The organism is Pantoea sp. X-Soil-ISGK-259 (assembly GCF_059730705.1).
The window spans coordinates 3,443,678-3,500,821 of sequence record NZ_AP035986.1; the positions used below are offsets into that span (position 1 = coordinate 3,443,678).

52 protein-coding genes, 1 tRNA gene, 1 other RNA gene, 1 pseudogene and 1 riboswitch (2 of these 56 only partly in view) are annotated in these 57,144 nt (G+C 54.7%); of the genes and pseudogenes, 30 read left to right on the forward strand and 25 right to left on the reverse strand.

The window, feature by feature from the left end; translation table 11 throughout:
• Positions 1–468, forward strand: partial view of a glutathionylspermidine synthase family protein gene (locus AC6I77_RS16335; RefSeq protein WP_003848450.1) — the end only. Its footprint begins 693 nt before the window's first position; 468 of the gene's 1,161 nt are visible here — the last part of the coding sequence; its start codon lies beyond the left edge, outside the window; its stop codon occupies positions 466–468.
• Positions 469–520: 52 nt separating this feature from the next.
• Here the strand turns inward: AC6I77_RS16335 and ygiD are convergent, their stop codons facing one another.
• On the reverse strand, positions 521–1,306 hold the full coding sequence (gene ygiD / locus AC6I77_RS16340; protein ID WP_003848449.1) for a 4,5-DOPA-extradiol-dioxygenase: 786 nt from the start codon (positions 1,304–1,306) through the stop codon (positions 521–523).
• A 235-nt stretch (positions 1,307–1,541) separates the two neighbouring features.
• On the reverse strand, positions 1,542–2,198 hold the full coding sequence (gene ribB / locus AC6I77_RS16345; protein ID WP_003848447.1) for a 3,4-dihydroxy-2-butanone-4-phosphate synthase: 657 nt from the start codon (positions 2,196–2,198) through the stop codon (positions 1,542–1,544).
• 110 nt (positions 2,199–2,308) lie between these two features.
• A riboswitch (FMN riboswitch) is annotated at positions 2,309–2,466 on the reverse strand.
• A gap of 170 nt (positions 2,467–2,636) precedes the next feature.
• Here ribB and ubiK point away from each other — a divergent pair.
• A complete protein-coding gene (ubiK, locus tag AC6I77_RS16350) occupies positions 2,637–3,026 on the forward strand; it encodes a ubiquinone biosynthesis accessory factor UbiK (protein WP_003848446.1) in 390 nt (129 codons plus the stop codon).
• 40 nt (positions 3,027–3,066) lie between these two features.
• Here ubiK and hldE read toward each other — a convergent pair whose 3' ends face one another.
• The 3 genes from hldE to AC6I77_RS16365 all read right to left on the reverse strand — a co-directional run bounded on the left by hldE (position 3,067) and on the right by AC6I77_RS16365 (position 8,758).
• Complete coding sequence (gene hldE, locus AC6I77_RS16355; protein ID WP_003848444.1) at positions 3,067–4,491, reverse strand: bifunctional D-glycero-beta-D-manno-heptose-7-phosphate kinase/D-glycero-beta-D-manno-heptose 1-phosphate adenylyltransferase HldE; 1,425 nt, start codon at positions 4,489–4,491, stop codon at positions 3,067–3,069.
• Between the two features lie 70 nt (positions 4,492–4,561).
• Positions 4,562–7,414, reverse strand: coding sequence for a bifunctional [glutamate--ammonia ligase]-adenylyl-L-tyrosine phosphorylase/[glutamate--ammonia-ligase] adenylyltransferase (gene glnE, locus AC6I77_RS16360; RefSeq protein WP_497817149.1), 2,853 nt, complete (start codon positions 7,412–7,414; stop codon positions 4,562–4,564).
• 33 nt (positions 7,415–7,447) lie between these two features.
• A complete protein-coding gene (locus tag AC6I77_RS16365) occupies positions 7,448–8,758 on the reverse strand; it encodes a CYTH domain-containing protein (protein ID WP_497817150.1) in 1,311 nt (436 codons plus the stop codon).
• A gap of 272 nt (positions 8,759–9,030) precedes the next feature.
• On the opposite strand from AC6I77_RS16365, the gene AC6I77_RS16370 reads away from it, so the two are divergent.
• Positions 9,031–9,651 (forward strand): TIGR04211 family SH3 domain-containing protein, encoded by a 621-nt coding sequence (locus AC6I77_RS16370; protein WP_003848440.1) that lies wholly within the window; start codon positions 9,031–9,033, stop codon positions 9,649–9,651.
• Between the two features lie 158 nt (positions 9,652–9,809).
• On the forward strand, positions 9,810–11,042 hold the full coding sequence (locus AC6I77_RS16375) for a multifunctional CCA addition/repair protein (RefSeq protein ID WP_033743156.1): 1,233 nt from the start codon (positions 9,810–9,812) through the stop codon (positions 11,040–11,042).
• Positions 11,043–11,057: 15 nt separating this feature from the next.
• On the opposite strand, the gene bacA is transcribed toward AC6I77_RS16375, so the two are convergent.
• Entirely contained in the window at positions 11,058–11,876 is an 819-nt protein-coding gene (gene bacA / locus AC6I77_RS16380) for an undecaprenyl-diphosphate phosphatase (protein WP_003848438.1), read from the reverse strand.
• Between the two features lie 190 nt (positions 11,877–12,066).
• The gene (folB, locus tag AC6I77_RS16385; RefSeq protein WP_497817151.1) at positions 12,067–12,426 is read right to left on the reverse strand and encodes a bifunctional dihydroneopterin aldolase/7,8-dihydroneopterin epimerase; all 360 of its coding nucleotides are present in this window, start codon (positions 12,424–12,426) and stop codon (positions 12,067–12,069) included.
• Positions 12,427–12,534: 108 nt separating this feature from the next.
• Between folB and plsY the strand changes: the two genes are divergently transcribed.
• The gene (gene plsY, locus AC6I77_RS16390) at positions 12,535–13,140 is read left to right on the forward strand and encodes a glycerol-3-phosphate 1-O-acyltransferase PlsY (protein ID WP_003848436.1); all 606 of its coding nucleotides are present in this window, start codon (positions 12,535–12,537) and stop codon (positions 13,138–13,140) included.
• 29 nt (positions 13,141–13,169) lie between these two features.
• Here the strand turns inward: plsY and tsaD are convergent, their stop codons facing one another.
• A complete protein-coding gene (tsaD, locus tag AC6I77_RS16395; protein ID WP_003848434.1) occupies positions 13,170–14,183 on the reverse strand; it encodes a tRNA (adenosine(37)-N6)-threonylcarbamoyltransferase complex transferase subunit TsaD in 1,014 nt (337 codons plus the stop codon).
• A gap of 278 nt (positions 14,184–14,461) precedes the next feature.
• On the opposite strand from tsaD, the gene rpsU reads away from it, so the two are divergent.
• From rpsU to rpoD, 3 genes are all read left to right on the forward strand, one after another.
• Positions 14,462–14,677 carry a 30S ribosomal protein S21 gene (gene rpsU / locus AC6I77_RS16400; protein ID WP_001144069.1) on the forward strand — a complete coding sequence of 72 codons (216 nt, stop codon included), beginning with the start codon at positions 14,462–14,464 and terminating at the stop codon, positions 14,675–14,677.
• Positions 14,678–14,795: 118 nt separating this feature from the next.
• Positions 14,796–16,541, forward strand: a complete 1,746-nt coding sequence (gene dnaG / locus AC6I77_RS16405; protein WP_003848432.1) for a DNA primase — start codon at positions 14,796–14,798, stop codon at positions 16,539–16,541.
• 504 nt (positions 16,542–17,045) lie between these two features.
• On the forward strand, positions 17,046–18,887 hold the full coding sequence (rpoD, locus tag AC6I77_RS16410) for an RNA polymerase sigma factor RpoD (protein WP_003848431.1): 1,842 nt from the start codon (positions 17,046–17,048) through the stop codon (positions 18,885–18,887).
• Positions 18,888–18,960: 73 nt separating this feature from the next.
• On the opposite strand, the gene mug is transcribed toward rpoD, so the two are convergent.
• Together mug and AC6I77_RS16420 are read right to left on the reverse strand one after the other, a co-directional pair.
• Positions 18,961–19,479 carry a G/U mismatch-specific DNA glycosylase gene (mug, locus tag AC6I77_RS16415; protein ID WP_003848430.1) on the reverse strand — a complete coding sequence of 173 codons (519 nt, stop codon included), beginning with the start codon at positions 19,477–19,479 and terminating at the stop codon, positions 18,961–18,963.
• Entirely contained in the window at positions 19,476–20,060 is a 585-nt protein-coding gene (locus AC6I77_RS16420; protein ID WP_497817152.1) for a TetR/AcrR family transcriptional regulator, read from the reverse strand. The genes mug and AC6I77_RS16420 overlap by 4 nt, the downstream gene beginning before the upstream one ends.
• Before the next feature lie 138 nt (positions 20,061–20,198).
• On the opposite strand from AC6I77_RS16420, the gene AC6I77_RS16425 reads away from it, so the two are divergent.
• The 3 genes from AC6I77_RS16425 (at position 20,199) to AC6I77_RS16435 (ending at position 21,997) form a co-directional block, all read left to right on the forward strand.
• A complete protein-coding gene (locus AC6I77_RS16425; protein WP_497817153.1) occupies positions 20,199–20,990 on the forward strand; it encodes an SDR family NAD(P)-dependent oxidoreductase in 792 nt (263 codons plus the stop codon).
• A 202-nt stretch (positions 20,991–21,192) separates the two neighbouring features.
• A tRNA-Ile gene (locus AC6I77_RS16430) sits at positions 21,193–21,268 on the forward strand.
• A 369-nt stretch (positions 21,269–21,637) separates the two neighbouring features.
• On the forward strand, positions 21,638–21,997 hold the full coding sequence (locus AC6I77_RS16435) for a hypothetical protein (protein ID WP_337028724.1): 360 nt from the start codon (positions 21,638–21,640) through the stop codon (positions 21,995–21,997).
• 885 nt (positions 21,998–22,882) lie between these two features.
• Here the strand turns inward: AC6I77_RS16435 and AC6I77_RS16440 are convergent.
• The 4 genes and pseudogenes from AC6I77_RS16440 to AC6I77_RS16455 form a co-directional block, all read right to left on the reverse strand.
• A pseudogene (locus AC6I77_RS16440) lies at positions 22,883–23,893 on the reverse strand (hypothetical protein); the annotation flags it as partial.
• Positions 23,894–24,024: 131 nt separating this feature from the next.
• Positions 24,025–24,348, reverse strand: coding sequence for a DUF1493 family protein (locus AC6I77_RS16445; RefSeq protein WP_497817154.1), 324 nt, complete (start codon positions 24,346–24,348; stop codon positions 24,025–24,027).
• Positions 24,345–24,800 (reverse strand): STM2901 family protein, encoded by a 456-nt coding sequence (locus AC6I77_RS16450; RefSeq protein WP_337028726.1) that lies wholly within the window; start codon positions 24,798–24,800, stop codon positions 24,345–24,347. Before AC6I77_RS16450 ends, AC6I77_RS16445 begins: the two co-directional genes overlap by 4 nt.
• 86 nt (positions 24,801–24,886) lie before the next feature.
• The gene (locus AC6I77_RS16455; RefSeq protein ID WP_140915511.1) at positions 24,887–25,036 is read right to left on the reverse strand and encodes a tail fiber assembly protein; all 150 of its coding nucleotides are present in this window, start codon (positions 25,034–25,036) and stop codon (positions 24,887–24,889) included.
• Between AC6I77_RS16455 and AC6I77_RS16460 the strand changes: the two genes are divergently transcribed.
• The 3 genes from AC6I77_RS16460 (at position 25,035) to ddlA (ending at position 28,953) form a co-directional block, all read left to right on the forward strand.
• Entirely contained in the window at positions 25,035–26,054 is a 1,020-nt protein-coding gene (locus AC6I77_RS16460) for a phage integrase (RefSeq protein ID WP_497817155.1), read from the forward strand. The genes AC6I77_RS16455 and AC6I77_RS16460 overlap by 2 nt on opposite strands.
• Complete coding sequence (locus AC6I77_RS16465; RefSeq protein WP_497817156.1) at positions 26,054–26,632, forward strand: hypothetical protein; 579 nt, start codon at positions 26,054–26,056, stop codon at positions 26,630–26,632. Before AC6I77_RS16460 ends, AC6I77_RS16465 begins: the two co-directional genes overlap by 1 nt.
• A gap of 1,223 nt (positions 26,633–27,855) precedes the next feature.
• The gene (gene ddlA, locus AC6I77_RS16470) at positions 27,856–28,953 is read left to right on the forward strand and encodes a D-alanine--D-alanine ligase (protein ID WP_039659385.1); all 1,098 of its coding nucleotides are present in this window, start codon (positions 27,856–27,858) and stop codon (positions 28,951–28,953) included.
• 20 nt (positions 28,954–28,973) lie between these two features.
• Here ddlA and AC6I77_RS16475 read toward each other — a convergent pair whose 3' ends face one another.
• The 4 genes from AC6I77_RS16475 to AC6I77_RS16490 all read right to left on the reverse strand — a co-directional run bounded on the left by AC6I77_RS16475 (position 28,974) and on the right by AC6I77_RS16490 (position 34,150).
• Positions 28,974–30,395, reverse strand: coding sequence for a GGDEF domain-containing protein (locus tag AC6I77_RS16475; protein WP_039659386.1), 1,422 nt, complete (start codon positions 30,393–30,395; stop codon positions 28,974–28,976).
• A 268-nt stretch (positions 30,396–30,663) separates the two neighbouring features.
• Complete coding sequence (locus tag AC6I77_RS16480) at positions 30,664–32,139, reverse strand: SulP family inorganic anion transporter (RefSeq protein WP_078804992.1); 1,476 nt, start codon at positions 32,137–32,139, stop codon at positions 30,664–30,666.
• Positions 32,136–32,771 (reverse strand): carbonic anhydrase, encoded by a 636-nt coding sequence (locus AC6I77_RS16485; RefSeq protein WP_008925756.1) that lies wholly within the window; start codon positions 32,769–32,771, stop codon positions 32,136–32,138. Before AC6I77_RS16485 ends, AC6I77_RS16480 begins: the two co-directional genes overlap by 4 nt.
• A gap of 569 nt (positions 32,772–33,340) precedes the next feature.
• Positions 33,341–34,150 (reverse strand): 5'-nucleotidase, lipoprotein e(P4) family, encoded by an 810-nt coding sequence (locus AC6I77_RS16490; protein WP_008925757.1) that lies wholly within the window; start codon positions 34,148–34,150, stop codon positions 33,341–33,343.
• 106 nt (positions 34,151–34,256) lie between these two features.
• On the opposite strand from AC6I77_RS16490, the gene AC6I77_RS16495 reads away from it, so the two are divergent.
• On the forward strand, positions 34,257–34,964 hold the full coding sequence (locus tag AC6I77_RS16495) for a purine nucleoside phosphorylase YfiH/LACC1 family protein (RefSeq protein ID WP_008925758.1): 708 nt from the start codon (positions 34,257–34,259) through the stop codon (positions 34,962–34,964).
• Positions 34,965–35,165: 201 nt separating this feature from the next.
• A complete protein-coding gene (locus AC6I77_RS16500) occupies positions 35,166–37,184 on the forward strand; it encodes an NADPH-dependent 2,4-dienoyl-CoA reductase (protein ID WP_039659390.1) in 2,019 nt (672 codons plus the stop codon).
• Here the strand turns inward: AC6I77_RS16500 and rlmG are convergent, their stop codons facing one another.
• Positions 37,185–38,303 carry a 23S rRNA (guanine(1835)-N(2))-methyltransferase RlmG gene (gene rlmG / locus AC6I77_RS16505; protein WP_497817157.1) on the reverse strand — a complete coding sequence of 373 codons (1,119 nt, stop codon included), beginning with the start codon at positions 38,301–38,303 and terminating at the stop codon, positions 37,185–37,187.
• Between the two features lie 83 nt (positions 38,304–38,386).
• On the opposite strand from rlmG, the gene AC6I77_RS16510 reads away from it, so the two are divergent.
• Complete coding sequence (locus tag AC6I77_RS16510; RefSeq protein ID WP_003850199.1) at positions 38,387–38,890, forward strand: M48 metallopeptidase family protein; 504 nt, start codon at positions 38,387–38,389, stop codon at positions 38,888–38,890.
• Here AC6I77_RS16510 and AC6I77_RS16515 read toward each other — a convergent pair.
• The gene (locus AC6I77_RS16515) at positions 38,887–40,575 is read right to left on the reverse strand and encodes a chloride channel protein (RefSeq protein ID WP_008925762.1); all 1,689 of its coding nucleotides are present in this window, start codon (positions 40,573–40,575) and stop codon (positions 38,887–38,889) included. The two genes, AC6I77_RS16510 and AC6I77_RS16515, sit on opposite strands and share 4 nt — an antisense overlap.
• A gap of 146 nt (positions 40,576–40,721) precedes the next feature.
• Between AC6I77_RS16515 and AC6I77_RS16520 the strand changes: the two genes are divergently transcribed.
• The 3 genes from AC6I77_RS16520 (at position 40,722) to sstT (ending at position 44,400) form a co-directional block, all read left to right on the forward strand.
• Positions 40,722–41,708, forward strand: a complete 987-nt coding sequence (locus AC6I77_RS16520; protein ID WP_182630126.1) for a Gfo/Idh/MocA family protein — start codon at positions 40,722–40,724, stop codon at positions 41,706–41,708.
• 255 nt (positions 41,709–41,963) lie between these two features.
• Positions 41,964–42,932 carry a TerC family protein gene (locus AC6I77_RS16525; protein ID WP_039659395.1) on the forward strand — a complete coding sequence of 323 codons (969 nt, stop codon included), beginning with the start codon at positions 41,964–41,966 and terminating at the stop codon, positions 42,930–42,932.
• 235 nt (positions 42,933–43,167) lie between these two features.
• A complete protein-coding gene (gene sstT, locus AC6I77_RS16530; RefSeq protein ID WP_008925765.1) occupies positions 43,168–44,400 on the forward strand; it encodes a serine/threonine transporter SstT in 1,233 nt (410 codons plus the stop codon).
• A gap of 186 nt (positions 44,401–44,586) precedes the next feature.
• Here the strand turns inward: sstT and AC6I77_RS16535 are convergent, their stop codons facing one another.
• The 3 genes from AC6I77_RS16535 to uxaC are packed head-to-tail and all read right to left on the reverse strand — an operon-like array spanning position 44,587 to position 48,948.
• Positions 44,587–46,077, reverse strand: coding sequence for a UxaA family hydrolase (locus tag AC6I77_RS16535; protein WP_039659399.1), 1,491 nt, complete (start codon positions 46,075–46,077; stop codon positions 44,587–44,589).
• Between the two features lie 4 nt (positions 46,078–46,081).
• A complete protein-coding gene (locus AC6I77_RS16540) occupies positions 46,082–47,530 on the reverse strand; it encodes a tagaturonate reductase (protein ID WP_337028741.1) in 1,449 nt (482 codons plus the stop codon).
• A 2-nt stretch (positions 47,531–47,532) separates the two neighbouring features.
• Positions 47,533–48,948: a glucuronate isomerase gene (uxaC, locus tag AC6I77_RS16545; RefSeq protein WP_078805001.1), complete on the reverse strand. Its 1,416-nt coding sequence runs from the start codon at positions 48,946–48,948 to the stop codon at positions 47,533–47,535.
• Positions 48,949–49,347: 399 nt separating this feature from the next.
• Here uxaC and AC6I77_RS16550 point away from each other — a divergent pair, with 399 nt between their 5' ends.
• From AC6I77_RS16550 to AC6I77_RS16595, 10 genes are all read left to right on the forward strand, one after another.
• Positions 49,348–50,652, forward strand: coding sequence for an MFS transporter (locus AC6I77_RS16550; protein ID WP_003850215.1), 1,305 nt, complete (start codon positions 49,348–49,350; stop codon positions 50,650–50,652).
• Between the two features lie 86 nt (positions 50,653–50,738).
• Positions 50,739–51,515 (forward strand): transcriptional regulator ExuR, encoded by a 777-nt coding sequence (gene exuR, locus AC6I77_RS16555; RefSeq protein WP_003850218.1) that lies wholly within the window; start codon positions 50,739–50,741, stop codon positions 51,513–51,515.
• A gap of 323 nt (positions 51,516–51,838) precedes the next feature.
• A complete protein-coding gene (locus AC6I77_RS16560) occupies positions 51,839–52,513 on the forward strand; it encodes a DedA family protein (RefSeq protein WP_003850219.1) in 675 nt (224 codons plus the stop codon).
• Complete coding sequence (mzrA, locus tag AC6I77_RS16565; RefSeq protein WP_003850221.1) at positions 52,513–52,860, forward strand: EnvZ/OmpR regulon moderator MzrA; 348 nt, start codon at positions 52,513–52,515, stop codon at positions 52,858–52,860. Before AC6I77_RS16560 ends, mzrA begins: the two co-directional genes overlap by 1 nt.
• A 189-nt stretch (positions 52,861–53,049) precedes the next feature.
• Positions 53,050–53,424 (forward strand): DUF1090 domain-containing protein, encoded by a 375-nt coding sequence (locus tag AC6I77_RS16570; protein WP_033743157.1) that lies wholly within the window; start codon positions 53,050–53,052, stop codon positions 53,422–53,424.
• Between the two features lie 35 nt (positions 53,425–53,459).
• On the forward strand, positions 53,460–53,765 hold the full coding sequence (locus tag AC6I77_RS16575; RefSeq protein WP_003850224.1) for an ElaB/YgaM/YqjD family protein: 306 nt from the start codon (positions 53,460–53,462) through the stop codon (positions 53,763–53,765).
• Positions 53,766–53,767: 2 nt separating this feature from the next.
• Entirely contained in the window at positions 53,768–54,163 is a 396-nt protein-coding gene (locus tag AC6I77_RS16580; RefSeq protein ID WP_003850226.1) for a phage holin family protein, read from the forward strand.
• Positions 54,163–54,447, forward strand: coding sequence for a YqjK-like family protein (locus tag AC6I77_RS16585; protein ID WP_003850228.1), 285 nt, complete (start codon positions 54,163–54,165; stop codon positions 54,445–54,447). The genes AC6I77_RS16580 and AC6I77_RS16585 overlap by 1 nt, the downstream gene beginning before the upstream one ends.
• A 202-nt stretch (positions 54,448–54,649) precedes the next feature.
• Positions 54,650–55,045 (forward strand): DoxX family protein, encoded by a 396-nt coding sequence (locus AC6I77_RS16590; RefSeq protein WP_008925770.1) that lies wholly within the window; start codon positions 54,650–54,652, stop codon positions 55,043–55,045.
• Positions 55,046–55,136: 91 nt separating this feature from the next.
• Positions 55,137–56,111 carry a glutathione S-transferase family protein gene (locus AC6I77_RS16595; protein WP_078805002.1) on the forward strand — a complete coding sequence of 325 codons (975 nt, stop codon included), beginning with the start codon at positions 55,137–55,139 and terminating at the stop codon, positions 56,109–56,111.
• A 422-nt stretch (positions 56,112–56,533) separates the two neighbouring features.
• On the opposite strand, the gene rnpB is transcribed toward AC6I77_RS16595, so the two are convergent.
• Both rnpB and rsmI read right to left on the reverse strand, forming a co-directional pair.
• Positions 56,534–56,912: RNase P RNA component class A (rnpB, locus tag AC6I77_RS16600), an RNA gene on the reverse strand.
• A 33-nt stretch (positions 56,913–56,945) separates the two neighbouring features.
• A protein-coding gene (gene rsmI / locus AC6I77_RS16605) for a 16S rRNA (cytidine(1402)-2'-O)-methyltransferase (RefSeq protein ID WP_039659404.1) crosses the window boundary here: on the reverse strand, positions 56,946–57,144 show its 3' portion. 668 nt of this gene lie beyond the right edge of the window; 199 of the gene's 867 nt are visible here — the last part of the coding sequence; the start codon falls outside the window, past its right edge; the stop codon is at positions 56,946–56,948.

Genomic DNA, 57,144 nt, shown 5'->3' on the forward strand with positions numbered 1-57,144 from the left:
AAGCTCTATCCGTGGGAGTTTATGCTGCGTGAGATGTTCTCAACCAAGCTGGGTGATGCTGGCGTACGCTGGCTTGAACCGGCATGGAAAAGCATCGTCTCGAACAAAGCCCTGCTGCCGTTGCTGTGGGAAATGTTCCCGAATCACCCTAACCTGCTGCCCGCCTGGTTCGCTGAAGATGACGTTCCGCACATGGACAAATATGTGGTGAAGCCGCTATTTTCACGTGAAGGTGCCAATATCCGGATCGTAGAAAATGGTCAGGAGATTGCCCGCGTTGATGGGCCATACGGTGAAGAGGGAATGATCGTTCAGCAGTTCCATCCTCTGCCTAAATTTGGCGACAGCTATACGCTGATCGGCAGCTGGCTGATTGACGATCAACCGGCGGGTATTGGCCTGCGTGAAGATCGCGATTTGATCACTCAGGATCTCTCCCGTTTCTACCCGCACGCATTTATCGGCTAACGCGCCGCGAGAATACAGGTCAGCTTCTGGCCTGTATTCTCTTAGCTTTGCCCTAACCTACCTGAACCGACAACATGCTGATTGCACCCATCTCCATGCCATCAATCGGAATGCTGATGGTTTCATCCGGCTGACGTGCGCCCAGCACATACAGCAGCGGCAGATAGTGTTCGGGTGTTGGATTAGACAGCGCCGCACCCGGATGGTCCATAAAGTTGACCAGCGGATGAGAAGCCGCATCGCTCTGCACCGCCAGGTTATCGCGGACAAACTGCTCAAAACTGCTGGCCCACGGATAGACTTCGCTATTGCCGTCCCAGCGCACTTTACGCAGGTTATGCACCACGTTGCCGCTGGCAACAATCATCACACCCTGATCGCGCAGCGCAGCCAGTTTCTGGCCCATCTCAAAGTGCCACGCCGCTGGTTTAGTGCCATCAATGCTTAGCTGCACGACCGGAATGTCGGCATCGGGATACATCCTGATGAGGACGCCCCATGATCCATGATCCAGTCCCCATTCCTGATCAAGCTTTACGTCGACAGGCGCTAAAAGCTCTGCCAGTTGCTGGGCCAGTTCAGGCGATCCCGGCGCCGGATAGCGTGTGTCAAACAGCGCCTGCGGGAAGCCACCAAAATCATGAATCGTCTTAGGATGAGCCATTGCTGTCACGGCGGTGCCGCGCGTATACCAGTGCGCTGAAACCGCAATAATCGCACGTGGACGTGGCAGAGTGTCACCCGCATGACGCCATGCGGCGGTATAGCGGTTCTCTTCAAGGGCATTCATTGGGCTGCCATGACCCAAAAACAGCGCTGGCATACGTAACTGGCTCATTCGTGATCCCCGGGATCGTCTGTTTGATAGCCACTACGATACGCGCATTCGCCGCTTTATCACGCTGATAAGCATGATGGAGATCATCAGGAAATTTGAATGAAATTTAACGTAGCAGGAATTTCAGATATTTATCGGATAAAAGAGAAGGAATGCGAAGAATTAAACCGGGCCATCCTGAGGACGGCACAAAGGAAACAGGCCCGAAAGGGGCCCGTTAAATGCAGCAGAACGATTAGCTGGCGTGGCGCGTTTCGTGCGTGCGACGCCATGCAATCAGGTCTTCGATAGTCACTACTGGCATGTTGTGCTGGCGAGCGAAAGTAATCGCTTCGGGTGCATGAGCCATGCTGCCGTCATCGTTGGTCAGTTCGCACAAGACACCGGCAGGCTTGAAGCCGGCCAGCGTCACTAAATCGATGGTCGCTTCCGTATGTCCGCCACGTGTTAATACACCGCCTTCGCTGGCGCGCAACGGGAAGACATGGCCCGGGCGATGCAGGTCAGAAGGTTTGGCATTGTCGGCGATAGCTGTACGGATAGTGGTGATACGATCCTGAGCGGAGACACCCGTGGTGACGCCTTCTGCGGCTTCAATGGTCACAGTGAATCCGGTGCCAAAGGAGCTGGTGTTGTTCTCCACCATCATAGGCAGATCGAGCTGCTGGCGACGCGCTTCGGTCAGGCAGAGGCAGACGATGCCGCTACCGTGACGAATGGTCAGCGCCATCTGTTCAACCGTCATGGTTTCTGCGGCGAAGATCATGTCGCCTTCGTTTTCACGATTTTCATCGTCGAGTACCATCACACCGCGTCCCTCACGCAGGGCGGCGATAGCACGTTCTACACGCTGTTCAGGCGTGCCAAATTCAGAAAGTAGCGTCTGATTCATGGTAATAAAAACCTTAAAATGTATGGGTTACCAGAATCAGGGCGTGCTTAGGAGTGACGTCAAAAAGACGTGGCAATAACGTGAAGCAGACACAATTGTCCGACAGAAGTCGTTACCCTCTCCCATCCGGACTGTAACCGTCGGCCCCGGAATTACACCGGATCTGCTGACCTTTATCTCTCTTTTCATCAAGATAAAGCGCTCGCGGGCTTTCAGCCGAAGCTGATTTACCGCCGGTGGGGAATTGCGCCCCGCCCTGAGAATAAGCCTTTAAACTATAACGCCGATCGTTTGAAGCGGCAATCATCAATAGCGCAATTGCTTTTGCATTTCCTGCGTTACCGATTTGAGGTTTATCCTTTTCATTTCTGGCATTACACTTAACACTTATTACGTTGGTAAACACGCTGACACAGCTCCCGTAACCAGGAAATCATCATGATCGACACGAAAAAAATTGAACAACTTGCCCGTCAGGTTCACGAAGCGATGCCTAAAGGTGTTCGTGAGTTTGGTGATGATGTCGAGAAGAAAATTCGTCAGGTTCTTCAGGCGCAGCTGACCCGTATGGATCTGGTCAACCGTGAAGAGTTTGATGTGCAGACGCAGGTATTGCTGCGTACGCGTGAGAAACTGGCGGCGCTGGAACAACGTCTGGCCCAGCTGGAAAGTCAGGGTTCGTCAGCCGGTACGCCACCGACCGCAACGGCACCTGTCACCACTTCTGCAGCAGTCACCCCTTCTGCCTCCGTAGCGAGTTCGCCAGCGGCGTCACCGGCACCGGCTGCCGACGTGGCGAAGCCTGCTGCGGATAATAAGCCAGAATAAGCGGTTTAGCGGGAGCCCGGCTCCCGCTTACTGCTCTGCTTCAGCTACCGCGAATGGTTTTAATAATGTTGGTGGTAGAGATACCGTCTTCGAAGTTCAGCACCTGCACGTCGCCGCCATTTGCCCAGACCTCTTTACTGCCCGCGATATCTTCCGGCTTGTAATCGCCACCTTTGACCAGCAGGTCCGGCAGAATGCCTGCAATCAGACGCTGCGGCGTATCCTCTTCAAATACCACCACCCAGTCGACCGCTTCCAGTGCGCCCAGCACGATCATCCGGTTTTCCTGTGGATTCACCGGGCGGCTTTCGCCTTTCAGACGTTTAGTTGACGCATCACTGTTCACCGCAACAATCAGTCGATCGCCGAGCTTGCGGGCATTTGCCAGATAGGAGACATGGCCGGCATGCAAAATGTCGAATACGCCGTTGGTCATCACCACTTTTTCGCCACGACGGCGGGCCATCTCAACGGCGGCTTTTAACTGCGCTTCCGTCATGATGCCAAAACCCTGTTCAGGGCGGGCGTGAATCGCATTTTCCAGCTCGACGGTGCTGACAGTCGACGTACCCAGTTTACCCACCACCACACCCGCCGCGGCATTGGCCAGGAAACAGGCTTCTTCCAGCGAGTCACCCGCAGCCAGAGCCGCAGCCAGCACGCCGATCACCGTGTCGCCGGCACCGGTCACGTCATAAACTTCCTGTGCCTGAGTCGGCAGATGCAGCGGTGCTTTGCCCGGCTGCAGCAGCGTCATGCCATTTTCTGAACGGGTCACCAGCAGCGCAGCGAGATCAAAATCTGCAATTAACTGCGCGCCACGCGCGACGATCTCTTCTTCGTTTTTGCATTTGCCGACCACGGCTTCAAATTCAGAGAGGTTCGGCGTCAGCAGCGTCGCGCCCCGGTAACGCGCAAAATCAGTGCCTTTCGGATCGATTAATACCGGCACGCCCGCTTCGCGCGCCAGCGTAATCATGGTCTGCACGCTGGAGAGCGCGCCTTTGGCGTAGTCGGACAGCACCAGCGCACCTGCTGCGGCCAGTGACTCACGCATTTTCTGATGAATCGGCGCCGGATCAACCTGATCAAATCCCTCTTCAAAATCGAGACGGATCAGCTGCTGATTGCGGGAAAGCACGCGCAGTTTGGTAATCGTCGGATGGCTTTTGATCGCCACAAAGTCACAATGAACGTTGACGTCTTTCAGCGTGTTACTCAACACGCGCGCCGCATCATCTTCACCGGTCAGGCCAATCAGGCGCGACGCGGCACCGAGTGCTGCAATGTTCATCGCTACGTTTGCCGCGCCGCCAGGGCGCTCTTCAACCGTGTCCACTTTCACCACCGGCACCGGCGCTTCAGGGGAGATACGGCTGGTTGGGCCATACCAGTAACGATCCAACATTACATCGCCAACAACCAGCACTGAGGCTTGGCCGAACGCGGGCAGAGTCACTTTCATTCCAGACACTCCAGACTGCATTAAAAATAGTGCGCGGATGATAGCACAGTTGCGATTTGTGCTATCAGCATCACGCCAGGATAGACGCAGGGGTTACCAGCCAGCGCTGCCAGCTGTTCATCACCGTCTGCCGTTCCGCTGCATACGCCTCAGGTTCAACATGACCCGGCAACTCCTGCAGGGCGCGATGGTGCAGTGCGTCGCGTAGCGTCACATAGGACTGCGTCAGCGCCTGCGCTTCATTTGCGGGCATTTTATGGTACTTCGCCATCAGCTCAAAAATGCGCACATTGTCAGACCAGCGCGTCAGTTCAGGCTGCTCAGCGGCGTAGCGTAAGACAAGATATTGGGCGATGAATTCAATATCGGTGATGCCACCCGCGTCGGCTTTGATATCCCAGCGCCCTTTATGTTTGTTACTGAGATGAGTACGCATCTTTTCACGCATCTCGCGTACTTCGGTTTGCAGCGCATCCGCGGCGCGTGGCAGTGAGAGAATCGCCTGACGGATTACGTTAAAACGTTCACCCAGTGTCGCCTCGCCAAATACTACGCGCGCCCGGACCAGCGCCTGATGCTCCCAGGTCCAGGCCTCACTGCGCTGATACTCCTCAAAGGCCTCAAAGGTACTGACCAGCATGCCCGCCGCACCCGAAGGACGCAGCCGCGCATCGACTTCATAAAGAATGCCGGACGAAGTGCGGGTACTGAAGAGATGCATGATGCGCTGGGCCAGGCGCAGATAGAACTGACGGCCATCAATGCTGCGCTCCCCTTCTGTTACCGCGTCAGCCGGACAGTCATGCAGGAAGACGAGATCCAGGTCGGAACTGTAACCCAGCTCCCAGCCACCCAGCTTGCCGTAGCCCAGCACCGCAAAGCCGCGCTCATGTTCATTACTCAGATGCGAAGGACGCCCGTAGCGCTGTACCATCATATTCCACGCCTGGCGGACCACCGACTCGATAATCGCCTCTGCCAGCCAGGTGAGATGGTCACTGACTTTCATCACGGGCAGCGTGCCCGCGATATCAGCCGCAGCAATGCGCAGATGCTGCGCCTGCTTAAACTGCCGCACAGCTTCCAGCTGCTGCTCCTCATCCTCAGTGGGGATGCGCAGCAGGTACTGACGCAGCTCATCGCGATAGGCGTCGGTGGCCGTCGGCTGATAGAGCGTGGCGGGATCGAGTAATTCATCCAGCAACAAGGGGTGACGCGCCAGCTGGCTGGCCACCATCGGTGAGGCGGCGCACAGGCGAATCAGGTGACGCAGCGCACCGTGATATTCGGTCAGCAGCTCCAGATAGGTACTGCGGGTCAGCACGCCGATCAGCAGCGGTGTCAGGCGACTCAGCGTGACAGCCGCATCGTCACGCGGGCAGACTTCGCTCAGCAGTCGCGGCATCAATTGATCCAGCGCCTGACGACCACGCGGACCGATAGTGCGTCGATTGATATCCTGACGAAACGCCTCCAGTGTCTGATGCAGCGTTAATCGCTGCTCGTCGCTGAGCTGCGGGACCAGCGGCGCAAGCTCGCTATCCTCCAGCTGGTCCTGCCACAGCACCTGAAACTCCGCCAGCTCACGCTGATCGCCAATGTCTGGAGTATCTTCACCAATCAGCTCGTCAAAGATGGCGCGTACCGCCGCCATCTGACCGTCGAGCCGCGTCATCAGAGCATCCCAGTCGACACAATCCATCGCCCATGCCAGACGGGCACGATGCAGTTCATCCTCTGGCAACGTTTGGGTCTGCTCGTCGCCCAGGCTTTGCAGCAGATTCTCCAGCCGCCGCAGGAAGAGATAAGCGTCGCGAAGTGCATCGACCTGCTCAGCAGGAAGAAGGGCCAGATTTTTGATCGCCTCCAGCGTCGGCAACAGCGATCGCAGCTGAAGCGAGCGCTCTCGTCCGCCACGAATCAGCTGGAACACCTGCACGATAAACTCAGTTTCACGGATGCCGCCCGCACCCAGTTTGATATTGTTTTTCAGACCACGTCGACGAACTTCGCGGCTGATCATCCCTTTCATGTTACGCAGGGACTGGATCACGCTGAAGTCGATGTAGCGCCGGTAAACAAAGGGCCGCAGCATCTGCTGGAGCTCCAGACTCCAGCGATCGTGGTCATCCCCCATCAGCCGCGCTTTGACCATGGCATAACGCTCCCAGTCGCGCCCCTGCTCCTGGTAATAATCTTCCAGCGCGGCAAAACTCATCACCAGCGGGCCGCTGTCGCCAAACGGACGGAGCCGCATATCCACCCGATAGACAAAGCCATCCATGGTGGGTTGATCCAGCACTTTGATCAGCCGCTGTCCCATGCGGGTAAAGAACTGGGCGTTGTCGAGCTCACGCCGTCCGCCGCGTGTGGTGCCGTTTTCCGGCCAGGCAAAAATCAAGTCGATATCAGAGGAGAAGTTGAGTTCGCCGCCACCCAGCTTACCCATGCCCAGAATCAGTAGCGGCTGCGCGTCGCCGTCCGCATTACAGGGCGTACCAAAATCGCGACAGCAATCCTGATAGACCCAGTCACGCGCACGGCTGATCAGCACTTCAGCTAAGACGCTGAGCTGCTGCAGGCTTTGTTCGGTCGTCGCGTGTTGCAGAGCCTGCATCCAGGCGACACGTACCAGCATACGGCGTCGAAACAGCCGCAGTTCGCGCATCAGGCTCGCTTCGCTGTCGACTGCATTCAGCGCCTGATTCAGCCATGCAGAATAGTGTTGCCACTCATCAGGCTGCGGCGGCTGGTCGAGCATCGTCTGCCACCAGTCGGGATGTTGTTGCAGGTTTTCCAGCACAAAATCGCTGAAAGCCAGTCCGGCAGCCTGCTCCGGACTGAGCGAATCCAGCGGAATCTCCAGCTGTCGGGCGGCCGCTTCGGCCTGGTCGCGTAGCAACGCGGGCAGTGCTGACAACATAACTCCCTCCTTGATGGCGTGACGGAATGTCCCTTAGCGGGCAGCGCCGCTGGTGAGCCAGAACGGCTGCTGTTTCAGGGCCTGCGACGTCAGCCAGGCTAATCCGGACGTCTGTTTTTCGTGAATCGCTGACTGCAGTTGCTGCCAGGGATCAAGCCAGGCCATCACCGTTTCCACAGGATAAGAACCCGCCAGCAGGTGCACCGTCAGCAGCTGACGCGCCAGGCGGGTGGCTTTGTCCTGATACTCATTAGGCTGTTTTACCGTAATGAAGGTTTCTCTCAGATCGGCATTAACACGGCTCAGCATGATATCGCTGAAGCGTTTAAACGATCCCTGAAGCTTGGCTTCTCCTTTAGCGTCGATCCACTGACGCCATTGCGATTCCGCCAGCCAGTGGGTCAGCGCAAGTTGCGTCTCAACAGAGAGGGAAGATAAGCAGAACGTGGTGGCTTCCTGCTCTTCATTCACCAGCGTCTCTTCCAGCGTGGTCAGTTGCTGACGCAGAGCGCTACTGGCTTTACGCGGCACCAGCGCACCAAACAGACTGAACGCCTGACGCAGCAGATCCAGCGCTTCGCGCACTGCGTCCTGCGCCGCCGCGTTACCACGCAGCCAGACTTCTTCATGATATTGCCAGTGACGAAGCCCCGCCGACATTGAGGCGACCATACCCTGCTCCACAGTCGCTTTCGCACCGGCTTTCAGCAGCGGGAACGCCTCAACCTGACGCGGTGGATTACCCTGGGCCAGCTGATAGCCTCGGGCGGCTTTGCTCAGGCTGCCCATACGCAGACCGCCCAGCGCCACCAGCTGCTGCGCAAAGGCCAGCAGATCCTGGCGTTCACCCCGTTTCAGCTCTAATTCGATCTCGCACAACGGTTCGCTGAGCTCACCCGCCGTGACTTCGCCCTGATCAAATGCCACTTCAATTTCACTGTTGCCTGCGGTGATCAGCCAGACTTCACGCTGGAAATGGGTAGTGAACAGCGGCTGTAAGCGCGGCTGCAGCGCAGTGACATCGGTGCCCTGCGGCCAGATCTCTGCGGGCAGGCGCGCAATGTCGAGCACTGGCTCACTGAGTTCTACATTGTATTCCGGACGCTGATGCAGTCCGCCAAGCGTCTGCCCCGCGGCTTTCAGCGTCATTTCATAGCGCTGGTCAACGCCACGGATACGCAATCCCATGTCCCAGCGTCGCAGCTGGTTGTCGTTGGTTTCGAAGTAGATGTTGGTCAGCTCGCGAGCAGCCTGATGCTGATGCGGCAGAGTGGAGAGCAGTTCAGCCAGTTTCCCGGCTGCCTGTGGAGTTGCAATGAACTTTAATTCGATTTCGATGGTCATAATTTTTTATTCACTACGCCGCTGGCACTTAAGAGGGTTTTTCCTGCATATTTCAGGCGATTATCAGCAGGTTACTCATGCTGTCGCCTGGAGGGCAAGGGGTTATCAGGCGAAGATTAATGCACAGAAGCCGCGCTGTCTCTGCTTTCTTTGCTCTTTCGCAGACCTTTTCGCACTCTCATGAGACCAGGATAGTTCTCATTCAGATTTATGCGAGGCCTCTCCAGACTGTGCCGGTAAATTTTAAGTCAGATTAAGCCAAACGAAATCGAATGAAAAAAATTACACTCGCTGGACTCACTTTGCTGGCCCTTAGCAGCCTTGCACCTGCCCATGCCGACGAAAAACGTTATGTGTCTGATGAGCTTTCGACCTGGGTTCGTAGCGGGCCGGGCGATCAGTTCCGCCTGCTCGGTAAGCTGAATGCCGGGGAAGAAGTTCAGCTGTTACAGACCAACAACGATACTCATTATGGCCAGATCCGCGATTCCGAAGGCCGCACCACCTGGATTCCTCTGTCGCAGCTCAGCGCAAATCCGAGCCTGCGCACCCGGGTGCCGCAGCTTGAGCAGCAGGTGAAGGATCTGACGGCCAAGCTGGATAATATCGACAACAGCTGGAACCAGCGCACCGCTGAGATGCAGAACAAAGTCGCCAGCAGCGACGGCGTGATTAATGGGCTGAAAGGCGAAAATCAGAAGCTCAAAAATGAGCTGATTGTCGCGCAGAAGAAAGTCAGCGCCGCCAACGTTCAGCTGGATGACAAACAGCGCACCATCATTATGCAGTGGTTTATGTATGGTGGCGGCGTGCTGGGTGTCGGCCTGCTGCTGGGACTGCTACTGCCGCATATGTTGCCGCGCCGTAAGAAAAGCGATCGCTGGATGAACTGACCCCATTCTGTCGGGTTTTCGCGGGGGATCGCAGGATCCCCCTTTTGGCATGTCTGCAATCCGGGGAATCTGTGCAACAATAAAATGAGATGCACTGCTGATTTCAGGCGCGGGACGTGCCCGGCATGCAGATCATTTCTTTTTCTCTGGAGTTTTGCGTGAAGACGTTTCTTGTTGGCGGTGCGGTGCGTGATGCGCTGCTGAATCTGCCGGTTACAGACAAAGATTGGGTTGTCACTGGTTCCACACCCGAAGCCATGCTTGAGCAGGGTTATCAACAGGTCGGTCGTGATTTTCCCGTTTTCCTGCATCCCGTCAGTCGCGAAGAGTATGCACTGGCACGGACCGAGCGGAAAAACGGGAAAGGCTACACTGGATTTGTCACCTGGTCCGCGCCCGACGTGACGCTGGAGCAGGATTTACAGCGCCGCGATCTCACCATCAATGCTATCGCGCAGGATGAAAACGGCGAACTGGTCGATCCCTATAATGGCCAGCGTGACATTGCCCTGCGCCTGCTGCGTCATGTCTCTGAAGCCTTCAGTGAAGATCCGCTGCGGGTATTGCGCGTCGCGCGTTTTGCTGCGCGTTTTGCTCATCTCAACTTTCGTATTGCCCCCGAAACCCAGCAACTGATGCAGCAGATGGCCGAAAGCGGCGAGCTGTCGAATCTCACTGCCGAACGCGTGTGGAAAGAGACGGAAAAGGCGCTGAGTGCCCGTAATCCTCAGGTCTATTTTCAGGTTCTGCGTGACTGCGGTGCGTTGCAGGTGCTGTTTCCTGAGCTGGATAATCTGTTTGGTATTCCTGCGCCGATTAAATGGCACCCGGAAATCGACACCGGTGTTCATACCCTGATGACACTGGCGATGGCTGCAGCCCTCTCCAGCGAGATCGATGTGCGCTTCGCTACATTGTTCCATGACGTCGGCAAGGCGCTGACGCCGCCTGAACTGTGGCCGAGCCATCACGGTCATGGACTGGCAGGCGTTCCACTGGTTGAGGCGCTGTGTCAGCGACTGCGGGTACCCAACGCGATTCGCGATCTGGCGTTAATCGTGACCGAATTCCACGACATTGTGCACACCATCGAACGGCAATCCCCGGCATCACTGGTGGCACTGTTTGATCGGATCGATGCCTGGCGTAAGCCGCAGCGCATTGAACAGATGGCGCTGACCAGCGAAGCGGATGCACGTGGGCGGGCTGGACTGGAGAGCATGCCTTATCCGCAGGGCGACTATCTGCGTCGTGCTTTTGCGCTGGCGCAGGCGGTGCCGACCAAAGCGGTCGTCGAAGCAGGGTTTAAAGGTGCAGAGGTGCGGGAAGAGATGACGCGGCGACGAATTGACGCCGTCGCGCAGGGTCTGGCGATCAGGCAGCCTGACTAGCAGGCTGCCCAGGGTTTACATGAAGACCATGTAAACCGCTGCCGCCACGATAAAGCGATAAATCGCGAACGAGACGAAAGAGATACGCTTAATCAGCTCAAGGAAGGCTTTGATCGCAATCAGCGCCACGATAAACGCCGTGACAAAGCCGACGGCGAACATCGGGAAATCCGCCATTGTCAGGAAACCGATGCTCTTGTACATGTCCAGCACGGTCGCACCCATCATCATTGGCACTGCCAGGATGAAGGAGAACTCTGACGCGGCATAACGGCTCACGCCCATCAGCATGCCACCCGAGATGGTTGCACCAGAACGTGAGAAGCCCGGCCACAGTGCTAAGCACTGGAAACAGCCAATCATAAACGCCTGACGATAGGTAATATCATCAACGCCGACGGCTTTCGGCTGTTTTGGCTTGAGGTACTCAGCAGCCAGCAGCAGAACGCCCCCCACCACCAGCGCGTACATCACGTTGATCGGGTTAAACAGCGTTTTAATCTGATCGTGCAGGACCAGACCCACAACCACCGCCGGCACCATACCCAGCAGGATGTGGATCAACGACAGACGGCCGGTGCCAACACCTTCATGTTTAACTTCGCCAAAATGGATGCCGATCAGGCCAAACAGACGGCGCCAGAACATCACTACCACAGCCAGAATTGATCCTAACTGAATCACAACTTCAAAGGTCTCGGCTTTTTCACCTTCAAAGCCCAGCAGGTGACCCACTATAATCATGTGCCCTGTGGAAGAGACCGGTAAAAATTCGGTCAGCCCTTCCACAACGCCCAGGATTGCAGCTACCCAAAGCTGATGAATATCTGCCATCAAATGTTCCCTCTATCCGTTTCAAACCATTAAAAAGGCGGTAGCGCACTGCTATCGCCTGAAATTATGCCGCTATAAGCCTGAATTAAACCTTAAGGTCTACACCGTTTCGCCTGCTGTAACGAAACGGCACACGCTATGACAGACAGTAATTTGGTTTGGTTTCATTGTGATGGCAATCACATCGTATTTATTTAGGAATAGTCCCGCGCTCAATTCGCACGCCAACCTGCGCCGCCTGGGCTACAGCCCCCGGTTTGCTTACCTTTATACGTACGCCAGGCGAACTGAAACGGTTCATCAACAGATCCGCGATTTCTTCAGCAACCCGCTCAACCAGGGCAAAACGCCCCCCGTTCAGATGCGTCAGGATCGCCGATGAGACATCCGCATAGCTCAGGCAATCTTTCAAATCGTCGCTGCTGGCCGCCAGACGGTTATCCCAGGCCATTTCGACATCGAGCACCAGCTTCTGCTGTATGCCCTGTTCCCAGTCGTAAACGCCAATGGTGGTGAACACCGTGAGTTGTTCTATAAATACGATATCCATGATGAGGGTCTCTGTTTTTGGCTAAGCCGGATACCACTTCCGGCGGATTATGCGTATTATCCACGGTTGATGAGATCAAAACGACCCTAAAGGGAACGGTACGGTGTTATGAGTGCTTTCGCGCTTGGTATGATTATTTTCGCGTATCTTTGCGGCTCGATTTCCAGTGCGATTCTGGTTTGCAAACTCGCTGGCCTGCCCGATCCGCGCACACACGGTTCCGGGAATCCCGGTGCGACCAACGTACTGCGTCTGGGCGGCAAAGCCGCCGCAGCAACCGTATTAGTGTTTGATGTGCTGAAAGGGATGGTGCCGGTCTGGCTGGCCTATCTGATGCACGTCACGCCGCTTTATCTCGGCCTGACCGCCATTGCGGCCTGTCTGGGTCATATCTACCCGGTGTTCTTTCACTTTCGCGGCGGCAAAGGCGTGGCAACCGCATTCGGCGCGATAGCGCCAATTGGCTGGGACTTAACCGGGCTGGTTACCGGGACCTGGCTGTTAACGGTCTTACTCAGCGGCTATTCCTCGCTGGGTGCCATCGTCAGCGCCCTGATCGCGCCCTTTTATGTCTGGTGGTTCAAACCGCAGTTCACGTTCCCGGTCTCCATGCTCTCGTGTCTCATCCTGCTGCGTCATCACGACAATATTCAGCGGCTGTGGCGGGGTCAGGAAGGCAAGATCTGGAAGCGCAAAAAGAAATCTCAACCATAAAAAAAGCCGGCAAGCCGGCTTTTTTCACATCAGATGGCGGGCAGTTCCGCCAGCGGCCAGCGCGGTCGCACGCTGACGCTCAACTCGCCTCGGGTGCCGCCTTTTAACCGCACCATGCCCGCATACGCGATCATCGCACCGTTATCGGTACAGAACTCAGGACGGGCGTAGAACACCTCTCCGCCGCGCTTTTGCATCATGATCGCCATCTGCTCGCGCAGTGTGCGGTTAGCGCTGACACCGCCCGCAATCACCAGACGCTTAAAGCCTGTCTCATCCAGTGCACGCTTGCATTTGATCGACAGCGTATCGACGACTGCATCTTCAAACGCACGGGCGATATCAGCACGGGTCTGATCATCGTCAGGATTGGCGCGAATGGTATTCGCAGCAAAGGTTTTGAGGCCGGAGAAGCTGAAATCCAGGCCCGGACGGTCAGTCATCGGACGCGGGAAGGTAAAGCGTCCCGCTGTGCCCTGCTGCGCCATCTTCGACAGCATTGGCCCACCCGGATAATCCAGACCGAGCAGCTTCGCCGTCTTATCAAAGGCCTCACCCGCGGCATCATCGATCGATTCACCAAGCAGCACATATTCACCGACGCCAGTAACGCTAATCAGCTGAGTATGTCCGCCCGAGACCAGAAGGGCGACAAACGGAAATTCCGGTGGATTCTCTTCCAGCATCGGCGCCAGCAGATGGCCCTCCATATGATGGACCGGCACCGCAGGCACTTTCCACGCAAATGCCAGGGCGCGACCAATGGTGGCACCGACCAGCAGCGCACCAACCAGTCCGGGACCCGCTGTGTAGGCTACGGCATCAATCTGCTGCGGCGCCAGACCGGCCTCTTTCAGTGCGGCCTGAATCAGCGGCACGGTTTTACGCACGTGATCACGTGAGGCCAGTTCCGGCACCACACCGCCATAATCGGCGTGCAGTTTTACCTGACTGTAGAGCTGGTTAGCCAGTAATCCGGCCTCGTCATCATAAATAGCGATGCCAGTTTCATCGCACGACGTTTCAATACCCAGAATTCGCATTGCATCACCTCATTCTTGCGGCGCGCAGTTTATCACAGCAATTGGATGTGCAGCGCGGACATCCGGCGTAAAAAGTCATTTTCTGTCGGCTAAAGAGTGCGCTATACTCCCGCCCCTGGAAAAACCGGCAGCCGCACAGGCAAACGCTCCTGTTGGTTTCAAATTATCCTTGGTGCTTTACAAACCAACGCGAGTTGGAGTAAAATGCTGCACCATTTTGAAATGTGCTGGCGCCGCAGTCAGCAGCAAAAACCGAATTTTATCGAGGTGAGAGTTACATGCCGGTAATTAAAGTACGTGAAAACGAGCCATTTGACGTAGCACTGCGTCGCTTCAAGCGTTCATGCGAGAAAGCAGGCGTTCTGGCTGAAGTTCGTCGTCGTGAGTTCTATGAAAAACCGACTACCGAACGTAAGCGCGCTAAAGCGTCAGCAGTTAAGCGTCACGCCAAGAAACTGGCTCGCGAAAACGCACGCCGCACTCGTCTGTACTAAGTCGTTCCGGAGGTTCGCCTCCACCGCGTGATTCACGCAGACAGAGTCAAGTAAAAGGCCGTGCTTTCCGAAAGGAAGCGCGGCTTGTTGCCGTTTATGAGCTGAAAATCTGGGGCGTATGGCTGGACGAATTCCACGCGTATTTATCAACGATTTACTTGCCCGCACGGATATCGTGGATCTTATCGATGCCCGCGTTAAGCTGAAAAAGCAGGGTAAGAATTTTCATGCGTGCTGTCCTTTCCATAATGAAAAAACGCCCTCTTTCACCGTAAACGGCGAAAAACAGTTCTATCACTGTTTCGGCTGTGGTGCACACGGCAATGCTATCGACTTTTTAATGAACTTTGATCGTCTGGAGTTCGTTGAAAGTATTGAAGAGCTGGCCACTTCCCACGGTTTAGACGTGCCTTACGAAGCAGGCAGCGGGCCCAGCCAGATGGAACGCCATCAGCGCCAGAGCCTGTATCAGCTGATGGAGAACCTGAACGGTTTTTATCAGCAGGGCCTGCAGCAATCCAGTGCGCAGCCAGCACGCGACTATCTTGATCGTCGTGGTCTGAGCGCCGACATCATCAATCATTTCGCTATAGGTTATGCGCCAGCCGGCTGGGACAACGTTCTCAAACGTTTTGGCAAGCAATCGGAAGACCGCGAGTCATTGATGGAAGCGGGCATGCTGGTCAGCAATGACAAAGGCCGTACCTATGACCGGTTTCGCGACCGCGTCATGTTTCCGATCCGCGATAAGCGTGGACGCGTCATTGGTTTTGGCGGACGCGTGCTGGGTAACGATACGCCGAAGTATCTCAACTCACCGGAAACACCCATTTTTCATAAAGGCCGTCAGCTCTATGGCCTGTATGAAGCCGTTAAGAACCATCCTGAACCCGCCCGCCTGTTAGTGGTCGAGGGATACATGGACGTGGTTGCGCTGGCGCAGTACGGCATCGATTATGCCGTTGCGTCATTAGGCACCTCAACCACTGCTGAACATATTCAGTTGCTGTTTCGCAGTACCGACACCGTGATCTGCTGTTACGACGGCGACAGAGCGGGTCGTGAAGCGGCCTGGCGTGCGCTCGAGACCGCATTGCCTTACATGAATGATGGTCGTCAGCTACGCTTTATGTTTTTACCCGATGGTGAAGATCCGGATACGCTGGTACGTAAAGAGGGTAAAGCCGCCTTCGAAGCGAGGATGGAGCAGGCGATGCCGCTCTCTTCGTTTTTATTTGATAGCCTGCTGCCGCAGGTGGATCTGAGCTCACGCGATGGAAAAGCGCGCCTGAGCACATTGGCTTTACCGCTGATAACGCAGATTCCCGGTGAGACCTTACGTATTTATATGCGTCAGGAGCTGGGGAATAAACTGGGTATTCTTGACGATAATCAGCTTGAAAAGCTGATGCCGAAGCAGGCCGCAAGCGGAACCGCACCGGTTGCGCCTCCGTTGAAGCGTACCACCATGCGTGTACTGATTGCGTTACTGATTCAGAACCCACAACTGGCCACGATGGTGCCTTCTCTGGATGGGCTGTCTGAGTCAAAAATGCCGGGTTTACCGCTATTTATTGAATTAGTGGGCCGTTGTAATGAGAATCCTGGATTGACCACCGGTCAGCTACTAGAGTTATATCGCGGAACAAATTTTAGTCAGACGCTTGAAACACTGGCGATCTGGAACCACATGATAGTAGATGAAGAAGCCGAAGCGGTGTTTCAGGACTCGCTGGCCAGCATCTATGATGCAGCTCTTGAAGAGCGCCTGGAGTTTTTGATTGCGCGCGAGCGCACTCAGGGACTCAGCGCCGATGAGCGCCGTGAATTCTGGACACTCAGTCAGGCGTTTGCCAGAAAATAACCGTTTTCAGCATGCTGCCCGCTTGAACGATCAAAGGGCAGCCGCACGAATTTTAGGGGTCGGCGAGTAAGCCAGGCCCTGAGCACAAATTTTAAAGGCCGTAGGCGTCGATGCCAGTCTGGTTACCGCCAGCGCACAGCTCCCGGAGCGTACTGATGTACGTGAGGAGAGCGAGCACTGCCGGGAAGCAGAATGGCGAGTAAGCCAGGCCCTTAGCACAAATTTTAAAGGCCGCAGGCGTCGACGCCAGTCTGGTTACCGCCAGCGCACAGCTCCCGGAGCGTACTGAAGTACGTGAGGAGAGCGAGCACTGCCGGGAAGCAGAATGGCAAGTAAGCCAGGCCCTTAGCACAGAGTTAACAAGCGGCTTAAGTGCCGATTACTGATGGGCAAAGCCCACGCCGCGACGAAGGCAGCGGCAAGAACTAAACGCCTTCACTGCTTATTGTTGGCGCGCTGCCGACCGACACCAATCTAATTTAACAGAAGTGTGGATACCGTCTTATGGAGCAAAACCCGCAGTCACAGCTCAAGCTTCTTGTCACCCGTGGTAAGGAGCAAGGCTATCTGACCTATGCTGAGGTCAATGACCATCTGCCGGAAGATATCGTCGACTCAGATCAGATCGAAGACATCATCCAGATGATTAACGACATGGGTATTCAGGTGGTTGAAGAAGCCCCGGATGCTGACGATCTGATGCTGAACGAAAACAGCTCCGATACTGATGAAGATGCCGCAGAAGCTGCCGCTCAGGTGTTATCCAGCGTTGAATCTGAAATCGGGCGCACTACCGACCCGGTTCGCATGTATATGCGTGAAATGGGTACCGTTGAACTGCTGACGCGCGAAGGCGAAATCGACATCGCTAAGCGTATTGAAGACGGTATCAACCAGGTTCAGTGTTCAGTCGCCGAATACCCTGAAGCCATTACTTATCTTCTGGATCAGTATGACAAAGTTGAAGCAGGCGAATCACGCCTCTCCGACCTGATCACCGGTTTCGTCGATCCTAACGCAGAAGAAGATATTGCCCCAACGGCAACGCACGTGGGCTCTGAACTCTCTGAAGCCGATCGTAACGACGATGAAGAAGAAGATGAAGAGGATGACGACAGCTCCGACGACGATAACTCAATCGACCCGGAACTGGCGCGCGAGAAGTTTTCTGATCTGCGTAAGCAGTATGAAGCGACCCGCAGCGTGATTAAGAGCAAAGGTCGCAGTCATGCTGCTGCCGTTGCCGAAATCCAGAACCTCTCTGACGTCTTCAAACAGTTCCGCCTGGTACCGAAGCAGTTCGACTACCTGGTAGGCAGCATGCGCACCATGATGGAACGTGTCCGTACTCAGGAACGCCTGATCATGAAGCTCTGTATTGAGCTGTGCAAAATGCCGAAGAAGAACTTCATCACGCTGTTTACCGGCAACGAAACCAACGAAAGCTGGTTCAAAGCCGCTCTGGCGATGAACAAGCCGTGGTCTGAAAAGCTGTTGGAAGTGCAGGATGACGTGATGCGTTCCCTGCAGAAACTGGCACAGGTTGAAGAAGAGACCGGCCTGACCATTGAACAGGTTAAAGACATTAACCGTCGCATGTCGATCGGTGAAGCCAAAGCGCGTCGCGCTAAGAAAGAGATGGTGGAAGCTAACCTGCGTCTGGTTATTTCGATTGCGAAGAAATATACCAACCGTGGTCTGCAGTTCCTCGACCTGATTCAGGAAGGTAATATCGGCCTGATGAAAGCGGTAGATAAGTTTGAATATCGCCGTGGTTACAAGTTCTCGACTTATGCGACCTGGTGGATCCGTCAGGCTATCACCCGCTCTATCGCCGACCAGGCGCGTACCATCCGTATTCCGGTGCATATGATTGAGACAATCAACAAGCTCAACCGTATTTCGCGCCAGATGCTGCAGGAGATGGGCCGCGAACCAACGCCGGAAGAGCTGGCTGAGCGTATGCTGATGCCAGAAGATAAAATCCGCAAAGTGCTGAAAATCGCTAAAGAGCCGATCTCTATGGAGACGCCGATTGGTGATGATGAAGATTCACATCTGGGCGATTTTATCGAAGACACCACGCTGGAGCTGCCGCTGGATTCTGCTACGTCAGAGAGTCTGCGTTCTGCCACCCATGACGTGCTGGCTGGCCTGACCGCGCGCGAAGCGAAAGTACTGCGCATGCGTTTCGGTATTGATATGAACACGGACCATACGCTGGAAGAAGTGGGCAAACAGTTCGACGTGACGCGTGAGCGTATTCGTCAGATTGAAGCGAAAGCCCTGCGTAAACTGCGCCATCCGAGCCGTTCGGAAGTGCTGCGTAGCTTCCTCGACGATTAAGTCCGACAAAACCCCGGTTCGCCGGGGTTTTTTATGCCTGCCTGTTCGCGCCACTCCCCTGCCCTGCCCGACGTCAGTGACTCTCCGGATGCAGTTCCAGCCAGAGCTGACGATACGCCCCGACCATCTCGTCCAGTGATGCACGATTCAGTCCGCTGGGATTCGGCAATACCCACACCTGGGTTTTCCCCATACATATCGGCTGTTTGCCCCATTCGACTTTGCTCTGTTTAAAAGCACGACGGAATGCATCCTTACCCAGAATGGCCAGCGCGGCGGGTTGATAATCCAGTACCTTCTCCATCAGGCGTTTACCGCCATCCCGCAGCTCATCAGGCGCCAGCTCATTTGCCTGCACAGTTGGCCGCTCAACCAGCATGGTGATACCGCAGCCAGTTTCCGTCAGGCGCTGCTCCTCTTCCGGCTTCAGCTGCTGCCGGGTGAATCCCGCCAGATGAATAACCTTCCAGAACCGGTTTCCGGGATGCGCAAAGTGAAATCCCTGATGGGCCGTTGACTGACCTGGGTTGATGCCGCAGAACAGCACATCAAGATCGGAGCTGATAATGTCGCGGATAGCATGCTCACTCATGCCGCCACCTCCAGCGTACGCTGCTTAAGCGCGTCGCGACTGCGTTGCAGCATCTGACTGGCCCGCTCAGCATCCGGACAGGCCCGTGCCAGCGCCAGTGCGCCCACCATCTCTGCCAGCACGCTGGAGGCCAGCGCTTCCACATCCGGCAATCTCAGCTCACGCAGTATCTGCACCAGACCGGCATGCATCGTATTGAAGCCCTGGGCGAAGATCTGCCGTGTCGGCTGTGGAAGATGGGCCACTTCGCTCACCAGTGCCGCCAGCGGACAGCCCTGAGCCGGTGCATTGCGATGCGCCTCGGAAAGGTAGCTATCAATAAAATCAGCCAGCTGCGTTGCTGGCTGGGTCACGGATTTAGCAGGCCTGAAGGTATCAGATTCAGCAAACATATGTTTCAGCACCTCCTCAACCAGCTCCTCGCGTGACGCAAAATGTGCATAGAAGCCGCCATGTGTCAGGCCAACCCGCTTCATCAGCGCCGCCACTCCAATCCCTTCAGTGCCGGTTTCACGCATCACACGCGCCGCCTCATCAAGGATACGCTGGCGGGTCTGCATCTTGCTGCTCTGCTTCTCCATCTCATCTCCTGCGGTTTTAACTGCATGGCTTCTGGCTATTATAGTAATTATTACACTCATCATATTCCAGCTTGACGAATCATATGATGGTCGTCATATTGATAACCATTATGACGACTATCATACGAGGAAGCAAACATGTCACAATCAGGCACAGCATTAATTACCGGCGCATCAAGTGGTATCGGCGCGACCTATGCAAAACGACTGGCAGCACGCGGTTATGACCTCATCCTGGTCGCACGGGATCAGGCACGACTCACCACACTGGCTGATGCGCTGACACAACAGCACGATATTCGGGTAACCGTGATGAAGGCAGACTTAACGCATGAGCGGGACCTGCAGCGTGTGGAGTCAGAGCTCGCAAACAACGCTCAGATTACGCTGCTGCTGAACAACGCAGGCATGGGTGTCGAAGGCGAGTTTCTGGAGGCGGACATCACACGCATCAACAGCATGCTGGCGTTAAATATTCTGGCACCGACGCGTCTGGCACAGGCGGCTGGCCGGGCATTTAAAGCACGCGGTCACGGCACTATTATCAATATCGCCTCGGTGCTGTCGCTGGTGCATGAGATGTTCAATGGCGCCTATAACGCCACTAAGTCTTATGTGCTGACCCTGACGCGCGCCATGCAGCGTGAACTCGCGGAGAGCGGTGTGCAGGTACAGGCGGTGTTACCCGGCGCAACCCGTACAGAGATTTTTGATCGCGCAGGCCAGTCTATTAATGAAATCCCGGCTGAAATGCTGATGGACGTCGATGAGATGGTGGACGCCGCGCTGGCCGGACTCGACAGCAAGGAGACGGTAACTATTCCGGCGCTGGAAGATCTGCAGATGTGGCACGACTACGATCAGGCACGTGGCGCCATGGTTCCCCATCTTTCAAGGAATCGATCAGCATCCCGCTACCGTCAGGGCTGAGTCAGTCATCTGCCATAGCACCTGACATCGGGTTTTACTTAAGGCACGGGGAAGCATTATCCGTGCCGATTTGCGACTACTGCGCCAGGCGTTGCCAGTTTTGTTATATAAATCAGCAGGTAAATCACTGCTGCTTATTTCAGCAACCGGTAGCTGAGTGCTGGATCGTCCTGAAGAGATACTTTATAATCCCCGCTCCGCTGGCCCCTTAGCTCAGTGGTTAGAGCAGGCGACTCATAATCGCTTGGTCGCTGGTTCAAACCCAGCAGGGGCCACCAAATTTAGTGATTAAAATCATGCATTTAAGCCACCTCTCATGGTGGTTTTTTTGTTATCCTGTTTATGAGTGTCGCAAAAGTGTCGCATGAAAAAACAGGCTGGGGCTGATAGCGTTTTGATCCGTGTCTGGTTCTGATAAGGATATGGCGAGTACTGCTGTTTTAATTCAAGCTGGACTAGCAGTTTTCTATTTATTTTCCTGCCCTTACGCTTTATATTTCATTGCGCATGACTTAATAGATTGCTTCATGTTGCAAAGTTCTCCTTCAAGCTTTTGATACTTAAGTCAGCTCACCTTTCAAAAAAGAGCATGTAAGTGACAGAAGTTCCTTTAACCTAGTTTAGCTATTTAAAATTTTGGAGTTGTTATGAGTGAAGATTTATACAAGTGGCTGATTGGAGGATTTATAGCACTTATGGCCATCTTCACAAAAGTTGCATATTCTGACCCCGATTTTTATCTAGAATTTCTTGAAAAAATAGTTTCAAAAGTATCTTTTTATTTATTTATGATTATAGGTTCATTTTGGTTTGGACTAGATTACAGCCAAAGCTATGCTGAGAGAAAATTAAACCTTTCGCCTGAACAATTAAAACTATATACAACAGATTACAAAAATTTTACCATTCCATTATCCTTGCTTTTTTTAGCTATATGCATTACTTACGTGTATGGTTTTTTCCTAACTTTTATCGCTGATCATAAAAAAAAATCGCCTCGTCGATAATAAGTACAGATGTATGGGATTTTCATCACGATGAATATTACTTATACGATTCCAGTCGCTTTAGTTTGCATTCCCAATCAGCATAAGTAGCTTGCCAGGCTGCGCATTCACTCACAAATGGCTTGTCTGCCACAGGAAGCCACTCCAGTTTGTTGTCTTTTATATGCCTGAATCGGACATCCCAATACCCTCCTCGTGGCCATAGAACGTATCTGCTACCCGGTCCCCAGCGGTCATTCCAGATCGCGTCGTGAGTTAGCTTCTCCCCACGCTCCATAAACATAAACAGCGCGCCATTGAGTGAAAAACGTCGCATTTTTTCGCCCTCTCACCAACAACACTGTACATAAAAACAGTATATAGCTTACTGAGTTTTTCAGTTTAGTAAAATGCTCTGAATACTCTGTAGCCCCTACCCTGTCTGGCTTTGCTGATTAACCACTAATCTCTTACAGAGATCCGACTGAGATCCACAAAATGACCTAAAATATTAAATAACCATTTAAATCAATGATATGAAATTCATACGAGATCCGTTTGAGATCCAAAAATGTAAAAAAAATGAAATTCTTTTCATTCTTTTCAGTTTGCGAACTCAGGCATAAAGCCAGCACCGGTGCGGTCTGGCCATACTCTTTGTAAAAAAATTAAACTGAAAAATTTTTATGATCCAAATCCTGCAGGCGGGTGCGGTGTAGCGCCGATTTTGTCTGCGCAGCGATTATTTTGCCGGGGCTGACGCGCAGCCAGTGCCACGCTGTGCGGATGATCTATCTATGGTTACTGTGCGAGATGGCTGCGCATGTGCGTGGTGCATAGTGCGGCTGAGGCGTTCTGGTGACGGGTAATAAAAAACCCGCTGTGATAACGGGTCAGTGTGATGGCTTAGCCAATGACGGGGGAATACTTCTTACTAAGCGCAGCAGCCTGCTGGCTACTCTGCCCGATAGCGCTGCTGTTCGTGGGCTGTCCTGTTGACGGGTGCGTGTGGCTGGCCAGCTGTTCCGCCAGTTGCTGCATAAGGGCCACGGTATCAAGCATCAGCTGGGCCACGTTAATCTTCTCTGAACCAATCCACACCACCGGCGCGATAATTTCCTGACGCGTCCCGGCAATGCTCTGGCGCAGCTGGCCAATTTTTTCAGTTAGTGCCAGACCGACTTTTATAGCCGCGCTGCCGGTGACGTCCGTTTCCGTATCACCGCCCACTGTAATCAGCTGGCTCTGCTGTGCGGCCATGCTGTAACTGCCGGTTGTTACGTGCTGAATTGCCCCGGCCATCAGTGACGACGTACCGATCACCGTGGTTTTGTCCGTGGCTTTGACAGTCGTTTCCCTGCTGACCAGTTCACGCGTTTCCGTATCGGCTTTAACCTCCCGGCTCATGGACGTTTCACGGATGGCCTGATCGGTCTGGCGCTCCCAGTCTCCTGCCTGCGTTACCCGCTGTGATACTTCCGCGCGCTGCTGCTGCAGCTGTTCGCCCGGCTTCACGTCCGGCAGGCTGGTCCCGCCCGGCATGGTCTGGCGCACAAACGGCTTGTCCGGGCGTCCGCCGGTAAAACCGACCTCAACCAGCGTACCCTCCGGCGGGAACTGAAACATGCCGGGATCATTACCGGTTATCGGTACAGGCAACGGCACGGCAGGATAAACCGGCGTGCTGCCGTCCGGATTGCCGTCAGCGTCCAGCAGTTGCAGATCGACGGCATAGCGCGGCCTGAATGGGTCAGCAAAGTTTCCGCTTTTAACCGCCTCAGTCGGGGCAACAACACGCACCATTTTAGGCAGGTGCAGGCCGCTGGCCAGCTCCGGGTAATGGCTTTCAACCTGCCGCTGTACGGGTGTTTTCTGCAACGGCTGGCCTGTTGTGCGGTTTCGCGGCGTCCAGGTGATAATTCTGTGTTATATGGCGATACTTCTGTGAAGGAGTTCCGTTATGGTCAGGCCTTAGGGAAAGTAAATCATATTATTGTAATTGTGTGGCAGCTGACAAAACGGGGAACTTTATCACCTGCTATGAGCAATCAGAAAAGCCAGCGCCCTGCACGGGCTGACTCAATAAACATTCTTATGGTCAGTGGCTCTTTATCCTGTTTTACATTTTTGCGTGAGAACAGCGAGGAGGATTTCCAGGGGTAATAAGCGACAAGATTGAAGCCTGCTGGCTGCACATCAAAGTCATTAAAAAAATTTTTCGCCATTTCAGCGATATCATCCGCCTCGAACTGTTCCTGCAGAATGTCATCGTCGCCGACTTCAATTTTCTTCAACAGAAAAGTCGTCACCAGCGGCAGTTCACGCAGAATAAATTCGCGCACTGCATCAGGGGTTACTGTCATATTATTCACCAGATTTTATCCTCCGATCGCACAATCAGGTTATAGCGATGGACAGTGTGGAAACTAATTTGTGCAACATCGTTTGCCAGAATCAACCATCCGACAACAGGCACGGCTCTGCCTACAAATGCCCCCAGATTATTTACCCAGAAAATCTTCAGCCCACGCAGGCTGAAAGATTTGGCGGTCAGCGTTGGCAGAATGCGCCGCCGGAATTTGTAAGAAAGGTTTTTGCGGAAAAAGAGCGACGCAACGGAAGTACCGGGGGTTGCCGTGTTAGGTTTCCCCGGAACGTCGATATTATTGTTGCCCAGAATTAATCCCGCAACGGCCAAAATATCCTGAACGCCTAGTTGCTTTTGTGTCTCATCAATAAGTATCCAGAACAGCAACTCCTGCGGCGTCAGATTAGGCAATTGGTTGAAATAATACGTACCATCCAGTTGCTCTGTTGTATCCATACCTGCTGATCCCTTTCGTTAAATGGTTAGCGAATTTTACTTTACCATCTGTGTGCCAGGTTGTTAATCCATTGCCAGTTCGCCAGTCAGGCGGGCTTTTCGGGCCAACTGATATGCGGCGTGGCTAACACATTGGTGATCTGCACTGCCCATACGTACTTCATCCAGGCGGTGAGCGCGGCCATAATATCAAGTTTTTGGGCAAGTCGTTGCCCGCTCAGAGAAAGGCATAGCATGGCGATAGGTAAATTACCCACTGGGGAATGGCAGACTCAGGTTTTCCCGAACGGCCGAGACGGTAAGAGAATACGCCGCCAGTTCGCCACTAAAGGCGAAGCGCAATCTTTTAAGAAGTTCGTAAAAGATCAGCGTCAGGACAAGCCTTGGCTGGGTGAGAAAACAGATAAGCGCCGGATAATTGAGCTGGTTGAATTGTGGTTCAACACGCATGGCATCACCTTGGCGGATGGTGAGAAGCGGCGAACTACGATGGCGTTCGCCTGCGAAGCGATGGGAAATCCACTCGCTACCGAGTTCAACGCGAAGATTTTTGCGTCCTACAGCGAGCAGCTATTAAGCGGGAAGATCACCCGCTCCAGTCGAGTAAAGACGGTTACGCCGCGCACGGTAAATCTAGAGCTGGCATATTTCAGGGCAATGTTTAATGAACTGCGGCGGTTAGATGAATGGGCCGCACCGAACCCGTTAGAGAACGTGCGCGAGTTTAAAATCAGTGAATCAGAGATGGCCTATCTCACCATTGATGAGATACGCACGTTACTTGCCGAATGTGAGAGTAGCCGTTCTAAGAATTTAACGACAGTCGTTAAAATTTGCCTTGCTACTGGAGCACGCTGGAGTGAAGCAGAAGGTTTGAAAGGGAACCAGATTCGTGCGGGTCAGATAATCTACGTAAAAACTAAAGGCAAGAAAAACCGTGCAGTGCCGATCACTGAGAAGTTGCAGGCTGAGTTGCCATTAAGCAGAAAGGCGCAGCCACTCTTTTCTACGTGCTATTCAGCTTTTAGAAAGGCAATGCAGCGCGCAGGCATTGAGACACCTGCCGGACAGCTAACGCATGTTTTACGCCACACTTTTGCTTCTCATTTCATGATGAATGGTGGCAATATCCTTGTGCTTCAACGGATATTGGGACATACGGATATTAAGGTAACGATGCGATACGCACACTTTGCACCAGACCATTTGTCTGAAGCGATGTTGTTAAATCCTTTGAATAGAATGGAATTGTGATGAAAATGGAATGCCATAATAATGAACTGAGCTTAGAAGATCTACTATGCCTAAAGGTATTCAGTGAGACCTTCGAAGTAATCGGTTTGGATGATTTCATTAAAGCAATAACAAATTGGGCAGAAAGAGAGATTATAGCTGGAGAAGAATCAGACACACTCCTGATTCTGGCATCATTGAATCTCGAACCCACACCAGACCGCCATGATGTAGAAAAATACCTACGCATTTATCAACGTGAAAAAAACATTCAAAATCCAGACATTTATTACAGCGCGTTAGTTTGGCTCAGGAGGGAGATAAGTTATTTAATAACAGATGCATCATCCAATGAGATAGAAAAAAGGTTGGCGTTTTTTACTCACTACTTTTCGGATTATCCGCCAAGAGCTTTCGCCAGAATAACGAATTTAATTTCTAATTTTTATTGGGAGCTTTACGACGAAGCAGTACCCGTTTTTAACTCCAGAGCTTCAGAGATGAGTGAACATCAACTGATCACTTACGTGAGAACACGTTTACGACCTTTCTATCGAATTCTTAGTAACCGTGATTGGTTACGGATTTTAGTTGACTAGTTTTCAAAATAATTGGCAGCAGAGCGCAATGCTATTAAACGCTTTCTGTCTCTATTCGGCCTAAAGAAAATATAAAAATCAGTAAGTTACTGATTTAACTCACTTCGAATTGGGACTCATAATCCCCTGGTCGCTGGTTCAAACCCAGCAGGGGCCACCAAATTTAGTGATAAAAAAACATATACTTAAGCCGCTCGTTGAAGCGGCTTTTTTGTTACTGGCTTTTCGAGTGGCGGCAAAGTGGCGATGCATTTTCACTGCCATGGGAAATCCTCAACTGATTATCCTGAGCAGCCCGAATCAAGACCGTGAATTGCAGAGCCTTCTGCGAGTCTTTATCATCAATGGCACGGCTGGCGCCACACAGCAGAATCCGTAGACGGTTTCAAAGAGTCCACCACGCATCAATAATGGCTGAAGCCGGAAACAGCGACCCGGTTTCTCACCTGTAACTAACCCTCAACGCCTCTCATAAATCCGGCCCATTAAATATTAGCTTCATGTTAAAGTCATTGGCATTGCCTGACTCGAACAAGTGAGCAACAGCTATGCATCAGATTTTCGAAATACTCTCAGAGTTATTTAGCGCGTGGCCTGTCATGTCGGGAAAACGAAAGGAGAAGAAGCCCGCCAAGGACACCAGGAAGATCTCAGGTCTTGCCTACGAACCTTTATGCAAGATAACGCCCGACCAAAAAAGAAATGATGTGCCGCACAAAGATGAGAGCAACTGAGAAAACGTACTCATCCTCATATTTGCTGGTGTGAACACAAGCGAGACTGGCAGAAGCTATCTTCCACGCTGACCGTTTTACCTCAGCTCACAGTTTTCATCCTCTCAAGCGGCACCGCGAATCGTCAGCGATAGTCCTGAATGTGGCGTCATCGCCACATCGCAGATCATTATCCCGAAAGCGCCCGCAACACCATACTGGGTAAGGTACGACAACGGGTTGTGATATTCTCCAGCCAAACCTGGCGATATCCCGCATTGCCCTCTGCCTGATCGTCAGATTTAGTCATCTCTTATCCTTTCTGATCTGCAACCGCTCTTCATCCGAAGTTATCCCTGCGACCTGTCGATAACGTATGGAGAAAAGGTAGCTGCGATTAAAACAGCCTGACGAGGCAATTACTGTCGCCAGCATTTAGATTTCAGGTAATTTAACCCGCGCAAACCCCATGCTATCTTGTGGTTTTGATTTTTTCAGTGGGCAAAACAGATGACAAAGTTGCGGGTAGGGATCGTGTTTGGCGGGAAGTCGGCCGAGCATGAGGTGTCGTTGCAGTCGGCCAAAAATATCCTTGAGGCGATCGACAAAACCAGGTTTGACGTGGTGTTGCTGGGCATCGACAAACAGGGACACTGGCGTCTGAATGATGCGTCCAACTTCTTACTTAACGCTGAAAATCCGGCGCTGATCGCACTGAATCACGCCGCTGAAGATGTGGCGCTGGTGCCGGGCAAGACGCAGCAGCAGATCATCACCCGTCACAACGCCCATCCACTGTCGCAAATCGACGTTATCTTCCCGATTGTTCACGGTACGCTGGGTGAAGATGGTTCTCTGCAGGGTCTGCTGCGTATGGCCTCTTTACCGTTCGTCGGGTCCGATGTGCTGGGTTCTGCGGTGAGCATGGACAAAGATTTCACCAAACGCCTGCTACGCGATGCCGGCCTCAACGTCGCGCCGTGGCTGAGCGTCACTCAGGCACAACGCGCCCATCTGGATCCAGAGGCCGTGATTGCCCGCTTTGGACTGCCGCTATTTATCAAACCCGCCAACCAGGGTTCTTCAGTGGGCGTGAGCAAAGTAGATAGCATTGAAGAGTTTGATGCCGCGCTGGCACTGGCTTTCTCCTTTGACCGCAAAGTACTGATTGAACAGGGGATAAAAGGTCGGGAGATTGAGTGCGCGGTGCTGGGCAACGATGCACCTGAAGCCAGCCCCTGCGGCGAAGTGGTGGTGCATGACGCCTTCTACACGTATGACACCAAATATATTTCTGAGAACGGAGCACAGACGGTGGTCCCGGCGGCCATCGCAGCGGAAACCAGCGATGCGATTCGTGACGTCGCCATCAAGGCCTTTACCGCGCTGGAGTGCTTTGGCATGGCGCGCGTCGATGTGTTCCTGACTGACGACGGCGAAATTATCGTCAATGAAGTGAATACCCTGCCCGGCTTTACCAACATCAGCATGTACCCGAAACTCTGGCAGGCAGCCGGGCTCAGCTATCAGGATCTGATCAGCCGTCTGATCGACCTGGCGATTGAACGCCACCAGCAGGCCAGCACGCTGAAAAGCAGCGTCAGCTGACCCGCTCCGGCGGCGTGGCGTTATGCCACGTCGCTGGAGATGCCGCAATAGTTGACGGGTGAGGTCTGATTACGGCCATTGCGCTTCGAGAGATAGAGGTTTTTATCCGCCGCCGAAATGAGCCGGTTAATCACACGGTGCCACTCCGTCGCTTCTCCGGCACTGCTATGCGCCAGTCCCAGACTGACGGTCACGGTAGCCGTACTGCCCTGTAGCCAGAATTTCTCTTTCGCCATCTTCTGCCGGATGCTCTCGGCGAGAAAATAGAGCTTTGCGGGATTCTGGTCGAACAGCACCACCACAAATTCCTCTCCGCCAAACCGGCAGACGCGTCCCTCTTTACCGATAACCTGCTGCATCCGGCGAGCGATCTCTTCCAGCACGCTGTCACCCGCGTCATGACCAAAATTATCATTAATCGCTTTGAAGTAGTCGACATCCAGCAGGATCACGCCCACCTTACGATCCGGGAAAATAGGCTCCGCACGCAGGCTTTCATATAAGCCGGAACGCGACAGCAGCCGGGTCAGGAAATCGTAATTCGCGCGCAGCGCGAGCCGTTGATTCAGCTGGCGAATGGCATCCATGCTCGCGGCCACGATCAGCGGGCTAATTGCGATAGTCGCCACACCCAATCGCGCCGAGGTCAGGTGGCTGACGAGCAGGAGGGTATCATCGCCCTGAATGTTCATTACGCCGTGCGAAACCAGAATGATTTCGACAATACCGCTCAGCAGAATCACCAGGCTGGTCAGCGGCATCGGCAACACGATGGCACACCACACCAGCGCCGGAACCGGTAACGTCAGGCTACCTGCGCCACCCATTATTGCCCCAATCATCATCGAAAAGATCAGAGCGATAACGGGTGCCAGCTTGCGCAGCTGCAAAAACTGGCGGGGCGACAGCGACGACCAGTCACGCGTCAGCAAAAACGGCAGTACCATGAGCCCGGTAGAGAACTGCTCACTAAACCACTCACCCCAGGCGATCGCCAGACCGACAGTGAAATCAGCCTGCTGTGCCAGTGCCCCCCAGCTGGCACAGGCTAACGCGGCCAGCAGGCAGGCGGGGAAAATACGTAGCACATTGATAATGCGCTCCCTTCCGGAATCATTCTGAAGATGTTTTATCAGCAGCGTAACCGCTATCAGCACAAACAGAAGATTCGCCAGGTTCAGCGTGAAGGCAGAAAGCGCCCAGCCTGAAAAAACAGTGTCGTTAAACACCATGCCAGCAAACGTAGCCAGGTAATAGCGGGTCTGATGCAGATAAGGATTTCGGACGATAATGCCAGTGACGATCGCGTTGACTGGCCAGAACAGTGACAGCTCCTGTGGGATGCGCAGGTGTCCGCCGATAAAGCAAAATAACAACGTCACTAAAAACAGCGAAAATGCGTTCTTCTTAGCGTTGTGCTCTTCAAACAGCTGCATGCGCATACATCCGGACCTTGTCGCAGAGAGGCTGGCTGTCCACGTCAGCCTGCACAGGCGCGTGGTGTCAGAATGATTAAATCCTGGATACTCTCACTGTCATCCGGCGGTCAACCGCCCTTCCTGGGCTGACTCCGCAAAGTGACCCTGAAGAGTCTAACCCCATCAGATGACAGTAAAAATTGGGGACTTATTATGCCTCGCAAATAAAAAAATCGGATATCCGAGATATCCGATTTTTGCCTCTCAAACGACTTTACCGTTGCGTTTATCGCTATTTTACCGCAACCGGCCACTGACTCAGGCGAATGCCGCGTTTATCAGCGTTATCGCCAAAATCTTTCAGCACCGCTTTGACGTCGGGATCGATATATTCCGCATTGTCGTTATCAACGATGACCACGCTGTTCTCCGGGATCTCATCCAGCAATCCCTGGAGCCTGGGATTATGCATAAAGGTCAGGTTCTGCTGAAAGCGCAGCACATAGTGGTCATCATAGCGGGTGAGCTGCAGCGCGTTGCGATGACTCTTATAGATGCTATAGAGGATCTGCGTGGCGATACCGATACCAATACCGACCAGCATACCCAGCGTGATAATCCCGATGATGGTGGCCAGAAACGGCACGTATTGCTGCGCGCCCATCCGGAACTGCTCAACGAACAGTCGCGGTGTCGCCAGTTTATAACCGGTATAGAGCAGTACGGCAGCGAGGCTGGCCAGCGGAATGGCATTCAGCATCTCGCTGAACCACATGCCGCAAATCAGCAGCAGTACACCGTGAATGAAAATCGACAATTTGGTCTGCGCACCCGCACTGACGTTCACTGAACTGCGCACAATCACCGCCGTGATCGGCATCGCCCCAAGGAAACCGGCCGCCAGGTTACCAATACCCTGCGCGAACATCTCTTTGTTAGGCGACGGCGCGGGCGTCTGAGGACGCAGTTTTTTCAGCGCCTCCTGGCTCAGCAGGGTCTCCAGACTGGCGACCAGTGCTAAGGTCACCGCAACCACCCAGACCTGCGGATTCTGCCAGGCCATCCAGTCAGGCGTTTCCAGCTCCGCCACCAGCGCAGAGACGCTGTCAAAAGCGGGCAGCGAAATGCGAGCCAGACCCTGCGTCATCTCAGGAAACAGCCTCCCACCCATCACGGTAGCCAGGCAGCCGATGAGCACGGCTATCAGCGGGCCGGGGATCCAGGCCAGCGCTTTGATCCGTTTAACCGGTGCGGTGGTCCAGAGACATAAAATGGCCAGACCGACACCTGCTACCACGATGGCGGGCAGCGAGAAGGTCATCTCGCCGGTCACCAGCGACACCAGCTCCGCATCGCCAGCGGCACCCAGTGCCACCGGGATCTGCTGCATGATGAGCAGCAAACCAATCGCCGCCAGCATCCCTTTGATGACGCTGCCCGGCACCAGCGAAATAAACCGTCCGGCACGCAGCAGACCAAACAGGCATTGCAGCGCCCCGGCAATAATCAGTGCAGTGAGAAACGCGGAGAAACTGCCTAGCGACGCCATTGAGGCGACCACGATAGTGACCAGGCCCGCTGCCGGGCCGCTGACGGCAAATCGGGATGGACTCAGCGAAGTCACGACCAGACCGCCAATCACACCCGTCAGCAGACCGGCAAACGGCGGTAATCCGCTGGCCTGTGCGATGCCAAGACAGAGCGGTAAGGCGACCAGAAACACCACCAGACCCGCCGGAATATCGCGACGCAGGGTATCGAGGTTCATAATGAAGGTTCCTCTGCAGATTGATGAATCAGTTCTTTGAGATGACCGGAGCGCAGGTCATAAACACAACCAAACACCTCCAGTTCCTGGCCCGATTGCCAGATTTGCCGGACCGGTTCAGATTTCACCAGTCTGGCGAATTGCGCCTTCACGTTGGCCTCAACCAGCCGATCAAGCTGTTCACCCGGCGCCACGTCTGAGGCCGGGCTTTCTGCCAGCCCCTGCTGAATATCATTTCGCAGCGTCTGAATACGTCTCGCCAGCGCGCTTTCCTGTCCGTCCAGCACGCTGCCCGGCAGGTTTTGCGCGGCTTCTACGCCGCCACAGCCATAGTGGCCGCTAAGGACAATGCGTTTCACACCGAGAAAGAAGAGCGCGTATTGCAGTACGCTCAGCAAATTGTCGTCGTCCTCAATCACCATGTTGGCGATATTACGATGTACAAAGAGTTCGCCAGGATGGGAGCCGGTTAATACCTCAGCCGGAACGCGACTATCAGAGCAACCTATCCAGAGTGAGTGCGGCTTTTGCTGATGAAGGAATTTTTTAAAATAATCCGGATTACGCTGGCGGCGCTGCAAGGCCCAACTGCGATTTTTCGCTAATAAGGGTTTAAGTGTCGTCACAATCATCTTCTCTCTACTACCGGGATGTCGCATCCTGGCTAACCACAACATGTGTCGGCACACAAATAAAGCATGAGCCGCCAGGGAAATAAGAACTGAATCACAGAAAAAGGTTATAGACGCTAACCATTTCCAATGCACGGGCAATATTTCACAACGCTTTGTTCTCACGGGTTTTGTCAATTTGCCGTCAGTAAGAGTCAGGGTTACGTAAATTTAATTAAGCAGCAAAGACGAAAGGGAAAAGCCAGAATTCATTTTTAATGAATCAAAAACATGTAGTTAGAAAATTAACTAAAGTTAATGCTGACAAATAAATACAAGCATTAACAAAGGGGTTTTTCAGCACCATACCAGCCAGCGCTCATTTCACCAGGAATCCTCTTAATTAAAAAATTAACCATTAGCACAATCAACCGGCTTAATGGGTATAAGCCAGTCAGATATACCTGTATTGAGTTAAGAAGGGAGCAAGAGATGATTAATTTAATTTGCAGGAAAATAGTGACGACAGTAAGTAAATAAGGACCAATAATAAACAGAGCCTGAACGAGCAGGCTCTTTTTCTTGACGAATTATTTACCGTTCCAGCTCTGCAGACGTGATTCACGCACCGACAACTGCTGTTCCGGGGTCAGCTTATTGTAGTTTTCCGCCATTCCGCTCTCCCAGTCGCCGTAGAGTGGATTGGGCAGCACGATGAACTGCGTACCAAACTGCTGATGGTTGAGATTCACGAAATCGCGACGCGTCTGATTACCCTTATGCCAGGTCGCCCCACCGAAATCGTTGAGGTTATCGCCGACGTAAAGCACCACGTTATAGCCCGCATTTTTGATGGCATCGAAACGTGCCTGCTTATTGGAGCTGTCGGTATTCAGACGTACCGTTTTATCGCTGACGTCAGGGAAGCCGAGCTGCTGCATATTGGCGACCGTGGCAGCGTAATCTTTCTGATCGCGGTTCGACACATAAAACAGCGTGCCGCCATTTTCTGTCACATGACGCGCGAACTCAACCGCGCCCGGCACCGCTTTCGCCTGACGCGCCTGCGTCCAGGCTGACCAGGTTTTGCTGCTGAACGGCTGGCCGTTTTTCGCCTGCCACGCGCTGTAGGCGCTGTTATCCAGCATGGTTTCATCCAGATCGACAATCACCGCTTTGGGTTTGCCGGTCAGCGACGGTGCCTGATCAAATGCCATGCGCGCGGTGTTAAACGCCTGCCAGGTCAGCGCCTGATATTCGCCAGACTGCTGGAACCAGTTTACAGCCAGCACCGATTGCTGACCGAGTTGCTGTTGCGCGGTCTGATGTGTCGACGAGGCGCAGCCGGTCAGGAGCAGCGCGACCAGTCCGGATGCTGCGAGTTTTGCGGAGGTTTTCATCATTTCATCCTTAAGGTGAGAAAGGTCTGAGGAGAAGCTTCAAAAATGTAGCAGTTAACGTAAGCTGTTGGCAGCCCAACGCACGCTGTTATAACAGGAGATTCTTATGGCCGTGATCCCGCGCTCGCCGTTGCTCGATTCGCTGGAGTGGCTCGATTATGCGTTTCAGCCAGCCGGTGAGCCACCTCCCGCCGATGCCGCCTATGGACATCAGCGCCACAGCGCAACCGTGGTCACCGATAGTGAGAACATTCCGCCCAAAAGCTGTGAGTCCGATGGCGTGATCGGCAGCGGAATGCGACCGGTAGCGGTCTACACCGCCGATTGTCTGCCGGTGCTGTTCGCCGACCGCCAACAGCGGATCGTGGCGGCGGTGCATGCCGGACTTAAGGGCACACTGGCGGGTGTGCTGACCCGCGCCGTGGAAAAACTGGGCGAGCAGGGCTGCAACCCGCAGGATCTGGTGGTGGCGATTGGCCCGGCGATGGGCCCCTGCTGCTATGAGCTGGCCGAACCGCAGCTGGCGGAGATTGCGCAGAACCCAGCGTTTGCCAGCGGGCTACGCTGGCACCGGAATCAACCGGTAAACCCACAAGCACAACGTCCACAGGCCGCAGCCCATCAGCAGGGTGTCTGGTTCGATCTGCCCGCACTGGCGACGCAGCTGCTGGTCAACGCGGGTGTGCCGGCCGCGCAGATCGACAACGTTAATGTCTGCACCTATTGCATGGCCGAGAGCGGTTCCAGCTACCGCTTCAATACCCACCATAGCAGCGGCTATCGTTCGCGCTATTCGTGGATCCGGCGGCGTTAACGGTTTCAGAGCCAGAAACATTAAAAGCCACGCACGCCACGGATGGCCGTGTTGCTTAAGGCCCGGGTTCCCTGCGCTCGCTCGCCCTGCTCACCTGCCGATGTTTATGATTTCACTCACACCCTGACATTCTTTCACTTTTTTTTAATGCAGAAGGGGCTAGAGTAAACTCATCCGACCACTTTGCTGTGAGTGACTACCATGTCCGTCAATCCTGATTATCCTGCGCTGTTTACGCCGCTGGATCTTGGCTTTACCCGCCTGAAAAACCGCTTTCTGATGGGGTCGATGCATACCGGCCTGGAAGAGCATCCGGATGGCGCAGCCCGGCTGGCGGCGTTCTACGGCGAGCGGGCACGGGAAGGCGTAGCGCTGATTGTCACCGGCGGCATCGCCCCCAATGCGCAGGGTGTTACCACCGCGCATGGCGCGATGCTCACCGATGAAGCACAATGTAGCTGGCATCGGCAGATTACGGAGGCGGTGCATCAGCATCAGGGCAAAATCGCCCTGCAAATCCTGCACACTGGCCGTTACAGCTATCAGCCCGATCTGGTCGCGCCCTCCGCCCGTCAGGCACCCATCAACCCGTTTACGCCACAGGCGATGAGCGAGACGGCGATTGAACAGACCATTGAGGACTTCGCCCGCTGCGCACGGCTTGCCCAGCAGGCAGGTTACGATGGTGTGGAGATCATGGGTTCCGAAGGCTACCTGATTAATCAGTTTCTGGTGAAACACACCAATCAGCGCACCGACCGCTGGGGCGGCGACTTCCGGCAGCGGATGCAGTTCGCACTGGCAATTACCCGCGCGGTTCGCGCCGCAACCGGTGACGCTTTTATCATTATCTTCCGGCTGTCGATGCTCGACCTGATCGAAGAAGGCAGTTCGCTGGAGGAGACCCTGTTGCTGGCGGGCGAGCTGGAACAGTGCGGCGTCACGCTGTTCAATACCGGCATCGGCTGGCACGAAGCGCGCATCCCGACCATCGCCACCTGCGTGCCGCGCGCGGCCTTTGCCTGGGTGACGCAGCGCCTGCGTGCCCACGTTTCGGTGCCAGTGATCGCCACCAACCGTATTAACCATCCCGCTGTCGCTGAGGCCCTGTTGCAGTCGGGCTGTGCCGATATGGTGTCGATGGCACGCCCTTTCCTCGCCGACCCCGCCTTTGTCAGCAAAGCGCAGCGCGGCGAACCGGACAGCATCAACACCTGCATCGCCTGTAATCAGGCCTGCCTTGACCAGGTGTTCGCCGGTAAAATCACCTCCTGCCTGGTCAATCCACGCGCCTGCCATGAGTCGCTGATGCCGGTCATCGCCAGCACCGCACCGCGCAGACTGGCAGTGGTGGGTGCCGGCCCGGCCGGAATGGCGTTTGCCCTGCAGGCGGCGCAGCGCGGACATCAGGTGACGCTCTATGAGGCCGCGCCCGGGATTGGCGGTCAGTTCAATATTGCCCGGCAGATCCCCGGCAAATCTGAGTTCAGTGAAACGCTGCGTTATTTCCGCTATCAACTGGCGGCAGCAGGCGTGACGGTTCAGACGGGCTGTCGGGTCACGCCCGATCAGCTGAGTGACGCCGATGAAGTGGTGCTCGCAACCGGCATTAAGCCGCGTACACCGGCTATTCCGGGCATCGATCACCACAGCGTGCTGAGTTATCTGGAGGTGCTGCGCGATAAGCGCCCGGTGGGTAAACGGGTGGCGATTATTGGCGCGGGTGGGATTGGCTTTGATGTGGCGGAGTATCTGTCTCAGCCGTCGCATGACGAGGATCTGGCGGCGTTTTACACAGAATGGGGCATCGACCACAGCCTTACACAGCGCGGCGGCCTGGTTGCCCCACAGCCGCCTGCCGCATCACGGCAAATCTGGCTATTGCAGCGCCGATCAGGGAAACCGGGTGCCAGGCTGGCAAAAACGACCGGCTGGATTCATCGCACCAGCCTTCAGGCGCGCGGCGTGGAGATGTGGGGCGGCATTGAATATCTGGCCATTGATGACAGCGGCCTGCACCTGAGGCGTAACGGTGAAACGCTGCTGCTGGAGGTCGATAACGTGATTATCTGTGCCGGCCAGGAGCCGCAGCGCGAACTGGAAGCCGCGCTGCGTGCAAAAGGACAGGTGGTAACCGTAATAGGCGGCGCAGATGTCGCGGAGGAACTGGATGCGCGCCGCGCGATAGCACAGGCGACGCAACTCGCTTTGACGATCTGACTAGCGCATTTTCACCGCGCGCAGCACCACAAACTTCTGGTTTGAGGCGATCAGTGTACAGTTGCCGAACAACTTCTTCAGCTTGTGGTGATAATCGAGGTGGCGGTTGCCGACAATGCGCAACTCGCCGCCATACTGAAGGCAGCGTTTCGCATCGCGGAACATCTGCCATGCCAGATGATCGGTAACAGCGTGCTGCTGATGGAATGGCGGGTTGCACAGCACCGCGTGCAGCCGATCTGATGGATAGCCGCTCAGCACGTTATTCACCAGGAACTGACAGCGCGACAGGTCATCAGGACGGTTTACTTCTACGTTCCGCTTGCTGGAGGCGACCGCCATATAAGACTCATCAAGGAAATGCACCTCGGCCTGCGGATTCTGCTCCAGCGCCACCAGCCCTACCACACCGTTGCCACAGCCCAGATCGACAATCTCACCTTCAATATTTTCAGGCAGATGCTGCACAAACAGCCGTGCGCCGATATCCAGCGAAGAACGCGAGAAGACGTTAGCGTAGTTGTGGATCTGATAAGGGGTGCCATCCAGCGGCCAGACCAGCGTCGGCGTGGCCTCACGCAGTTCAGGCTGACTGAACTGGCTGTAGATCAGGCGCGCTTTTTTCCAGGCCAGTGAGGTTTTGGTTTCACCGATGATCTGTTCGAACAGCTGCAGAGTCGAGTTGTGAATCTCTTTGGCGCGCGCCGCCGCCACAATCACCGTATCTGGCGTGACGACTTCACGAATGGCACGCAGCTGATGCTCCAGCAGCGCCAGCGTTTTAGGCACTTTAATCAGCACCGCCGCCGGAGCCGCGGGCAGCTCAGCCAGGCTATCAACAAAGTGCACGTTGCTGTCATCCATCTCATTGAAGCTCAGATTTTGGCGGGCGGCCTGCTGGCTCAGCCAGGAGTCGCTGACGTGCCAGACAGTGCGCGGATTCAGGGCGCAGGTTAACGCCCCGAAGCTGTCGTTGAAGATCAGCACGGGTCCTTCTGGCAGCGCCTGCTGTAACAGGTATTCATCAGCCGCATCCCAGGCTTGTAATGGACTTTCGTCACGCATCTGCGGGAAGCGATGCAGGATCAGTGTGCGATCGTTCAGTTCAAGTTGGCTCATGAATTCTCCGGCGTGGTACACTTTGATTGATTTTCGCCCCAAAATCGGGGGCGCAGTATACTGTCTTTCGCCAGGAATCCCTAATGTCCTCACTGATCTACCTTCAGGGTTATCCTGCCCCTCTTCTTGAGCAGGTCCAGACGCTAATCGCCCACCAGCGCTTAGGTGCATTTCTGCAGGAACGCTATCCTGACACCCACGACGTGATGAGTGATAAGGCGCTGTATGACTACACGCAGGCGCTGAAAAACCGCTATATGCGCAACGCGCCGCCAATCAGCAAAGTGATGTGGGATAACAAGATCAAGGTGATGAAGCATGCACTTGGACTGCACACGGCTATCTCGCGGATTCAGGGCGGCAAACTCAAGGCGAAAGCGGAAATCCGTATCTCAACCTTTTTCCGCCTCGCCCCTGAGCCATTTCTGCGGATGATCGTGGTGCATGAGCTGGCCCACCTGAAAGAGAAAGACCACGATAAAGCGTTTTACCAGCTCTGCTGCCATATGGAGCCGGATTACCACCAGCTCGAATTTGACGCACGCCTGTGGATGACTGACCAGGCGATGCGCGGCAATGCGGCTTAAAGAAACTCCTGCGCTTTCTGAATCAGGCTGGTTTTAGTCAGCGCCCCCAGAAAGCGTCGCTCCTGAGGATTATTCAGCACCGGCAGACGCTCCAGCGTGACCGCGGCAAACGCCTCCCATCCCTCACGCATGCTCTGATTCTGAAAGACCACCGGGAAATCCTGATCCATGACGCACTGCACCGGGGAGTCGAGGGTGATCTCCTGCGCCAGTACCCGCCGTGAGATCTCATGAATCGACACTACGCCAAGGAATGCCCCTGCAGCGTTGATTACATAGACGTAGCGTTCACGTTTTAGCGAGCTGACTGCCAGCGCCTGCCCCACTGACTCCTCAGGCTGCAACGCCGCACCAGGAATGATCAGCTCAGCAATGCGCATGTTATCGAAATCGTATTTCGCTTCTGAACGGCTGAAGTGATGACTCACCACTGGATAGGTACTGGCGGATTGCAGGCGATAAACCACCATCGACGCCAGCACTGTTGCTATCATCAGCGGAAACAGCAGGCTGCTATTCAGCGTCATCTCCAGCACCATCAGCATCGCCATCAATGGCGCCTGACTGACCGCCGCCAGCACCGCCGCCATGCCAATCGCGGCATAAAGCAGCACATTGCCCAGCGGCAGATGCAGCGCCGCCCCGATCATCGCGATAATCACCCCAAGCAGCGCGCCTATCAGCAGCGAAGGCGTAAAGAGTCCGCCGACAGCGTTGGACCCCACAGACAGGCTGGTGGCGAGGGTCTTCAGCACCAGCAACAGCAGTAATCCCGGCAGCAGATAGTCGCCTGCCATGACTTTGACGATCACTTCGTAGCCGTTGCCGAGAATATCAGTTGAGATCAGCGCCAGTAAGCCGACGGCGAATCCACCCGCGCCCAGGCGCAAGGGCAGAGAAGCGATGCCGCTGAACAACACTTTGCTGCGGGCGATGCATTTAATCAGAAGCCAGCCCGCCAGACCGGCGCTCAAACCAATGACCACCGTCATCAACAGGCTGCTGAGATCCATGGCGAAGTTTGCGTCTGCCAGCGGATAGAGCGCGCTACGGAAGCCCAGCGTCCACATGGTCATCACCGCTGTCGCCGACGCGATAATCAGAGGGATCAGCCGCTGCAACGCAGAAATGCCAAACGCAATCTCCGCCACAAAAATCGCCGAGGCCAGCGGCGCATGATAGACCGACGCCAGGCCCGCCGCAGCCGCCATCGCCACCACGTCACTGTTTTTCAGGTTCAGTGAGGCCGGTAACAGGCGGCCAATCGCACTGCCGCACAGCGCCGAAAGCTGCACCATCGGCCCCTCTTTACCGATCGACGCACCGCTGCCGATACTGGCAATCGACGATAAGGCACGGAACAGCGAGGTTCGCGTCGGTACCGCATCGAGTCGGGCGTTGATCACTTCAAGATAATCCGTTTTCACCGTCTGCTGTTGCTCAATGGCGACCGCATAACGCAAAAAATAGCCCGCCAGCACCCCGCCCGCCCCCACCAGCAGCGGCCAGAAGATCCACGGCCAGAGATGCAGGGATTCGGTAATTTCGCCACTTCGGGCAAAGAGCAGATGGTTGATCAGTTCTATCACGCCGCGAAAAGCCAGCGTCACCAGCGACGCCGCACACCCGACCGGAATGGCGATCAGTAGTGTGGTCCAGTTTAATGCGTGCTTACTTGCTTTCACCTTCGCTCCCTGGTTGATGCCTGAATATCATGGCTTCAGCATATTATTGGAATGCGGATCGCAGGATCAATCCTTGCGTACCCGGCCCCCTTGCACCGCCTCGGGGAGATGTTACTCTGCCGCTTTAACGCTGCCGGAGAGATGACGTGATTCGTTTTGCCATTGTGGGAACAAACTGGATTACACGCCAGTTTATTGATGCCGCCCATGAAACCGGAGCGATGAAGCTCTGTGCGGTCTACTCACGCAGTCAGCAGCAGGCCGACGCCTTTATTGCTGATTATCCCTGCAAACAGACCTTTACCTCACTGGATGCCCTGGCCGCCTGCCCGGAGATCGACGCGGTCTATCTTGCCAGCCCCAATGCCCTGCACTGCCAGCAGGCGCTGCTGTTTATGTCGCACGGCAAGCATGTGATTTGCGAAAAACCGCTGGCCTCTAACCTGGCGGAAGTGGAGCAGATGATCGCCTGCGCCCGTGAGCATCAGGTGGTGCTGTTCGAGGCGTTTAAAACCGCCAGCCTGCCAAACTTCCAGCGGCTGAAGCAGGCGCTGCCAGACGTGGGTACACTGCGAAAAGCCCTGCTGAATTACTGCCAGTACTCCTCACGTTATCCGCGTTATCTCAACGGCGAGAACCCTAATACCTTTGATCCCCGCTGGTCGAATGGCTCAGTCATGGATATCGGTTATTACTGCCTGGCATCGGCAGTAGCACTATGGGGCGAGCCAGACCGTGTGCAGGCCACCGCGACGTTGCTGGAGAGCGGCGTGGATGCCCATGGCGTGGTGGTGCTGAGCTACGGCGATTTCGACGTGACGATTCTGCATTCCAAGGTGAGTGACTCTTCACTGCCCAGCGAAATTCAGGGTGAAGCGGGTACGCTGGTCATTGAGAAGCTTTCGGAGTGCCAGAAGCTGAACTTTATTCCTCGTGGTGCTGAAAAGCAGGCGCTGAGTGAGCCGCAGCATATCAACACCATGCTATATGAAGCGGCTGCGTTTGCCCGGCTGGTTGAGCAGCGTCAGGTGGACCATCCCGGACTGGAGGTTTCGCGGATTACCGCCGCGCTTCTGACCGAAATCCGCCGCCAGACCGGTGTCATCTTCCCGGCCGATCAGGCTGCTGTGTAAATATTTCTAAATATGTCTGAGATAGGTTGCTTCCTGTGCGGCTAAACCGTAACTTACTCTCCTGCAAAGGGGAGTAACTTGTAAGCTGATTGATCGTCACTACGTTGCGAAAGCATCCGGTCATCAGGCAACCCGGAATCGATTTCTGTGTTGTAAGTGAGACCTTGCCGGAAGGCGAGGTTTGCTTACACAAAAATAAGCGGCTGACGTCTTCTGACTTCAGCCGTTTTTTTCTTTTTAAGACAGGATACGAATATGCAAACTGTGGGTACGCCTTTACTCTGGGGCAGCTTTGCGGTTGTGGTGCTTATCATGCTGGCTATCGACCTGCTGTTGCAGGGACGCCGCGGCGCGCAGAACATGTCTTTCAAACAGGCGGCTGTCTGGTCGCTGATCTGGGTTTCCGTCTCACTGCTGTTTAGCGCCGCTTTCTGGTGGTATCTGGAGGGCAGCGTGGGACGTGAAGTCGCTAACACCCAGACGCTCGCCTTCCTGACCGGCTACGTTCTGGAAAAAGCGCTGGCGGTAGATAACGTCTTCGTCTGGCTGATGCTGTTCAGCTACTTCTCTATTCCGGCTAACCTGCAGCGCCGTGTACTGATCTACGGCGTGTTAGGCGCTATCGTGCTGCGTACTATCATGATCTTTGCCGGTAGCTGGCTGGTCACCCAGTTCAGCTGGATCCTCTATGTGTTCGGTGCCTTCCTGCTGTTTACCGGTGTGAAGATGGCGCTGGCAAAAGAGGATGACGGTGCAGTGGGTGACAAACCGGTGGTGCGCTGGTTGCGTAAGCATTTACGCATGACCGATGATCTCGACGGCGAGAAGTTCTTTACCCGCAAAAACGGCGTGCTGTTTGCGACCCCGCTGCTGCTGGTGCTAATCATGGTGGAACTCAGCGATGTGATCTTTGCCGTCGACAGTATCCCGGCCATTTTCGCCGTAACCACCGACCCGTTCATCGTGCTGACCTCAAACCTGTTCGCTATCCTGGGCTTGCGTGCCATGTACTTCCTGCTGGCAAACGTGGCAGAACGCTTCTCGATGCTGAAGTATGGTCTGGCGATTGTGCTGGTGTTTATCGGCTTTAAGATGCTGATTGTGGACCTGTACCATATCCCGGTTGGTATCTCACTGGGTGTGGTCGGCGCCATTCTGGCCTCAACCCTGCTGATTAATGCCTGGGTTAACCGCAAAAGAGATCAGAAAAAGATCGCACCATAATTACCTGCAGGGGCAGCGTATGCCCCTGTTTTATTTTGCGACAGACTGTCGTGCCATTTCATCCCTCTGTCACACTTCCACTATTCAGCATAATTAAAATCTGACCTGCGCCACACTGACAGAACTTTCTCTTTTCTCATCTGATGTTTTCCTTATACTCCGCCGGGCAAACCGTTTTAGCCGATGTAAAACATCGCGTCTGAAACTACATCCGCGACAAAATACAGAAAATATTATGCAGAAAACTTTCTCCGCACGACTGGGCACGCTGCTCGCCGGAAGCCTGGTGAAGCAAATCTTGATTGGGCTGATCGCTGGTGTGGCGCTCGCCTGGATTTCACACGATGCCGCGCTGGCAGTCGGTCTGCTGGGTGAACTGTTTGTCAGTGCGCTGAAAGCGGTCGCGCCATTGCTGGTACTGATGCTGGTGATCGCCTCGATTGCCAACCACCAGCAGGGCCAGAAAAGTAATATCCGGCCAATTATCATGCTCTATCTGCTGAGCACCTTTTTCGCGGCGGTGGTCGCGGTGGTCTTCAGCCATCTGGTTCCGCAGACACTTACACTGGCGGCAGGCACCACGGAAATCGTTCCTCCTTCCGGCATCACCGAAGTGCTCCATGGGCTGCTGATGAGCATGGTCGCCAACCCAATCACCGCGCTGATGCAGGCTAACTATATTGGCATTCTGGTGTGGGCCATTGGCCTGGGGCTGGCGTTCCGTCACAGCAGTGACAGCACCCGCGCCTTGCTGAATGATGCGTCTCATGCCGTAACCTGGCTGGTACGCTGCGTCATCCGCTGCGCGCCAGTCGGTATTTTCGGTCTGGTGGCATCGATTCTGGCTTCAACCGGCTTTGGGGCACTGTGGCAATATGCGCATCTGCTGGCGCTGTTGATCGGCTGTATGCTGCTGATGGCACTGGTGGTGAACCCGATGCTGGTGTTCTCTAAAATCCGCCGTAACCCTTATCCACTGGTCTTCACCTGCCTGCGTGAAAGTGGCGTCACCGCCTTCTTTACCCGCAGTTCTGCTGCCAACATTCCGGTGAATATGGCGCTGGCGAAACGTCTGGATCTGGATGAGGATACCTATTCGGTGTCGATTCCTCTGGGCGCAACCATCAGTATGGCGGGTGCGTCGATCACGATTACCGTGCTGACGCTGGCGGCGGTGCATACGCTGGGGATCAGCATTGATGTGCCGACGGCGATTCTGCTGAGTCTGGTGGCGTCACTCTGCGCTTGTGGTGCATCGGGCGTGGCGGGCGGTTCGCTGCTGCTGATTCCGGTAGCCTGCAATATGTTCGGCATTCCGAATGACCTGGCGATGCAGGTGGTGGCGGTCGGCTTTATTATCGGCGTACTGCAGGATTCGGCGGAAACCGCGCTGAATTCCTCTACTGATATTCTGTTTACTGCCGCCGTCTGTCAGGCAGAAGCAGAGCGCGAAGCCAGCCGGGCTTAAGATAGTTATTACCGTCTGTTAATCCTGTGCTCTTCGCGGATGGCAGAGTCCGATCGCAAAGTCGCTTTACGCATCCCTGCACGCTCGGCCCGCGCCTTCCCTGGCGCGGGACGCTTTGCTCTTCGGACTCTGCTACCCGCTCTCTGAGCTTTTGAGCTATCTGAAAGAACAAGATCGCGTTTGGTTTTAGAGCGTCACACCACTTTTGAAAATCGCCAGCTCGCGGAAGTCGTTCTTCTCGTTGTTGGTCGGCTGACCGCTGGCAATCGCCACAATGCTGTCGACAAAATCTTCCAGCAGCGCATCCATGCTCATGCCCTCGATCAACCGTCCGGCATTAAAGTCGATCCAGTGCGGTTTCTTCTCCGCCAGCGGCGTGTTGGTCGCCAGCTTCACTGTTGGCACAAAACCGCCATATGGCGTGCCGCGTCCGGTACTGAACAGCACCATGTGGCAACCGGCGCCCGCCAGCGCACTGGTAGCGACGGCATCATTGCCTGGCGCACTCAGCAGATTGAGACCAGGCGTTTTTAACCGCTCGCCATACTTCAGCACATCGACGACCTGGCTCTGCCCCGCTTTCTGAGTACAGCCCAGTGACTTCTCTTCCAGCGTGGTGATGCCGCCTGCTTTATTGCCCGGCGACGGATTCTCGTAGATGGGCTGCTGGTGATCGATAAAGTACTGCTTGAAGTCATTGATCATGGCTACTGTTTTGCCGAAGGTCTCTTCGTCGCGACAGCGACTCATCAGAATCCGCTCTGCGCCAAACATTTCTGGCACTTCAGTCAGCACGGTCGTGCCGCCATTAGCGATCATCTGGTCCGAGAAACGCCCCAGTAACGGGTTGGCCGTGATGCCAGACAAACCGTCCGAACCGCCGCACTCCAGACCAAACTTCAGCTCGCTGAGTTTGCCTGGTTCACGCCGGTCATGCCGCATTTTTTCATACAAGGCATGCAGGCGCTCCAGCCCGGCTTCAACCTCATCATCATGCTGCTGGCACACCATAAATTCGACCCGGTCGCTTTCAAACGCGCCGAGGGTCTCACGGAAAACATCGACCTGATTGTTTTCACAACCGAGACCAATCACCAGCACCGCACCCGCATTAGGGTGGCGCACCATATTCTGCAGCATGGTGCGGGTATTTTCGTGGTCCTGCCCCAGTTGCGAACAGCCGAAGGTGTGGCTGAACAGGAATGCGCCATCGATTCCTTCGGCCTCCTGTGTCTCTTTCAGGAAACGCTGCAGGATCTGACGCGCAATGCCGTTTACACAGCCGACGGTCGGCAGGATCCACAGCTCATTGCGGATGCCGACTTCGCCGTTAGCACGACGATAGATCTGTACCTCACGATCACCCGGCTGCGGCGGTAAGGTCACGAACTCAGGCTGATACGCATATTCATCCAGATCGCTGAGATTGGTGCGGGCGTTCTGCGAATGGATTAACTCACCGGCGGCCACAGGCTGGGTGGCATGGGCAATCGGCAACCCATACTTGATCACCAGCTCATCCTGGGCGATAGGCTGCAGGGCAAATTTATGCCCGCGCCCGACCGCCTGTTGCACCGACACACTCAGTGGTGGCAGCTCTATGGTGGCGCCCGCCTCTAAGTCACGTAACGCCACGGCGACATTGTCGCGGGGATCAATTTTAATTGCGTCTTGCATAGCGTTATCTCAGTTGGCTCAGCGCCTCACGCATTCCGTGGGCGATGATATTTTGCAGGTGTTGGGTGACAACCGTAGCCAGTCCGGGCTGACGGGTTAAATCTTCGCCCCAGTGTTGCGCGTCGCTAAGCACGCCGTGCACCAGCTGTTGCGGTGACAGCTGATCCGCATCAAGTGCTTTCCAGGCGTCGGCGTAGTGCTGTAACCACTGCGGCTCATCCTGTAATGGCCAGCTTTTACCGGCTGACTCGCCGCGATAAAAGGCGATCAGCGCCGCCAGCGCAAAAGTGATGTGTGTCGGCCATTTGCCCGTTTGCTGATGCGCGGCAAGCAGTGGCGTCAACAGACGGGTGCGGAACTTGGTCATGCCATTAAGCGCAATCGACAGCAGCGCATGGCGAATGAACGGATTGCGGAAGCGGCGTTGTACCGCATCAGCAAAGGCGTGCAGTTCATCGGCTGGCAGATCCAGCGTCGGGATCACTTCATGACGCAGCAGGTTATCCACAAATCCGGCAATCGCCTGATCGGCCATCGCCTCCCCGACACTTTCAAGACCGGCCAGAAACGCCACCGGCACCATCGCGGTATGTGCGCCATTGAGGATCGCCACTTTCTGCGCTTTATAGGGCGCAATGTCATCCACATGACGCACGTGTGGCGACAGCGCCGCCAGTTTCAGTTCACTGAACAGCGCCGACGGCCCCTGAATCACAAACTGGTAGTAGACTTCGCCCGCCACCAGATAGCGATCTTCATAACCCAGTTCACGTTGCAACTGCTCGCTTTCCGCCGGAAAGCCGGTAACGATGCGGTCAACCAGGGTGTTATAGAAAGCACAGTGCTCATGAACCCAGGTTTTAAATTCGGATGGCAGATGCCAGTGATCGGCGTAACGCAGCACCAGATCGCGCAACGCGTCGCCGTTATGGTCAATCAGCTCACACGGCACCACCAGCCAGCCACGATCGCTGGCGCCATTGAAATGGGAATAGCGCGCCCACAGCAGCTGCGTCAGTTTGCCGGGGAAGCTGCTGGCGGGCTGATCGGTGAGCTGATCCGTGCCAACAAAGGCGATGCCCGCCTCAGTGGTGTTGGAGAAAACCATGCGCAGGTCGGGATTCCGGGCCAGCGCCAAAAATTCACCAAACTGCTGCCAGGGCTGGATCTCACGGTTGAGGCTGCGGATCAGCCGGGTTTCACTGACCTGCTCGCCCTGATCGTTGAGTCCGCGGATCAGCGTGGTGTAGAGGCCATCCTGCTGATTCAGGCTGTCGCTGACTTCACGGTTGCGCGGCCGCACCACCACAATTCCGGCATCGGTGCCCTGATGTTCATTCAGCCAGTCAATCTGCCAGTCAATAAAGGCGCGCAGGAAGTTACCTTCGCCGAACTGAATCACCCGGTCGCGATAGCGTGCGCCCGGGAAGTCGTGGCGGTTTAGCCTTTTCATCATCAGGCTCCCAGCTCGATGCCGAAGTAATCGCGGGCATTGTTGAAGCAGATGTTCTGAACCATCTGGCCTAACAGCGCTTCATCGGCTGGCGCTTCACCCTGCTCTACCCAGCGGCCAATCATCTGGCACAGCAACCGGCGGAAATATTCGTGGCGGGTGTAAGAGAGGAAGCTGCGGCTGTCGGTCAGCATCCCGACGAAGCGGCTCAGCAGGCCAATCTGCGCCAGCTGGGTCATCTGACGCTGCATACCGTCCAGCTGGTCATTGAACCACCAGGCGGAACCAAACTGCATTTTCCCCGCCTGACCTTCACCCTGGAAGTTGCCTGCCATCGTCGCCAGTACTTCGTTATCGCGCGGATTCAGGCAATAGAGGATGGTTTTCGGCAGCGCATTATTAAGGTTCTGTGCGCCCAGCAGGCGGGCCAGCGGTTCAGCCAGCGGCTGGTCGTTAATGGAGTCAAAGCCCACATCCGGCCCCAGCAACTGGTACTGGCGTGGGTTGGTATTGCGCAGTGCGCCAATGTGATACTGCTGTACCCAGCCACGGCGGGCATATTCGCTGCCCAGCCAGACCAGTACCGCCGTTTTGAACTGCGCCGTTTCGTGCGGATTCGGTGCTGTACCGCTGCGACGGCGCGCCAGAATCGCATCCAGCGTGGCGTCGTCCGCCTCGGCATAACAGACCACATCCAGCGCGTGATCGGAGACTTTGCAGCCGTGCGCCGCAAAGTGATCCAACCGCTGATACAGTGCGCTGCGCAGATCGTCAAAACGCTGCACGCTGATGTCGGTCAGTTGTTCCAGCGTCTCAATCCACGGCAGGAAGGTGTCGGCTTCGATATTAAAGGCTTTGTCCGGACGCCAGCTCGGCAACACTTTAACGCTGAAACTGCTGTCGTCTGCCAGCGCGCGATGATGGCGCAGGTCATCCAGCGGATCGTCTGTGGTGCCGACCATCTTCACCTTCATCTGCTGCATGATGCCACGCGTGGTAAAGCTATCCTGCGCCAGCAGTTCATTGCAGCGATGCCAGATATTGTCGGCGGTTTTCTCAGAAAGCAGCGTGTCGGCAATGCCGAAAGGCCGGCGTAATTCCAGGTGGGTCCAGTGATAGAGCGGGTTGCCGATGGTGTGCGGCACGGTACGCGCCCAGGCGTCAAACTTTTCACGATCGCTGGCGTTGCCGGTACAGAACGCCTCAGCCACACCGTTGGCGCGCATTGCCCGCCACTTGTAGTGATCGCCCTTCAGCCAGATGTCATAAAGATTGGCAAAGCGATAATTTTCGGCAATCTGCTGCGGCGGTAAGTGGCAGTGATAGTCGAAAATCGGCTGATCCTTCGCGTAGTCGTGATAGAGACGGCGGGCGAATTCACTATCCAGCAAAAAATCCTCGGTCATGAAACGTGACATACATGCTTCCTCATCTACTGAACCACTGATGGCCCAAAGTTATCATACCAATTTTAGTCCGTTACGGATTTATTTGCGACCCTGCTCACATAAACGGCGATGTCTGGCTACCGTTATGGACATTTTTGTCGCCCGCAGCGCGCTAAATGGCTGTCATTACGCAGGTTTCCAGTATCCCACAGTGCAGAAAGGGTTTTTGTGATGGCTCTCAACTTTTAAAGTTGTATAACAAGTTAGGCTCTCGTCCTATCGTGAGGTCGTTAGCGGCCCACAAATGGCAAGGTAAGAACAGGGTTGCTCAGACAGAACCTGCGGGCGTGAGCAGAGCTGCATCACGGGCTGTCCCGCTCCAGATAACAACAGCGGCAAGACCGCATACAGAACTGGAAGAGGTAGAGGATGCGTAAGATCAAAGGGTTACGCTGGTACATGATTGGACTGGTGACGATCGGTACGGTATTAGGGTATCTGACCCGTAATACCATCGCCGTGGCGGCCCCGACATTGATGACAGAGCTGCATATCACTACGCAGCAGTATTCATACATCATTGCGGCCTATTCAGCCTGCTATACGCTGATGCAACCGGTGGCGGGTTATGTGCTGGATCTGCTGGGCACCAAAGTCGGCTACGCCGTGTTTGCTGTGCTGTGGGCAATCTTCTGTGCCGCCACGGCGATGGCAGGCAGTTGGGGCGGCCTTGCTCTGGCGCGTGGTGCCGTCGGTGCGGCTGAAGCGGCGATGATCCCGGCGGGTCTCAAAGCGAGTAGTGAGTGGTTCCCGGCCAAAGAGCGTTCGGTCGCGGTAGGCTACTTCAACGTCGGTTCATCTATCGGTGCGATGCTGGCTCCGCCGCTGGTGGTCTGGGCAATCGTGGCACACAGCTGGCAGATGGCCTTTATCATGACCGGTGTGCTGAGCATGGTCTGGGCACTCTGCTGGCTGGTGTTTTACAAACATCCGAAACAGCAGAAGAAGCTGAGTGATGAAGAGCGCGACTACATTATCTCCGGTCAGGAAGCACAGCATCAGACCGGCAACACCCGCAAAATGTCGGCGCTGCAGATTATCCGTAACCGCCAGTTCTGGGGCATTGCTCTGCCGCGTTTTCTGGCAGAACCGGCGTGGGGAACCTTCAACGCCTGGATTCCGCTGTTTATGTTTAAGGTGTACGGCTTCAATCTGAAAGAGATTGCGATGTTCGCCTGGATGCCGATGCTGTTCGCGGACTTCGGCTGCATCCTGGGCGGCTATCTGCCGCCGCTGTTTCAGCGCTGGTTCGGCGTTAACCTGATCGTTTCCCGTAAAATGGTGGTGACGATGGGTGCGCTGTTAATGATTGCGCCGGGCACCATTGGCCTGTTCACCAGCCCTTACGTTGCCATTGGTCTGCTGTGCGTCGGCGGCTTTGCGCATCAGGCCCTTTCAGGTGCGCTCATTACCCTGTCGTCAGACGTTTTCGGCCGTAATGAAGTCGCGACGGCTAACGGCCTGACCGGCATGGCAGCCTGGACCGCCAGCACGATGTTTGCGCTGGTCGTGGGTGCCCTGGCCGATACGCTGGGCTTCAGCCCGCTGTTTGCTGCCCTGGCGGTGTTCGATCTGCTGGGTGCCGCAGTGATCTGGACAGTCCTGAAAAATAAACCGATTTCAGAGCTGGAAGCGGAAACGGTGATTCCACCAGCCAGCGCCGTTCACAATTGATTTGCCGGGCTGGCGCGAGCCAGCCCATTTCCTCGCACCGCCTGAAGTGGTATAACAACTTATCTGTCTGCTACCAGGATTGTGCTATGGACCTCACTGAATCCCGTCGACTCTACCAACAGCTTGCCAGCGAGCTCAAAAGCCGCATTGAAACCGGAATCTATCCGGTGGGCGACAAACTGCCTGCTGAACGCCTGATTGCCGAAGAGATGGAAGTGAGCCGCACCGTTGTCCGTGAAGCGATCATCATGCTGGAAGTGGAAGGCTATGTTGAGGTCCGTAAAGGATCGGGTATTCACGTCATTGCCAGCCAGCAGCAGAATCGCATCGCCCCCACCAGCAGCCAGCTGGAATTTGCCACCTTTGGCCCGTTTGAGCTACTGCAGGCGCGCCAGCTCATTGAAAGTAACGTGGCCGAGTTCGCAGCCACCCAGGTCACGCGTCAGGACATTATCGACCTGATGGCGATTCAGGAAAAAGCCCGCCAGGAGGATCACTTCCGTGATTCCGAGTGGGACATGCAGTTTCATGTGCGCATCGCGCAATCCACCCAGAACAGTGCTTTAGCCGCCATCGTTGAAAAAATGTGGCTGCACCGCCTGCACAATCCCTACTGGCTCAAACTTCATGAACATATCGACCAGCGCAGCATTCTCAGCTGGTGCGACGACCACGATCAGATCCTCAAAGCGCTGATGCGTAAAGATCCCGCCGCCAGCAAACTGGCGATGTGGCAACATCTGGAAAATACTAAACAGATGCTGTTTAACGCCACGGCGGATGATTTTGAATTTAACGTGGATCGTTACATGTTCGGTGAGAATCCGGTCATCCTGCCTGATGGGTCCAATAACGCCCGCTAAAAGCGCCTGAAAACAGCCTGAGATGGTCAGTTAATCTGCAATAGTGTCAGGTCATGTAAAGCTCCTTTTTACAGGGCGTTTCACAAGGTAAAACTCCTGTTCGCAAGAGAGTTTTACTGTCTCAGACAGGCGATTTTTGTTACAGTTATCGCCCTTTTATTACCCTTTGCGACAAGGGTTTATAAAGTTGCTGATTTAACAATCGATTCTGGAAGGATCCGGAAAATCCCGCCCAGGCTGCGCGCCTAAAATTTATAACGAAATGCCGGTCTGCGTTTAAGTCCCTGTGGGACATGTTTAACAATGATGTTCAGGAATGATTGATGGATATTTTGCAAGCGTTGCTGCATGCCCTGTGGCAACAGGACTATGAAACTCTCTCCGATCCCACGCTGGTATGGGCCATTTACGGCGTGTTGTTCATGATTTTATTCTTAGAAAATGGCCTTCTTCCTGCCGCATTCCTGCCAGGTGACAGTCTGCTGATTCTGGTCGGCGTACTGATTGCCAAAGGCACCATGAGTTTCCCTTTAACGATTCTGGTTCTGACGACCGGCGCCAGTCTGGGCTGCTGGGTGAGCTACATACAAGGCCGCTGGCTGGGTAATACGCCCACGGTTCAGAAATGGCTCTCTCATCTGCCAGCCCAATACCACCTGCGCGCGCACAGCATGTTTCACCGTCACGGCTTATCTGCCCTGCTGATTGGTCGCTTTATCGCCTTTGTCCGAACGCTGCTGCCCACCATTGCCGGGCTGTCAGGCCTCAGCAATGCCCGTTTTCAGTTCTTTAACTGGGTAAGTGCATTCCTGTGGGTGGTAATTTTGACCGTAATCGGCTTCGCGCTGGGAAAAACCCCGATTTTCCGTCGTTACGAAGATGAGATGATGTTTTTCCTGATGATGCTGCCACTGGCGCTGCTGGTATTTGGCCTGGTGGGATCGCTGGTGGTGTTATGGCGTAAACGACAGGCGAATCAAAACGGGAAAGCCGAGTAATGAAACTGCTGCAGGCTATTCCTAAACGGTGGTTACCGTGGTTGATTGCTGGCGCGTTTGCGCTGGTCGCGCTCTGTGCGATCCCACCTTTGATGAAGCACGAGACAGTGGTGCAGATTCGGGTTTCTCATGCAGGTGCAACGCTGCCAGATGGTTTTTATCTCTATCAGCAATTAAGCGCACAAGGTATTCGTATAAAAAGCATAACGCCCGCGGGTGATGCGCTGATCATTCATTTTGACAGCGAAGAACAGAGTCTGGCAGCACAGAAGGTGTTGCGCCGCCTGTTGCCACAAGGCTTTATTGTGGCGCAGCACGATCACTCTCAGCACCTTTCGCTGGCGTAATCCCCCTCTCCCTCTTTTTCAGACCGTTGCCGCATGCCGCGACGGTCTGAAAGCCGCTCTATCTCCCGGTCTTCTTTGAACTTTTTACTATCGGTGTCTATGCTTAAGCGAGAGTCGATTCTTAGCACCCGCAGGCACAAGATCGCGCAGGTGATGAGGAGTCAGGTCGCAATGGAAGGTTCAGGACCGATGAAATATCAAGTATTGATGGGCATTGCTCTGTTTTCGCTATCGGGTTCGCTGCTGGCAGCAGAATCGCTGTGTGAGCAGAAAGAGCAAGATATTCAGCGTGAAATTGGGATGGCGCAAAAGCACAACAACCAGCGCCGGGTTAATGGTCTGGAGCGCGCGCTGACCGAAGTCCGGGCAGATTGCAGCGATAAAAAGCTTGAAGCCGCCCATCTGGAAAGAATTAACGCGCAAAAGCAGAAAGTTGCAGAGCGTGAGCACGCACTCAGGGAAGAGCGTGAAGAGGGCCATGACAGGGAAAAGATTGCTAAGCGACAACAAAAACTGGATGAAGCGCGCCGGGAACTGAAAAAGTTACAGGCGGAGCCCTATTAATTGGAATTAACCAACTGATGTTAAAGGAGTATTTTATGTCTAAAGACACATCATCGGAACATTTGCGTGCTGAACTGAAAAACCTCGCCGATACCCTGGAGGAAGTACTGAGCAGCAGTACTGAAAAATCCAAAGGTGAGCTGGATAAACTTCGCAGCAAAGCGCGTGATGCGCTGGACAGCTCACGTGAACGTCTGGGCGAATCAAGCGAGCGCATCGCTGCGACTACGCGTGAAGCGGCACAGAGAGCTGAAGGCTATGTGCGTGAAAATCCATGGCATGGTGTGGGCATCGGTGCAGCGATTGGCGTCGCACTGGGCATGCTCATTTCGCGTCGTTAACTATGGCTGACTCACAGCACAACCACGGCCCGGCTAAAGGGGTCATTAACATCGGCCAGCGTATTGTGACCACGCTGGTTGGCATGGTCGAGACGCGTGTTCGTCTGGCAGTGGTGGAACTGGAGCATGAGAAAGCTAACCTGATTCAGCTGCTGTTGATGGTTGGCCTGACCATGCTGTTCACTGCATTTGGTCTGATGAGCCTGATGGTTCTGATTATCTGGGCAGTAGATGCACAGTATCGTCTGATGGCCATTGGCATCACAACCGGCACACTGTTCCTGCTGGCGGTCATTCTGGGACTCTGGACACTTCACAAGTCGCGTCAGTCAACGCTGTTACGCCATACGCGTAAAGAGCTGGAAACTGATCGTAATTTGCTTGAGGAACAACGCTGATGAGCCGCCGCGAGCGTGAAGAACGCATCCATGAACTGCTTAAGCATGTGCAGCAGCAGCGGCTGGATTTAAGCGCTGCGCGGCGTGACTGGCTGGAAGGGACCGCCCATTACGATCGTGGCTGGTTTACTTTCCTCAGCTTACGTCGCTATCTGGCTATTGGCAGCAGCGCGCTGGCCGTCTACTCAATTCGTAGTCCCAGTAAGATCTTACGCTGGGCCAAACGGGGATTCGGTGCCTGGAGTACCTGGCGCATGATTAAGTCCGCATTGCCACCGCGTTAATTTTGTTAATAGCCGGTCCTGAAAAGGCCGGCTTTTCTTCATCAGATTTTCTGAAAAACACAGACAGTATATCTCGCTTACAACCTTTCCACTCCGCGATTATCATCTCCAGCCATCAACCCAATGAACGCAGTAGTGCTTTCAGCGGGCATAAACCCTGCGGGCAGCTTGCCCTGCATTCCTGATAGCGCTGGAGTAGATGATGAAAAAATTCGAAGATGTCGGTTTATTAGTGGCTCGCATCCTGATGCCAATCCTGTTCATTACGGCCGGCTGGGGCAAGATCACCGGTTATGCAGGTACTCAGCAATATATGGAAGCGATGGGCGTCCCTGGCTTTATGCTGCCGCTGGTTATTCTGCTGGAGTTTGGCGGCGGTCTGGCCATTCTGTTTGGTTTCCTGACCCGTTTCACTGCCCTGTTCACTGCAGGCTTCACCATCCTGACCGCGTTTCTGTTTCACAGTAACTTTGCCGAAGGTGTGAATCAGTTGATGTTCATGAAAAACCTCTCTATCGCGGGTGGTTTCCTGGTGTTAGGTCTGGTGGGTCCAGGCGCATACAGCATTGATCGCCTGATCAGCAAAAGAAAATCATAGGCGATTGCGCGCTAATCTCACATAAAGCGTAATGCCACATATACTTAGCAGGGCGGGGACATTTCCCCGCCCTGCTTGCATTGGAGCCATTATGGGACAGTTAATTGACGGTGTCTGGCATGACACCTGGTACGATACTAAATCTACCGGCGGACGTTTCAAACGTTCAGAGTCGGCTTTTCGCAACTGGGTCACGGCGGACGGTAGCGCCGGTCCGGTGGGCAAAGCGGGATTTGCTGCTGAGCGCGATCGCTATCATCTTTATGTCTCGCTGGCCTGCCCCTGGGCGCACCGTACGCTACTGATGCGTCAGCTGAAGGGTCTGGATAGCATGATCGACGTCTCCGTGGTGCATCCGTTGATGCTGGAGAACGGCTGGACCTTCGATGACACCTTTCAGGATGCGACGGGCGATAAGCTCTATCAGAACGAGTTCCTTTATCAGCTCTATTTGCATGCTGACCCGCAGTACAGTGGCCGTGTAACCGTGCCGGTATTATGGGACAAGCAGCAGAACACCATCGTCAGCAATGAATCGGCTGATATCATCCGCATGTTCAACAGTGCGTTTGATGCGGTCGGTGCCCGTGCCGGTGACTACTATCCGGTAGCGCTGCGCGAGAAGATTGATGAGCTGAATGGCTGGATCTACGATACGGTTAATAACGGCGTGTATAAATCGGGCTTTGCGACGTCGCAGTCCGCGTACGATGAGGCAGTGACTGCGCTGTTCCATTCGCTGTCGCGACTGGAGCAGCTCCTGGGCCAGCATCGCTATCTTACCGGTGATCAGCTGACCGAAGCGGATCTGCGTTTGTGGACCACGCTGGTGCGCTTTGATCCCGTCTATGTGACTCACTTTAAGTGCGATCGCCACCGGATCAGTGATTACAGAAACCTGAGCGGTTTCCTGCGTGATATCTATCAGATGCCGGGCATTGCAGAGACAGTCAATCTGCCGCATATCCGTCACCACTACTATTGCAGTCACAAGACCATTAACCCGAACGGCTTGATTTCGCTTGGGCCAGCGTTTGACTGGGATGAACCGCACGGCCGCGGTTAAGCTGCATTCGTATAGCGCCACAAAGCAAAAACCCCGCCGAAGCGGGGTTTCTGGTAAAAAATCGACGCTGACCGGTAAGCCGCGTTCTTTTCATGGAGCGCATCGTGGACAGTCATTCATCGCTGCCTGCACATAGCCCGCAAAAGCAAAAACCCCGCCGGAGCGGGGTTTCTGGTAAAAAGTCGAAGCTGACCGTTAAGCCGCGTTCTTTTCATAGAGAGCGTCGTGGACAGTCATTCATCGCTGCCTGCACATAGCCCGCAAAAGCAAAAACCCCGCCGGAGCGGGGTTTCTGGTAAAAAGTCGAAGCTGACCGTTAAGCCGCGTTCTTTTCATAGAGAGCGTCGTGGACAGTCATTCATCGCTGCCTGCACATAGCCCGCAAAAGCAAAAACCCCGCCGGAGCGGGGTTTCTGGTAAAAAGTCGAAGCTGACCGTTAAGCCGGGTTCTGTCGTGGACAGTCATTCATCTAGGCCAGCAATCGCTCACTGGCTCAAGCAGCCTACCCGGGTTCAGTACGGGCCGTACCTTGTGAACCCCTATTTGGCCTTGCTCCGGGTGGAGTTTACCGTGCCACGAACTGTTGCCAGTCGCGCGGTGCGCTCTTACCGCACCCTTTCACCCTTACCTGATCCCATTTCTGGGCCATCGGCGGTTTGCTCTCTGTTGCACTGGTCGTAGGCTTGCGCCTCCCAGGCGTTACCTGGCACCCTGCCCTATGGAGCCCGGACTTTCCTCCCCTCTGCCCGTCTCCCCACAAGTGAGGACGACGACAAAGCGGCGACTGTCTGGTCAGCTTCGGCGCGGGATAATAGGACATCCGAAGGCATTTGTCACGCCTCTTGCTGCTCCAGCGCATACTTATAGAGGGCATTCTTCTTCACGCTATGGATCTCAGCGGTCAGCGCAGCCGCGCGCTTCAACGGCAGCTCTTTTTGCAGCAGCGCCAGCGTACGCAGTGCATCAGCGGGTAACGCATCGTCATCATCGACTTTGTGCCCTTCGACAATCAGCACCATCTCGCCTTTACGA

Coding starts and splice junctions, on each gene's coding strand:
- ygiD (WP_003848449.1), bottom strand. CDS start 1,306: ATGAGCCAGTTACGTATGCCAGCGCTGTTTTTGGGTCATGGCAGCCCA.
- ribB (WP_003848447.1), bottom strand. CDS start 2,198: ATGAATCAGACGCTACTTTCTGAATTTGGCACGCCTGAACAGCGTGTA.
- ubiK (WP_003848446.1), top strand. CDS start 2,637: ATGATCGACACGAAAAAAATTGAACAACTTGCCCGTCAGGTTCACGAA.
- hldE (WP_003848444.1), bottom strand. CDS start 4,491: ATGAAAGTGACTCTGCCCGCGTTCGGCCAAGCCTCAGTGCTGGTTGTT.
- glnE (WP_497817149.1), bottom strand. CDS start 7,414: ATGTTGTCAGCACTGCCCGCGTTGCTACGCGACCAGGCCGAAGCGGCC.
- AC6I77_RS16365 (WP_497817150.1), bottom strand. CDS start 8,758: ATGACCATCGAAATCGAATTAAAGTTCATTGCAACTCCACAGGCAGCC.
- AC6I77_RS16370 (WP_003848440.1), top strand. CDS start 9,031: ATGAAAAAAATTACACTCGCTGGACTCACTTTGCTGGCCCTTAGCAGC.
- bacA (WP_003848438.1), bottom strand. CDS start 11,876: ATGGCAGATATTCATCAGCTTTGGGTAGCTGCAATCCTGGGCGTTGTG.
- folB (WP_497817151.1), bottom strand. CDS start 12,426: ATGGATATCGTATTTATAGAACAACTCACGGTGTTCACCACCATTGGC.
- plsY (WP_003848436.1), top strand. CDS start 12,535: ATGAGTGCTTTCGCGCTTGGTATGATTATTTTCGCGTATCTTTGCGGC.
- tsaD (WP_003848434.1), bottom strand. CDS start 14,183: ATGCGAATTCTGGGTATTGAAACGTCGTGCGATGAAACTGGCATCGCT.
- rpsU (WP_001144069.1), top strand. CDS start 14,462: ATGCCGGTAATTAAAGTACGTGAAAACGAGCCATTTGACGTAGCACTG.
- dnaG (WP_003848432.1), top strand. CDS start 14,796: ATGGCTGGACGAATTCCACGCGTATTTATCAACGATTTACTTGCCCGC.
- rpoD (WP_003848431.1), top strand. CDS start 17,046: ATGGAGCAAAACCCGCAGTCACAGCTCAAGCTTCTTGTCACCCGTGGT.
- mug (WP_003848430.1), bottom strand. CDS start 19,479: ATGAGTGAGCATGCTATCCGCGACATTATCAGCTCCGATCTTGATGTG.
- AC6I77_RS16420 (WP_497817152.1), bottom strand. CDS start 20,060: ATGGAGAAGCAGAGCAGCAAGATGCAGACCCGCCAGCGTATCCTTGAT.
- AC6I77_RS16425 (WP_497817153.1), top strand. CDS start 20,199: ATGTCACAATCAGGCACAGCATTAATTACCGGCGCATCAAGTGGTATC.
- AC6I77_RS16435 (WP_337028724.1), top strand. CDS start 21,638: ATGAGTGAAGATTTATACAAGTGGCTGATTGGAGGATTTATAGCACTT.
- AC6I77_RS16450 (WP_337028726.1), bottom strand. CDS start 24,800: ATGGATACAACAGAGCAACTGGATGGTACGTATTATTTCAACCAATTG.
- AC6I77_RS16460 (WP_497817155.1), top strand. CDS start 25,035: ATGGCGATAGGTAAATTACCCACTGGGGAATGGCAGACTCAGGTTTTC.
- AC6I77_RS16455 (WP_140915511.1), bottom strand. CDS start 25,036: ATGCTATGCCTTTCTCTGAGCGGGCAACGACTTGCCCAAAAACTTGAT.
- AC6I77_RS16465 (WP_497817156.1), top strand. CDS start 26,054: ATGAAAATGGAATGCCATAATAATGAACTGAGCTTAGAAGATCTACTA.
- ddlA (WP_039659385.1), top strand. CDS start 27,856: ATGACAAAGTTGCGGGTAGGGATCGTGTTTGGCGGGAAGTCGGCCGAG.
- AC6I77_RS16475 (WP_039659386.1), bottom strand. CDS start 30,395: ATGCGCATGCAGCTGTTTGAAGAGCACAACGCTAAGAAGAACGCATTT.
- AC6I77_RS16480 (WP_078804992.1), bottom strand. CDS start 32,139: ATGAACCTCGATACCCTGCGTCGCGATATTCCGGCGGGTCTGGTGGTG.
- AC6I77_RS16485 (WP_008925756.1), bottom strand. CDS start 32,771: ATGATTGTGACGACACTTAAACCCTTATTAGCGAAAAATCGCAGTTGG.
- AC6I77_RS16490 (WP_008925757.1), bottom strand. CDS start 34,150: ATGAAAACCTCCGCAAAACTCGCAGCATCCGGACTGGTCGCGCTGCTC.
- AC6I77_RS16495 (WP_008925758.1), top strand. CDS start 34,257: ATGGCCGTGATCCCGCGCTCGCCGTTGCTCGATTCGCTGGAGTGGCTC.
- AC6I77_RS16500 (WP_039659390.1), top strand. CDS start 35,166: ATGTCCGTCAATCCTGATTATCCTGCGCTGTTTACGCCGCTGGATCTT.
- rlmG (WP_497817157.1), bottom strand. CDS start 38,303: ATGAGCCAACTTGAACTGAACGATCGCACACTGATCCTGCATCGCTTC.
- AC6I77_RS16510 (WP_003850199.1), top strand. CDS start 38,387: ATGTCCTCACTGATCTACCTTCAGGGTTATCCTGCCCCTCTTCTTGAG.
- AC6I77_RS16525 (WP_039659395.1), top strand. CDS start 41,964: ATGCAAACTGTGGGTACGCCTTTACTCTGGGGCAGCTTTGCGGTTGTG.
- sstT (WP_008925765.1), top strand. CDS start 43,168: ATGCAGAAAACTTTCTCCGCACGACTGGGCACGCTGCTCGCCGGAAGC.
- AC6I77_RS16535 (WP_039659399.1), bottom strand. CDS start 46,077: ATGCAAGACGCAATTAAAATTGATCCCCGCGACAATGTCGCCGTGGCG.
- AC6I77_RS16540 (WP_337028741.1), bottom strand. CDS start 47,530: ATGAAAAGGCTAAACCGCCACGACTTCCCGGGCGCACGCTATCGCGAC.
- uxaC (WP_078805001.1), bottom strand. CDS start 48,948: ATGTCACGTTTCATGACCGAGGATTTTTTGCTGGATAGTGAATTCGCC.
- AC6I77_RS16550 (WP_003850215.1), top strand. CDS start 49,348: ATGCGTAAGATCAAAGGGTTACGCTGGTACATGATTGGACTGGTGACG.
- exuR (WP_003850218.1), top strand. CDS start 50,739: ATGGACCTCACTGAATCCCGTCGACTCTACCAACAGCTTGCCAGCGAG.
- AC6I77_RS16560 (WP_003850219.1), top strand. CDS start 51,839: ATGGATATTTTGCAAGCGTTGCTGCATGCCCTGTGGCAACAGGACTAT.
- mzrA (WP_003850221.1), top strand. CDS start 52,513: ATGAAACTGCTGCAGGCTATTCCTAAACGGTGGTTACCGTGGTTGATT.
- AC6I77_RS16570 (WP_033743157.1), top strand. CDS start 53,050: ATGAAATATCAAGTATTGATGGGCATTGCTCTGTTTTCGCTATCGGGT.
- AC6I77_RS16575 (WP_003850224.1), top strand. CDS start 53,460: ATGTCTAAAGACACATCATCGGAACATTTGCGTGCTGAACTGAAAAAC.
- AC6I77_RS16580 (WP_003850226.1), top strand. CDS start 53,768: ATGGCTGACTCACAGCACAACCACGGCCCGGCTAAAGGGGTCATTAAC.
- AC6I77_RS16585 (WP_003850228.1), top strand. CDS start 54,163: ATGAGCCGCCGCGAGCGTGAAGAACGCATCCATGAACTGCTTAAGCAT.
- AC6I77_RS16590 (WP_008925770.1), top strand. CDS start 54,650: ATGAAAAAATTCGAAGATGTCGGTTTATTAGTGGCTCGCATCCTGATG.
- AC6I77_RS16595 (WP_078805002.1), top strand. CDS start 55,137: ATGGGACAGTTAATTGACGGTGTCTGGCATGACACCTGGTACGATACT.